General features: G+C 60.8%; 56 protein-coding genes (2 of these 56 running past the window's edge). 30 read left to right on the top strand and 26 right to left on the bottom strand.

Going from position 1 to position 55,194, the window contains the following annotated elements; genetic code table 11:
- From V5E99_RS02090 to V5E99_RS02080, 3 genes are all read right to left on the bottom strand, one after another.
- Positions 1-442, bottom strand: the 5' end (the start) of a protein-coding gene (locus V5E99_RS02090) for a YifB family Mg chelatase-like AAA ATPase (RefSeq protein WP_499800526.1). Its footprint begins 476 nt before the window's first position; only the first 442 of its 918 coding nucleotides appear in the window; its start codon is at positions 440-442; the stop codon falls past the left edge of the window.
- Between the two features lie 965 nt (positions 443-1,407).
- Entirely contained in the window at positions 1,408-1,935 is a 528-nt protein-coding gene (locus V5E99_RS02085) for a BRO-N domain-containing protein (protein ID WP_499800525.1), read from the bottom strand.
- Between the two features lie 371 nt (positions 1,936-2,306).
- Positions 2,307-2,567 (bottom strand): accessory factor UbiK family protein, encoded by a 261-nt coding sequence (locus V5E99_RS02080; RefSeq protein WP_259497511.1) that lies wholly within the window; start codon positions 2,565-2,567, stop codon positions 2,307-2,309.
- Positions 2,568-2,982: 415 nt separating this feature from the next.
- Here V5E99_RS02080 and glnK point away from each other — a divergent pair, with 415 nt between their 5' ends.
- The 4 genes from glnK to sutA all read left to right on the top strand — a co-directional run bounded on the left by glnK (position 2,983) and on the right by sutA (position 5,763).
- The gene (gene glnK / locus V5E99_RS02075) at positions 2,983-3,321 is read left to right on the top strand and encodes a P-II family nitrogen regulator (protein ID WP_002555808.1); all 339 of its coding nucleotides are present in this window, start codon (positions 2,983-2,985) and stop codon (positions 3,319-3,321) included.
- Positions 3,322-3,356: 35 nt separating this feature from the next.
- Positions 3,357-4,694, top strand: a complete 1,338-nt coding sequence (locus tag V5E99_RS02070) for an ammonium transporter (protein WP_499800522.1) — start codon at positions 3,357-3,359, stop codon at positions 4,692-4,694.
- A 214-nt stretch (positions 4,695-4,908) separates the two neighbouring features.
- Positions 4,909-5,334: a secondary thiamine-phosphate synthase enzyme YjbQ gene (locus tag V5E99_RS02065; RefSeq protein WP_008030499.1), complete on the top strand. Its 426-nt coding sequence runs from the start codon at positions 4,909-4,911 to the stop codon at positions 5,332-5,334.
- A 102-nt stretch (positions 5,335-5,436) separates the two neighbouring features.
- Positions 5,437-5,763: a dormancy-specific transcriptional regulator SutA gene (gene sutA, locus V5E99_RS02060; protein ID WP_499800521.1), complete on the top strand. Its 327-nt coding sequence runs from the start codon at positions 5,437-5,439 to the stop codon at positions 5,761-5,763.
- Positions 5,764-5,947: 184 nt separating this feature from the next.
- Here the strand turns inward: sutA and V5E99_RS02055 are convergent, their stop codons facing one another.
- Genes V5E99_RS02055 through lptM form a run of 6 tightly spaced genes read right to left on the bottom strand, consistent with a single transcriptional unit; the run spans position 5,948 to position 10,561 of the window.
- Positions 5,948-6,655, bottom strand: coding sequence for an HAD family hydrolase (locus V5E99_RS02055; RefSeq protein WP_499800519.1), 708 nt, complete (start codon positions 6,653-6,655; stop codon positions 5,948-5,950).
- Positions 6,652-7,551: a tyrosine recombinase XerC gene (xerC, locus tag V5E99_RS02050; protein ID WP_499800518.1), complete on the bottom strand. Its 900-nt coding sequence runs from the start codon at positions 7,549-7,551 to the stop codon at positions 6,652-6,654. The genes V5E99_RS02055 and xerC overlap by 4 nt, the downstream gene beginning before the upstream one ends.
- A 2-nt stretch (positions 7,552-7,553) precedes the next feature.
- Positions 7,554-8,279: a DUF484 family protein gene (locus V5E99_RS02045; protein WP_499800516.1), complete on the bottom strand. Its 726-nt coding sequence runs from the start codon at positions 8,277-8,279 to the stop codon at positions 7,554-7,556.
- Between the two features lie 13 nt (positions 8,280-8,292).
- Positions 8,293-9,123, bottom strand: coding sequence for a diaminopimelate epimerase (dapF, locus tag V5E99_RS02040; protein ID WP_499800515.1), 831 nt, complete (start codon positions 9,121-9,123; stop codon positions 8,293-8,295).
- A 4-nt stretch (positions 9,124-9,127) separates the two neighbouring features.
- Complete coding sequence (gene lysA, locus V5E99_RS02035) at positions 9,128-10,375, bottom strand: diaminopimelate decarboxylase (protein WP_499800513.1); 1,248 nt, start codon at positions 10,373-10,375, stop codon at positions 9,128-9,130.
- A 9-nt stretch (positions 10,376-10,384) separates the two neighbouring features.
- Positions 10,385-10,561: an LPS translocon maturation chaperone LptM gene (gene lptM / locus V5E99_RS02030; RefSeq protein ID WP_499800512.1), complete on the bottom strand. Its 177-nt coding sequence runs from the start codon at positions 10,559-10,561 to the stop codon at positions 10,385-10,387.
- Between the two features lie 329 nt (positions 10,562-10,890).
- On the opposite strand from lptM, the gene cyaY reads away from it, so the two are divergent.
- The 3 genes from cyaY (at position 10,891) to rnk (ending at position 12,554) form a co-directional block, all read left to right on the top strand.
- Positions 10,891-11,223, top strand: coding sequence for an iron donor protein CyaY (cyaY, locus tag V5E99_RS02025; RefSeq protein WP_017341439.1), 333 nt, complete (start codon positions 10,891-10,893; stop codon positions 11,221-11,223).
- A complete protein-coding gene (locus V5E99_RS02020) occupies positions 11,108-11,446 on the top strand; it encodes a DUF1289 domain-containing protein (RefSeq protein ID WP_499800511.1) in 339 nt (112 codons plus the stop codon). The genes cyaY and V5E99_RS02020 overlap by 116 nt, the downstream gene beginning before the upstream one ends.
- A 697-nt stretch (positions 11,447-12,143) precedes the next feature.
- Positions 12,144-12,554, top strand: coding sequence for a nucleoside diphosphate kinase regulator (gene rnk / locus V5E99_RS02015; RefSeq protein WP_499800510.1), 411 nt, complete (start codon positions 12,144-12,146; stop codon positions 12,552-12,554).
- 5 nt (positions 12,555-12,559) lie between these two features.
- Here rnk and V5E99_RS02010 read toward each other — a convergent pair whose 3' ends face one another.
- From V5E99_RS02010 to V5E99_RS02000, 3 genes are all read right to left on the bottom strand, one after another.
- Complete coding sequence (locus tag V5E99_RS02010) at positions 12,560-15,406, bottom strand: class I adenylate cyclase (RefSeq protein ID WP_499800509.1); 2,847 nt, start codon at positions 15,404-15,406, stop codon at positions 12,560-12,562.
- A 194-nt stretch (positions 15,407-15,600) separates the two neighbouring features.
- Positions 15,601-15,846: a TIGR02647 family protein gene (locus V5E99_RS02005; protein ID WP_499800507.1), complete on the bottom strand. Its 246-nt coding sequence runs from the start codon at positions 15,844-15,846 to the stop codon at positions 15,601-15,603.
- Between the two features lie 239 nt (positions 15,847-16,085).
- A complete protein-coding gene (locus V5E99_RS02000; RefSeq protein WP_046032224.1) occupies positions 16,086-16,370 on the bottom strand; it encodes a hypothetical protein in 285 nt (94 codons plus the stop codon).
- 124 nt (positions 16,371-16,494) lie between these two features.
- Here V5E99_RS02000 and V5E99_RS01995 point away from each other — a divergent pair, with 124 nt between their 5' ends.
- Positions 16,495-17,154, top strand: coding sequence for a glutathione S-transferase family protein (locus V5E99_RS01995; RefSeq protein WP_499800505.1), 660 nt, complete (start codon positions 16,495-16,497; stop codon positions 17,152-17,154).
- A 113-nt stretch (positions 17,155-17,267) separates the two neighbouring features.
- Here the strand turns inward: V5E99_RS01995 and argH are convergent, their stop codons facing one another.
- On the bottom strand, positions 17,268-18,662 hold the full coding sequence (gene argH, locus V5E99_RS01990; RefSeq protein ID WP_123509691.1) for an argininosuccinate lyase: 1,395 nt from the start codon (positions 18,660-18,662) through the stop codon (positions 17,268-17,270).
- A 460-nt stretch (positions 18,663-19,122) separates the two neighbouring features.
- Between argH and V5E99_RS01985 the strand changes: the two genes are divergently transcribed.
- The 7 genes from V5E99_RS01985 to V5E99_RS01955 all read left to right on the top strand — a co-directional run bounded on the left by V5E99_RS01985 (position 19,123) and on the right by V5E99_RS01955 (position 25,638).
- The gene (locus tag V5E99_RS01985) at positions 19,123-19,869 is read left to right on the top strand and encodes a LytR/AlgR family response regulator transcription factor (RefSeq protein WP_499800503.1); all 747 of its coding nucleotides are present in this window, start codon (positions 19,123-19,125) and stop codon (positions 19,867-19,869) included.
- Positions 19,870-20,007: 138 nt separating this feature from the next.
- A complete protein-coding gene (hemC, locus tag V5E99_RS01980) occupies positions 20,008-20,949 on the top strand; it encodes a hydroxymethylbilane synthase (RefSeq protein ID WP_499800502.1) in 942 nt (313 codons plus the stop codon).
- Positions 20,946-21,713, top strand: a complete 768-nt coding sequence (locus V5E99_RS01975) for a uroporphyrinogen-III synthase (RefSeq protein ID WP_499800501.1) — start codon at positions 20,946-20,948, stop codon at positions 21,711-21,713. The genes hemC and V5E99_RS01975 overlap by 4 nt, the downstream gene beginning before the upstream one ends.
- Positions 21,714-21,729: 16 nt before the next feature.
- On the top strand, positions 21,730-22,872 hold the full coding sequence (locus tag V5E99_RS01970) for a uroporphyrinogen-III C-methyltransferase (protein WP_499800500.1): 1,143 nt from the start codon (positions 21,730-21,732) through the stop codon (positions 22,870-22,872).
- Positions 22,869-24,107 carry a heme biosynthesis protein HemY gene (locus tag V5E99_RS01965; protein WP_499800498.1) on the top strand — a complete coding sequence of 413 codons (1,239 nt, stop codon included), beginning with the start codon at positions 22,869-22,871 and terminating at the stop codon, positions 24,105-24,107. Before V5E99_RS01970 ends, V5E99_RS01965 begins: the two co-directional genes overlap by 4 nt.
- Before the next feature lie 343 nt (positions 24,108-24,450).
- The gene (locus tag V5E99_RS01960) at positions 24,451-24,957 is read left to right on the top strand and encodes a disulfide bond formation protein B (protein WP_499800497.1); all 507 of its coding nucleotides are present in this window, start codon (positions 24,451-24,453) and stop codon (positions 24,955-24,957) included.
- Between the two features lie 222 nt (positions 24,958-25,179).
- On the top strand, positions 25,180-25,638 hold the full coding sequence (locus V5E99_RS01955) for an Rsd/AlgQ family anti-sigma factor (RefSeq protein ID WP_046045098.1): 459 nt from the start codon (positions 25,180-25,182) through the stop codon (positions 25,636-25,638).
- Positions 25,639-25,698: 60 nt separating this feature from the next.
- Here V5E99_RS01955 and V5E99_RS01950 read toward each other — a convergent pair whose 3' ends face one another.
- Positions 25,699-26,364, bottom strand: a complete 666-nt coding sequence (locus V5E99_RS01950) for an FKBP-type peptidyl-prolyl cis-trans isomerase (protein WP_499800496.1) — start codon at positions 26,362-26,364, stop codon at positions 25,699-25,701.
- A 192-nt stretch (positions 26,365-26,556) separates the two neighbouring features.
- On the opposite strand from V5E99_RS01950, the gene V5E99_RS01945 reads away from it, so the two are divergent.
- Positions 26,557-27,606 carry an AlgP family protein gene (locus tag V5E99_RS01945; RefSeq protein ID WP_499800494.1) on the top strand — a complete coding sequence of 350 codons (1,050 nt, stop codon included), beginning with the start codon at positions 26,557-26,559 and terminating at the stop codon, positions 27,604-27,606.
- Here V5E99_RS01945 and V5E99_RS01940 read toward each other — a convergent pair.
- Positions 27,603-28,067 carry a TIGR02444 family protein gene (locus V5E99_RS01940; RefSeq protein WP_499800493.1) on the bottom strand — a complete coding sequence of 155 codons (465 nt, stop codon included), beginning with the start codon at positions 28,065-28,067 and terminating at the stop codon, positions 27,603-27,605. The genes V5E99_RS01945 and V5E99_RS01940 overlap by 4 nt on opposite strands.
- A 50-nt stretch (positions 28,068-28,117) precedes the next feature.
- Here V5E99_RS01940 and V5E99_RS01935 point away from each other — a divergent pair, with 50 nt between their 5' ends.
- The 3 genes from V5E99_RS01935 (at position 28,118) to V5E99_RS01925 (ending at position 31,479) form a co-directional block, all read left to right on the top strand.
- Positions 28,118-30,028 carry an ATP-binding cassette domain-containing protein gene (locus tag V5E99_RS01935; RefSeq protein ID WP_499800492.1) on the top strand — a complete coding sequence of 637 codons (1,911 nt, stop codon included), beginning with the start codon at positions 28,118-28,120 and terminating at the stop codon, positions 30,026-30,028.
- Complete coding sequence (locus V5E99_RS01930) at positions 30,028-30,609, top strand: mechanosensitive ion channel domain-containing protein (protein ID WP_475265091.1); 582 nt, start codon at positions 30,028-30,030, stop codon at positions 30,607-30,609. The genes V5E99_RS01935 and V5E99_RS01930 overlap by 1 nt, the downstream gene beginning before the upstream one ends.
- A 237-nt stretch (positions 30,610-30,846) precedes the next feature.
- Positions 30,847-31,479 (top strand): LysE family transporter, encoded by a 633-nt coding sequence (locus V5E99_RS01925; RefSeq protein WP_499800491.1) that lies wholly within the window; start codon positions 30,847-30,849, stop codon positions 31,477-31,479.
- Between the two features lie 162 nt (positions 31,480-31,641).
- Here V5E99_RS01925 and V5E99_RS01920 read toward each other — a convergent pair whose 3' ends face one another.
- The 4 genes from V5E99_RS01920 to V5E99_RS01905 are packed head-to-tail and all read right to left on the bottom strand — an operon-like array spanning position 31,642 to position 34,794.
- Positions 31,642-32,385 (bottom strand): hypothetical protein, encoded by a 744-nt coding sequence (locus tag V5E99_RS01920; RefSeq protein ID WP_499800490.1) that lies wholly within the window; start codon positions 32,383-32,385, stop codon positions 31,642-31,644.
- Between the two features lie 3 nt (positions 32,386-32,388).
- Positions 32,389-32,976: a penicillin-binding protein activator LpoB gene (gene lpoB / locus V5E99_RS01915; RefSeq protein ID WP_499800489.1), complete on the bottom strand. Its 588-nt coding sequence runs from the start codon at positions 32,974-32,976 to the stop codon at positions 32,389-32,391.
- 36 nt (positions 32,977-33,012) lie between these two features.
- Positions 33,013-33,384 carry a YcfL family putative periplasmic lipoprotein gene (locus V5E99_RS01910; protein ID WP_499800488.1) on the bottom strand — a complete coding sequence of 124 codons (372 nt, stop codon included), beginning with the start codon at positions 33,382-33,384 and terminating at the stop codon, positions 33,013-33,015.
- A 15-nt stretch (positions 33,385-33,399) separates the two neighbouring features.
- Complete coding sequence (locus tag V5E99_RS01905; protein WP_499800487.1) at positions 33,400-34,794, bottom strand: COG3014 family protein; 1,395 nt, start codon at positions 34,792-34,794, stop codon at positions 33,400-33,402.
- 340 nt (positions 34,795-35,134) lie between these two features.
- On the opposite strand from V5E99_RS01905, the gene V5E99_RS01900 reads away from it, so the two are divergent.
- Together V5E99_RS01900 and V5E99_RS01895 are read left to right on the top strand one after the other, a co-directional pair.
- Positions 35,135-37,033, top strand: coding sequence for an FTR1 family protein (locus V5E99_RS01900; RefSeq protein WP_499800485.1), 1,899 nt, complete (start codon positions 35,135-35,137; stop codon positions 37,031-37,033).
- Between the two features lie 112 nt (positions 37,034-37,145).
- Entirely contained in the window at positions 37,146-37,601 is a 456-nt protein-coding gene (locus V5E99_RS01895) for a YaiI/YqxD family protein (RefSeq protein WP_499800484.1), read from the top strand.
- Positions 37,602-37,688: 87 nt separating this feature from the next.
- Here V5E99_RS01895 and elbB read toward each other — a convergent pair whose 3' ends face one another.
- A complete protein-coding gene (elbB, locus tag V5E99_RS01890; protein ID WP_499800482.1) occupies positions 37,689-38,357 on the bottom strand; it encodes an isoprenoid biosynthesis glyoxalase ElbB in 669 nt (222 codons plus the stop codon).
- 115 nt (positions 38,358-38,472) lie between these two features.
- On the opposite strand from elbB, the gene V5E99_RS01885 reads away from it, so the two are divergent.
- Complete coding sequence (locus V5E99_RS01885; protein ID WP_499800481.1) at positions 38,473-39,708, top strand: sterol desaturase family protein; 1,236 nt, start codon at positions 38,473-38,475, stop codon at positions 39,706-39,708.
- Here the strand turns inward: V5E99_RS01885 and V5E99_RS01880 are convergent.
- Complete coding sequence (locus tag V5E99_RS01880) at positions 39,689-40,321, bottom strand: DedA family protein (protein WP_499800479.1); 633 nt, start codon at positions 40,319-40,321, stop codon at positions 39,689-39,691. The two genes, V5E99_RS01885 and V5E99_RS01880, sit on opposite strands and share 20 nt — an antisense overlap.
- Positions 40,322-40,529: 208 nt before the next feature.
- Here V5E99_RS01880 and hemB point away from each other — a divergent pair, with 208 nt between their 5' ends.
- Together hemB and ppk1 are read left to right on the top strand one after the other, a co-directional pair.
- A complete protein-coding gene (gene hemB, locus V5E99_RS01875; RefSeq protein WP_499800477.1) occupies positions 40,530-41,543 on the top strand; it encodes a porphobilinogen synthase in 1,014 nt (337 codons plus the stop codon).
- Positions 41,544-41,561: 18 nt separating this feature from the next.
- Entirely contained in the window at positions 41,562-43,787 is a 2,226-nt protein-coding gene (gene ppk1, locus V5E99_RS01870) for a polyphosphate kinase 1 (RefSeq protein ID WP_499800476.1), read from the top strand.
- 164 nt (positions 43,788-43,951) lie between these two features.
- Here the strand turns inward: ppk1 and ppx are convergent, their stop codons facing one another.
- The 5 genes from ppx to V5E99_RS01845 form a co-directional block, all read right to left on the bottom strand.
- On the bottom strand, positions 43,952-45,454 hold the full coding sequence (gene ppx, locus V5E99_RS01865; RefSeq protein WP_499800475.1) for an exopolyphosphatase: 1,503 nt from the start codon (positions 45,452-45,454) through the stop codon (positions 43,952-43,954).
- A 232-nt stretch (positions 45,455-45,686) separates the two neighbouring features.
- Positions 45,687-46,424, bottom strand: coding sequence for an amino acid ABC transporter ATP-binding protein (locus tag V5E99_RS01860; protein WP_499800474.1), 738 nt, complete (start codon positions 46,422-46,424; stop codon positions 45,687-45,689).
- Positions 46,411-47,061, bottom strand: a complete 651-nt coding sequence (locus tag V5E99_RS01855) for an amino acid ABC transporter permease (RefSeq protein ID WP_499800472.1) — start codon at positions 47,059-47,061, stop codon at positions 46,411-46,413. The genes V5E99_RS01860 and V5E99_RS01855 overlap by 14 nt, the downstream gene beginning before the upstream one ends.
- A complete protein-coding gene (locus tag V5E99_RS01850) occupies positions 47,058-47,726 on the bottom strand; it encodes an amino acid ABC transporter permease (RefSeq protein ID WP_499800471.1) in 669 nt (222 codons plus the stop codon). The genes V5E99_RS01855 and V5E99_RS01850 overlap by 4 nt, the downstream gene beginning before the upstream one ends.
- A 21-nt stretch (positions 47,727-47,747) precedes the next feature.
- Positions 47,748-48,533 (bottom strand): transporter substrate-binding domain-containing protein, encoded by a 786-nt coding sequence (locus V5E99_RS01845; protein WP_499800470.1) that lies wholly within the window; start codon positions 48,531-48,533, stop codon positions 47,748-47,750.
- A gap of 255 nt (positions 48,534-48,788) precedes the next feature.
- Between V5E99_RS01845 and V5E99_RS01840 the strand changes: the two genes are divergently transcribed.
- The 6 genes from V5E99_RS01840 to V5E99_RS01815 form a co-directional block, all read left to right on the top strand.
- Positions 48,789-49,496, top strand: a complete 708-nt coding sequence (locus V5E99_RS01840; RefSeq protein WP_499800468.1) for a FadR/GntR family transcriptional regulator — start codon at positions 48,789-48,791, stop codon at positions 49,494-49,496.
- A gap of 120 nt (positions 49,497-49,616) precedes the next feature.
- Positions 49,617-49,946: a thioredoxin TrxA gene (gene trxA, locus V5E99_RS01835; protein ID WP_003177349.1), complete on the top strand. Its 330-nt coding sequence runs from the start codon at positions 49,617-49,619 to the stop codon at positions 49,944-49,946.
- Between the two features lie 245 nt (positions 49,947-50,191).
- On the top strand, positions 50,192-51,451 hold the full coding sequence (gene rho / locus V5E99_RS01830; protein ID WP_007942421.1) for a transcription termination factor Rho: 1,260 nt from the start codon (positions 50,192-50,194) through the stop codon (positions 51,449-51,451).
- A gap of 149 nt (positions 51,452-51,600) precedes the next feature.
- Positions 51,601-53,604, top strand: a complete 2,004-nt coding sequence (locus V5E99_RS01825) for an acyltransferase family protein (protein ID WP_499800467.1) — start codon at positions 51,601-51,603, stop codon at positions 53,602-53,604.
- A gap of 69 nt (positions 53,605-53,673) precedes the next feature.
- The gene (gene ubiD / locus V5E99_RS01820; RefSeq protein WP_499800466.1) at positions 53,674-55,140 is read left to right on the top strand and encodes a 4-hydroxy-3-polyprenylbenzoate decarboxylase; all 1,467 of its coding nucleotides are present in this window, start codon (positions 53,674-53,676) and stop codon (positions 55,138-55,140) included.
- Positions 55,140-55,194, top strand: the start of a protein-coding gene (locus tag V5E99_RS01815) for a CDP-6-deoxy-delta-3,4-glucoseen reductase (protein ID WP_499800464.1). It continues 914 nt past the right edge of the window; 55 of the gene's 969 nt are visible here — the first part of the coding sequence; its start codon is at positions 55,140-55,142; the stop codon falls past the right edge of the window. Before ubiD ends, V5E99_RS01815 begins: the two co-directional genes overlap by 1 nt.

Below are 55,194 nucleotides of genomic sequence, written 5' to 3'. Positions count from 1 at the left end.
GGCACGCTTCTTCGGCATTCGCTCGCGGCACCACCAGCGTCCGCCCGGCCTTGCGCGCCGCCAGCGCTGCGGGCAACACACCGCGAACCGCCCGCACGGCGCCAGACAGCGCCAGTTCGCCCAAGCATTCCACGTCATCCAGCGTCAACGTCGGCACCTGCACACTGGCCGAGAGAATCCCCAAGGCAATCGCTAGATCGAACCGCCCGCCGTCCTTCGGCAAGTCCGCCGGGGCGAGGTTCAGCGTGATGCGCCGCGCCGGAAATTGCAGGCCGGAATTGATGATCGCGCTGCGCACCCGATCCTTGCTTTCCTTTACGGCAGCTTCAGGCAAACCGACCATCGTCAGCGACGGCAAGCCGTTGGCCAAATGGACTTCTACAGTAACGGCGGGCGCATCAACACCAATCTGGGCGCGGCTGTGGACGATGGAGAGGGACATGGTCGTTCCTTGAGCTTTTACGGGAACCGCTTCCTGCGGTGTTTGAAGGGTAGTCGGGTGGTGAGGCGGCGCAGGAGCCAAACTTTCGCAGGATGTTGCGAGTGTCTTTTTGGTGGGTAAAGCGTAAGGGAGAGGGGAGTGCTGACGTAATCAGTCGCGGGATGAGGTTGTTGTAGGACGTTGCCTGGAGAGATGAAGGACGTCGGTGAAGGCTAAATCGCAGGCGAAAAAAAACCGCCTTGAGGAGACGGTTTTTTATTTGCAGGCTTCGGTGAGGCCGAGGCCTGTGCTTCCTCAACGCATACACCCACGATGGGAAGCCTATTCAAATTTGATCATCCCGGCAAGCGTCAATAACGAATCTGCTAAGGGTAGGCGCTAACAACTGCGAGAGCTGGAAAGGGCGTTTTCCATTTCATGAATTGATACAACTCGTTAGAAGATTTGAAAGGTAAGTACTGAATGAACTGGGATAGCATTCGCCGCGATGAGGCTCAATAAGTGGGTGATCGCGAAGTGTGGCCGGGGGCGTAAAGATTTTCATGTTCCTCAACACGGTGTGAGAATCGTGCCGGTGTTGGTTTTGAGGAACCCACACCCGGCCGCCTCGACGCATACACCCACATGTATGCCCAAAGGTGCGCGTACGCCGGAAAGTGCACTGGAGGTTTGGCCTCACGCAAGGAGGGCCAAAGTATGTCTAAGTTTCTTAAACATATGTGGAGCCTCGTTAGGAACGCGCTATGGGCTTTTCGCCTGTACGAGTTTCTGCGGGACCGCTGGGATGATCCGCAGTAAGGATTGACCCGGTGGAAACCGCCCCGGCTTCGGCTGGGGCGGTTTTTCGATCTGTATGAAAGTTAGGAGCTTCATGTTCCAAGTCAGGTCGAGCGTCTTCCGCACTGCGCCTGATCCTCTGCTCTCAAACGAAACCCCACGCTGTAAGCGTGGGTTTTTCTTTGTCGTCAGAATGCCTGGAGCATTCGCGATGCACGCTTCCACCACGGCAGATCCCCCGCCCGTCGTGGCCGCTCACCCTCCGGCAGCATGTGCGGAACATCCTGCAACCGAATCCACGGCTGGTTATTCCAGTGCAGCAAACTCAATGACATCTCCGGCCAGTTCAGCAGGCTCAGGATCGGGCGTTCGGTTGTGGTCGGGTATTGGGCATCTCGGAGGGCGGGCACTACGTCGTGGGTCAGCCATTCGCGCAGGCCTCGGTATTCGGGGCAGTAGTGGTAGATCAGCAGTGCGTAGACACCGGACTCGCTAATGAGCAGGGTGTTTTCGATAGTGCCGTGGATGAGTATTTGCAGGGTTTGATGTTGGTCGGGGTCGAGTTTGCGGACGGCGCGTTCGTCGAGGAACAGGCGCAAGAGTCGGCCAAGGTCGCGGGCGCTGAACCAGGGTTGGTTTTCAATCAGGAGGGCGTGGAGGTGGAGTTTGTGGCGGGTGAAAACATGGGGAATCAGGTACGTGTCGTCGCTATTCATCGATACAACTCCTTTTGCTAAAGGGGCTGCCGTCAATCGTCGCCAAACGATTGGGTGGCAGCTGTACGCGGGTTGGCGAACCGGAGCAAAAGGAACCCGGCAGACCTGAAGGTCTCCCACGCACAGCCGCCATGACTCGATGTGGCGGAAGTAAATCCGCCGTCGATGGTCGCCGTACGCCTTAAGCTTCCAGGTCGCCAAACCCAGTGCTGAATAAGTCAGCTGAGAATGAGCTTAGGAGCCGGAGCTTCACGACGCTATCGGACGGAGGTAGTGATCTTTGTAGGACGTTGCCGAGATGTTTGCGGGGCTGAGATCAAAAGATTGCAGCCTTCGGCAGCTCCTACGGGGAGAGCGCATTGTCAGCCGGGTTATTCGGCTGGCGGGTTGAGCTTCGCTTCCAGCTCGGCGACCTTTGTCTCAAGGCTTTCCAGGCGTGCGCGAGTGCGGGCGAGCACAACCATCTGGCTATCAAACTCTTCCCGGCTCACCAGATCCAGCTTGCTGAAGCCGCTTTGCAGCAGGGCTTTGAACTGGCTTTCGATTTCGCTTTTCGGCAGCGGGGTTTCGCCGCTGAAGAGGCGGGAGGCGGTGCCGCTCAGGGCGTCGAGGAAGTCTTTGGGCGCGAGCATGGGAAAGGTCCTGGAAACAATGGCGGGCAGTGTATCACGCAGTGTCTATAGTCAAATCCGCAGGCACGGATGCACGCTTTTCGCGCAGGCGGACGGACGGCAACGCACTGTTGTTGTGCGTAATCCCGCTGGCAGTGGCGCGAAGCGGCTTGCGACAGCGGCCAAGGGATTGAATTCAGTGGGTTTTGGCGAGATGGCAAGCTTTCTGCTTAGTCGCTAGTGACCCATGCACTGATGCAGTCGCTGTGACGAATGCAGTGCGCCACGTGGAACGGGGAAGTTTCGCACGGAGTGGTTAGCTGGCGTCGGACGGGCAGGTTGGGCCGACGATGCGTTACAAAGCCAGGCACTGCGCTTAGACTTGAGTCGGGTTTGTTTTCCTGGGGCAAGTCCACCAATTCGGGAGAGAGTTTTCATGAAGCTAGTCACTGCCATCATCAAGCCGTTCAAACTGGACGATGTACGCGAGTCGTTGTCCGAGATCGGCGTGCAGGGCATTACCGTTACTGAGGTCAAAGGCTTCGGTCGGCAGAAGGGTCACACCGAGCTGTATCGCGGCGCGGAGTACGTGGTCGATTTTCTGCCCAAGGTGAAGATTGATGTCGCCATTGACGACAAGGATCTTGACCGGGTTATCGAGGCGATAACCAAGGCAGCCAACACCGGCAAGATTGGTGACGGCAAGATCTTCGTGGTCAATCTGGAACAGGCGATTCGCATCCGTACCGGCGAAACCGATACCGACGCAATCTAAGCCGCCACAAACCCAACGCCCCAGGAGAAAACAATATGACTCTGCGTAAATTCGCAGGGCTAGGAGCCCTGTTGTCCATCGTAATGCCCGGCCTGGCCATGGCGGCAGATCCGGTGGCACCTCCAGTCCTCAATTCCGGCGATACCGCCTGGATGCTGACCTCGACTGCCCTTGTGCTGTTCATGACCATTCCTGGTCTGGCGCTGTTCTACGGCGGCATGGTTCGGTCCAAAAACATTCTTTCCGTGATGATGCAGTGCTTCGCCATTACCGGTCTGATCACCATCCTGTGGTTCATTTATGGCTACAGCATGGCGTTCGATACCACGGGGATGGAAGCCAACGTCGTCAACCTCAACTCCTTTGTCGGCAGCTTTGCCAAGGCCTTCCTCGCGGGCATCACGCCTGCCAGCATTACTGGCCCGGCGGCGCTGTTCCCTGAGGCAGTGTTTGTTACCTATCAGATGACCTTTGCGATCATCACCCCGGCGCTGATCGTCGGTGCGTTCGCCGAGCGGATGAAGTTCTCCGCGATGCTGGTCTTCATGGGCGTCTGGTTCACCCTGGTTTACGCGCCAATCGCGCACATGGTCTGGAGCGGTCCGGGTTCGCTGTTGGGCGACTGGGGCGTGCTCGACTTCGCGGGCGGCACCGTGGTTCACATCAACGCCGGTGTGGCTGGCCTGATTGCCTGCCTGGTGTTGGGCAAGCGCAAAGGCTTCCCGACCACCCCGATGGCACCGCATAACCTCGGTTACACCCTGATGGGCGCGGCGATGTTGTGGGTCGGCTGGTTCGGCTTCAACGCCGGTTCCGCCGCTGCGGCCAACGGCACCGCCGGTATGGCGATGCTGGTGACTCAAATCGCAACCGCCGCCGCAGCACTGGGCTGGATGTTCGCCGAGTGGATCACCCACGGCAAACCAAGTGCACTGGGCATCGCCTCGGGTGTGGTTGCCGGTCTGGTGGCCATTACTCCGGCTGCCGGCACTGTGGGCCCGATGGGCTCGCTGATCATCGGCCTGGCGGCTGGCGTGGTGTGCTTCTTCTGCGCCACGACCCTGAAACGCAAACTCGGCTATGACGACTCCCTGGACGCCTTCGGTGTGCACGGTATCGGCGGTATCCTCGGCGCGATCCTGACCGGTGTGTTCGCAGCACCGTCCCTGGGTGGCTTCGGCACCGTTACCGACATCGCCGCTCAAGTCTGGATTCAAACCAAAGGCGTGGGCTTCACGGTGATCTACACCGCGATCGTCACCTTCATCATCCTCAAGGTCCTGGACGCCGTCATGGGTCTGCGTGTGACTGACGAAGAAGAAGCGGTCGGCCTCGATCTGGCACAACACAACGAACGCGGCTACAACTTGTAAGACGCGCACTCAAAAACTTGCCCGGCTCGCCGGGCATTTTTTTGTCCGGGATTTGTCGTTAACGAAGTTGCTCAAAGGTTTTTTCCTACGGCTTATGTCGTGTTTACGGCGAGCGTTTTTCTGAGGCGAAAAACTTACAGCATTGCAGGAATATTAGGGCCTTTGTTTTTTCCCAGAGCGCGCTAGAATGCGCCCCGAACGTGCGGAGAACTGTATGTGGCAACAGACTCTGATTACCCTGCGGGCAAGGCCCCGGGGCTTTCATCTGGTAACGGACGAGTTACTCGCCGGCCTGCCTGAACTCAAGGCGTGTCGGGTCGGTCTGTTGCATTTGTGGCTGCAGCATACCTCGGCGTCGTTGACCATCAACGAGAACGCCGATCCGGCGGTCCGTCGCGACTTCGAACGATTTTTCAATCGTCTGATCCCACAAGGAACAGACGGCTATGAGCATAACGACGAAGGCCTGGACGACCTCCCGGCGCACTTCAAGGCCAGCGTACTTGGCTGTCAGCTCAGTTTGCCGATTTCGGCGGGCCGACTGGCGTTGGGCACCTGGCAAGGCGTTTATCTGGGCGAGCACCGTGATTTTGGCGGTGCCCGTAAAGTCCTCGCCACCGTGCACGGTGAAGAGGCATAAACCGCTGGTTACCGGCGGCTGTAGAATTTTTTCCGGCGGCCTTCGACAGATGGCGAAGCTGGGCTATAACTAATCTGCTTTTCGCAAGTCATGAGGTAGAACATGAGCGACGATGATCTGGAAAACGACGACCTCGAAGTAGGTGACGAAGACGAGGCCGAAGAAGGCCTGGAAGCAGCAGCGGAAGACGTTGCTGACGACGATGGTGGCGAAGACACGCCGGCCCCGACCGCCAAAGGCAAAGCCAAGGCTGCGGTGTCGGTCGATGAGTTGCCGAGCGTCGAAGCCAAGAACAAGGAGCGCGATGCCCTGGCCAAGGCCATGGAAGAGTTCCTGGCCAAAGGTGGCAAGGTGCAGGAAGTGGAGGCCAATGTGGTCGCCGATCCGCCCAAGAAGCCTGATAACAAGTACGGCAGCCGGCCTATCTAAGCGCCTGTTACTTGCTTGCTGAAAAAGCCCGCCGTCGCTGCGGGCTTTTTCATGGGCGAGGATAAAAGGCGTGACACCGCCCCTGTAGGAGCAAAGCTTGCTCGCGATGAGGCCAGCACATTCAAAATGGACGTTGGCCGACCGGCCGCTATCGCGAGCAAGCTTTGCTCCTACGGGGTTGTGGTCAGGCGGAAACCGCGTTCCAGCGCGCCAGCAGTGCGGGTAGATCGGTCAGGCTACGGATCTCCGCGTCCGGCAAACGATCCGCTTCCCAGGCTTTGCCCGTCGGGTTAAACCAGATCGCGCGCAACCCGGCTTGCTGGGCGCCCGCGATGTCATCCCCCGGATGATCGCCAATGTGCACTGCCGTCTCGGCTGTTGCGCCGCCGCGCTGCAAGGCCTCGTGAAACAGCCGCGCATCAGGCTTGGCGATGCCGATGTCTTCGGCGCACAACGCAAACTTGAAGTAGTCCGCCAGCCCCAGCCGGCTGACATCGGCATTGCCATTGGTCACCACGCCGAGGGCGTAATGGTTGGCCAGGATCTCCAGGGTCGGCTCGACCTCGGGAAATACCTGGATCTGATGCCGGGCATGCAAAAACACCTCGAAACTCTGATCCGCCAGGTCCGAAGCCTGGCCATGGTCGTAACCGGACTCTTCCAGCGCATGGAACAGCACCCGCCGACGCAAAGCGCTGATGCGGTGCTTGAGGCCCGGTTCGTTGTTCAGTACTCGTTCGCGAATGGCCCATAAATGTTCCACCGGCACCGCGCCCAGCTTCGGTGCGTGCTCGGTCAGCCATTCGCGCAGTGTGGCTTCGGCGCTGACGATCACCGGGGCGGTGTCCCACAGGGTGTCGTCGAGGTCGAAGGTGATCAACTGGATTCTCATGACTCATCGCCCTTAATGCGTTTAGCCCGTGGATGGGCGCTGTCGTAGACCGTTGCCAGGTGCTGGAAGTCCAGGTGGGTGTAGATCTGGGTGGTCTTGATGTCCGAGTGGCCGAGCAGTTCCTGCACCGCGCGCAGGTCCTGGGAAGATTCGAGCAAGTGGCTGGCGAAGGAGTGCCGCAGCATGTGCGGGTGCAGGTTTTGCCCCAGTTCGCGCTCGCCGGCAGCCTTGACCCGCACCTGAATCGCCCGTGGGCCGAGGCGCCGGCCTTGCTGGCTGACAAACACCGCTTCGTCCGCCGGGTTGGTCATGGCGCGCATTGGCAGCCACAGTTCCAGCGCTTCGCGGGCCTTTTTGCCGACCGGCAGCAGTCGTGTCTTGCTGCCCTTGCCGAGCACTTGAACCATGCCGTCGGCCAAGTCGAGTTGATCGAGGTTGAGCCCGGTCAGTTCCGAAAGCCGCAAGCCCGAGGAGTAGAACAACTCCAGAATCGCCTGGTCCCGCCGCGCCAGGAAGTCATCTTCCACGGCACCTTCCAGCAGTTGCAGTGCGCGGTCGGTGTCGAGGGTTTTCGGCAGGCGACGTTCGCCCTTGGGCGGCGCCAGGCCGTTGGCCGGGTCGTGATCGCACAGGCCTTCGCGATTGAGGTAGTGATAGAGCCCGCGCACCGCCGACAACAGCCGCGCCAGGCTGCGGGACGATTGGCCTTGTGAATGCAGACGCGCGATCAGGCTGCGCAGGCGCTGGATATCCAGTGCCGCCCAACTGTCGATGTTCTGTTTGACGCACCAGCCCAGCACTTTGTCGAGGTCGCGGCGGTAGGCGTACAGCGTATGAGGCGACACCTGTCGCTCACTGCGCAGGTGTTCGCAGTAAGCGTCCAGTTGTCGTTCCACGATCAGCGTACCGAGCGTAGGGAGTTGTTGACCCGTGGCAGCACGCGGCCCATGACTTCGGCGATGTAGCTCAAGAACAGCGTGCCGACCGAGCTCTTGTAGTGCTGCGGATCACGGCTGGCGATGGCCAGGACGCCGTGGATGCCTTGATGGCTGATGGCGACGACGGCGGTGGAGCCGATCTGCTTGCGTTGTTCTTCGCCGAACAGGAAGTCCAGTTCGTGTTCACGCAGGCTGCCACAGACGCTTTTGTCTTCCGAAAGCAGGCCGCCGATGGCGATTTGCGCTTCGGCGTGGGTGGCCCAGCGGCCCACTGGCATGGCGTTGTCACCGAGCAGGATCAGGCTGACGAAGGGCACCTGGAAATCCTGGCGCAGGCTGTCTTCGACGCTGATCACCACGTCTTCCAGGCTGGTGGCGTCCATCAGCGCAAGGATCAGGCGGCGGGTCTTGTCGAAGAGGCGGTCGTTGTCGCGGGCGACGTCCATCAAATGCGAGAGGCGGTGACGCAGCTCGATGTTGCGGTCACGCAGGATGGTCATCTGGCGCTCCACCAGCGAAATGGTGTCGCCACGCTGGTGGGGAATACGCAAGGCCGGGAGCAGTTCTTCGTGTTCGACGAAGAAATCCGGGTGAGCCTCCAGGTACGCGGCAATCGCCGCCGCCTCCAGGCTTTCGGACGCTGATTCGTCGGGCTGTCGGGCGGGTACCTGAGGCTTATCGGTCATGGGTTTGGCTCACTCAAAGACGCACTTGTCCTTCATATACACGCACTGCCGGACCGGTCATCTTCACCGATTGGCCAGGCCCTGCCCATTCAATGGACAGGCGCCCGCCGGGCAGGTCGATCAATAGCGGCGAATCCATCCACCCCTGGCTGATCGCGGCCACTGCAGCCGCACAGGCGCCGGTGCCACAGGCCTGGGTTTCCCCGGCCCCGCGTTCCCAGACGCGCAGTTGCGCACGGTTCCGGTCGATGACCTGGAGAAAACCGACATTGACCCGCGCCGGGAAACGCGGGTGGTTTTCGATTTTCGGGCCCAGTTCATGCACCGGTGCGTTATTGATGTCGCTGACCCGCAGCACGGCGTGGGGGTTGCCCATGGACACCGCGGCCAGTTCGACCGTGATGTCGTCGACTTCCAGTTGATAGCTCAAGGCCTGGCCTTCGGCTTCGAACGGAATGTCGGCCGGCACCAGGCGCGGGGCGCCCATGTCGACGCCGATCTGGCCGTCGCTGCGGATGTCCAGTTCGATGATGCCGCTTTTGGTCTCGACACGGATCTGCCGCTTGGCGGTCAGGCGCTTGTCGAGCACGAAACGGGCGAAGCAGCGCGCACCGTTGCCGCACTGCTCCACTTCGGAACCGTCGGCGTTGAAGATCCGGTAGCGGAAATCCACGTCCGGGTTGCTCGGGGCTTCGACGATCAGCAACTGGTCGAAACCGATGCCGGTGTGCCGATCACCCCATTGCTTGGCGTGCTTGGGCAGGATGTGCGCGTGCTGGCTGACCAGGTCGAGGACCATGAAGTCATTGCCCAGGCCGTGCATCTTGGTAAAACGCAGCAGCATGGTTTTACTCCGGCAGCAGGCTTTCGCCGGCAAACAACTCGGCTACCGTCTCACGGCGACGCACTTCAAATGCCTGATCACCGTCCACCAACACTTCGGCGGTACGCCCGCGGGTGTTGTAGTTGGAGCTCATGACAAAGCCGTAGGCACCGGCCGAATGCACGGCCAGCAGGTCGCCTTCTTCCAGGGCCAGTTCACGCTCCTTGGCCAGGAAGTCGCCGGTTTCGCAGATCGGTCCGACGATGTCGTAGGCGCGAGCGGCGGTATCGCGAGGACGCACGGCGGTGACATTCATCCAGGCCTGGTACAGCGCCGGGCGAATCAGGTCGTTCATGGCCGCGTCGACGATGGCGAAGTCTTTGTGTTCGGTGTGCTTGAGGTACTCGACCTGGGTCAGCAATACGCCGGCGTTGGCGACGATGAAGCGGCCCGGTTCGAACACCAGCGCCAGGTCGCGACCGTCGCAGCGCTCGCGCACGGCTTTGATGTAGTCGGCCACCAGTGGCGGCTCTTCATCGCGATAACGTACGCCGACGCCGCCACCGAGATCGATGTGACGCAGGTAAATGCCGCACTCGCCGAGACGATCGATCAAGCCCAGCAGGCGATCGAGGGCATCGAGGAACGGTGGCAGGCTGGTCAGTTGCGAGCCGATGTGGCAATCGACGCCCAGCACTTCCAGGTTTGGCAGTTGCGCGGCGCGGATGTACACGTCTTCGGCATCGGCGATGGCGATGCCGAACTTGTTCTCTTTAAGACCGGTGGAAATGTACGGGTGGGTGCCGGCATCGACGTCCGGGTTCACGCGCAGCGAGATTGGCGCGCGAACGCCCAGCTCGGCGGCGACCACTTGCAGGCGTTCCAGCTCATCGGTGGACTCGACGTTAAAGCAATGCACGCCGACTTCCAGGGCACGACGCATGTCTTCACGGGTCTTGCCGACGCCGGAGAACACGATCTTGTCGGGGCTGCCGCCAGCGGCCAGGACCCGTTCCAGTTCACCCCGGGAGACGATGTCAAAACCGGCGCCGAGACGGGCCAGGACATTCAGTACACCCAGGTTGGAGTTGGCCTTGACGGCAAAGCACACCAGGTGCGGCACGCCGGCCAGCGCATCGGCATAGGCCAGGTACTGGGCTTCGATGTGGGCGCGGGAGTAGACGTAAGTCGGTGTACCAAAGCGTTCGGCGATGGCGGACAGGGCCACGCCTTCCGCGAACAGTTCACCGTCACGGTAGTTAAAAGCGTCCATGGCGTTCCCTTATTGGTAGACGTCGTGCTTGTGTGCTTTGGACGCAGGCGTCTGCTGCGACGACTTGGCCTGCTCGGCAGGGTCTTGGGTGTCGTCAGGCAGGTACAGCGGGCCTTTTTGACCACAGGCCGACACAAGGCAAGCAACCGCGACGAGCGCAGCAAGGGAAGAGATCAGGCGCTTCATGGCGAAATCCTTGAAAATGCGTTAATTGCGCCGGAGTATACCGGCCACCCGGCAGCTTGCCTATGTAACGCGGCTCCCGTCCGGCGGGCCTTGGACGACGGCGGTAAGTTATGCGCGATCCACTGTGGGAGCGGGCTTGCTCGCGAAGGCGGTGGTTCAGTCAACAAAGATGTCGGATGTGCCGGCCTCTTCGCGAGCAAGCCCGCTCCCACAAGTGCAGTGTTTGGTGTACCTATATCGGCCCTTGGTCGTTATCCTTTGCAATCACCGGGGCTCGCCCGTATCTTGCGGCGCTTGAGCGTGATCAGACATTTTTTGAGGTTCCTGCGATGAGTTTGACCGAAGCCCGTTTCCACGACCTGGTCGATGCCACCCAGCAATCGCTGGAGGATATTTTCGACGAGAGTGATCTGGATATCGATCTGGAGAGCTCGGCCGGTGTGCTCACCGTCAAGTTCGAAAACGGCAGCCAGTTGATCTTCAGCCGCCAGGAACCGCTGCGTCAGTTGTGGCTGGCGGCGGTGTCCGGTGGCTTTCATTTCGACTATGACGAAGAGAGCGAGCGCTGGATGTGCGACAAGAGCGAAGAGCAGTTGGGTGAAATGCTTGAGCGCATCGTCAAGCAGCAGGCCGGCGCTGAATTTGATTTCGAAGGTTTGTGAGATCGTGACTCAGCCTGCACCGGTTCGCCCGCCGAAGCCGCTTTTCAGCAATGTCAGCCCTGCGGTGCCTTCACCTTGCAGCGGTGTGTGTCGGCTGGATGAGCAGAAGGTTTGCCTGGGGTGTTTTCGCCATGTCGAAGATATCCGCGAATGGCGTTCGGCGGATGATGATCGGCGCCGGGTGATTTGTGCTCAGGCCTCTGATCGTCGGCTTATGGGGTGATGGGGGCTTGGCGGCCTTTGGGCCGGCCAGGTTGATGGTTGATTGGGTACATATCCGTTTCTGCGGTAACGGCGGCTTATGGTTTCGCTCTTACAGCGAGTCCCTTTGGCAAACGCCCCAAAGGAACCAAAGGTCTCGCCCCGAGCGTCCGGCCCCTCGCTTAGGCTCGGCGTGCCTTCGTTCCGGTATTCATCTGGGGGCATCGCCTCCGGTCGGCTTCGCTTCGACCTCCTCTCGATGTGTGCGACTTCGTCGCACGGCGCTGCGCGCCTGCCCCCCAGATGAATACCTCCACTCAGCCTGCCGAAGGGGCGGGCAGGGCAAGATCAAGAGCTGCAGGCGAGCTAACGCTCGGCCTGATGAGTGGTTAGAAGCGGGTGGCGTACACCCAACCCTGTAGGAGCAAGGCTTGCCCGCGAAGGCGGCCTGACAGCCGACCTGTCTCTTCCGGCTGTACGCCATCCCCCGTAGGAGCTGCCGAAGGCTGCGATCTTCTGATCTTGCTCTTCGTTGGGCCTGACGACGCCAAAAAATCGCTGCCTTCGGGAGCATGCTCACCGTCCGGTGCCGGCTTGTATATTTATTGAGCTGTGATAGTGTCCGGAAACGCCTCAACCCATCGAGGCTCGTGAAAACCCCGCCTTTTTCTGGCGGGGTTTTGCTTTTTTTGTGCAGAAGAAAGGAGTCTGCCCGGATCATGACCGTACCTTCCATCACCCTTACCCGTCTGGACGTGCAACGTCTGGAGCGTCTGATCGACAGCCTGGATGAAACGCTGCCGGGCGTTATCGCGCTGCAAACAGAACTGGATCGCGCCGACACACTGGTCGGCCACGATGAAGTGCCCGCCGATGTCGTGACCATGAATTCACGCGTGCATTGCCGCGAAGAAATCAGCGGCAAGGATTACCACCTGACGCTGGTGTATCCCAAGGATGCCAATGCCGACGAAGGCAAGATTTCGATTCTGGCGCCGGTGGGCAGTGCCTTGCTGGGCTTGAAGGTCGGTCAACACATCGACTGGCCAGCTCCCGGTGGCAAGACCTTGAAACTGACGCTGCTGGAAGTGGAATCGCAGCCGGCCCATGGTGGCGATTTCCCCGAGTAAAACCCTTAGACCTGCTCGAGCGCTTCGTTCAAGGCGCGCTCCAGGTCGGCTTTGTAGCGCAGGTACAGATTGCTTGAGCTTTGACCATCACCGAGCAGGCCCGAGAGGTCCAGGTCGGTGATATAGCAGCGGTAGCGTTCTGTTTCCCGGCGTTGATCGATGATTTCCCGGGCGACTACGCCGAACAGTTGATCGCCATGCTCCAGCTCTGAAAATTCCCGCTGATTGCAATACAACGTGACCTGCACCTGTCCCGGTGCGGCTTTGCCGATGATCGCCTGGACGTCGTAGAACGGTTTGTTGACCGGGGTTTGCGGCGCGGGCCGGGCTTCGGTCCGACGCGCACGGCCGGGGCCGGACGGCAACAGTTGGTAATACAACGTGTCGAGGCTCAGGGGCTGGGCGGCGTCCATCGGCAGCAAGGCGTCCCGGCGATACTGGATCGATTGCAGGAAGCGTTGCAGCGGCACCAGCAGGCTTTGCTCGTCGTGATAGGGCAGTCGCTGCGCCCACAACGCGTTGAATTCATCCAGCACGTACACGTCGGCCTGCTGCTCGTTGATCCGGTAGAACACCTGCACGCATTCCGGCTGGCCCATCGGCAACAGCAGCGCCAGGTCCTGTTCTTCGAGGGCCATCGGGTCCAGGTGCAGCGGGCTGTAGCTGGCCAGCTCTTCGCCCAGGTAGTCGAACAGTGCCGGCAATGTGGCCAGGGCGATGTGGTTGACCTGGCCGGGCGCCAGTTCCAGCACGTGATAGTGCTGCTGGACCTGAATCAGATAGCGGTGATTGAGGTTGCTCAGCAGCAGGTTTTGCGCGGTATCGAGGATTTCCTCCACCCGCCGGGCGATGAACTGCGCGCGGTTGTGGCAGAAACAACGCACCCGCAGACGTGGCTGCTGCGGCCCTTTGGGCAGGTTATTGAGGTAATCGCGCACGCAGTCGAGCAGCGCGTGAGGCCCGTCGAAGCGGTTGACCAGCACTTCGTTCCAGCTATTGAGCGTGACCTGATCGAGGGTCAGCACCAGGTTTTCCCGCACCCCGGCATAACTCAGGGAATCGGTGCGCTCGGTGGTCATCAGGATGTTCAAGTCGCGGTGATGCTTGAGCGGGTCGACGCCGACGTTCACCAGGATCAGCACCTCGCTCGGCACGGCGGCGCGCAGCAAGGGCTCCTCGGCAACGGTGGTCAGGGGCAGGGCGACGCTCTGTTGCAGGCTGCCGAGCAGATTGAACAGTTCGAACTCGCTCAAGTCGCTGCTGCCGGGGTGCAAGGCCAGGCGGGTGCTGCTGTCGATGACGCCGTTGCGATGGCACCAGGTCAGCAGTTCCAGCAACTGGCGGCTGCGCTTGATCGGCGCGAAGTGTTCCCACTCATGGGCGGCGAGGCTGCCGTTGTACAAGCCCCATTGGCTTTGCCCCGGTTCTTTCTTGTTCGGTGCCTGCACCAGGGTCAGGGTGTCTTCGGCCAGGTCCGGGGCGATGCCCGGATTGATGAATTCGACCTTGTCCGCCTTGCGCTCGAAGGCCGCATACAGCCGTCGCCCAAGCACATTGAGGTCGCGTTTGTTGATCAGGCTGACGGTTTGCTCGGTGCGGGCGAATTGGGTCAGGAAGCGGTAGCTGTAATTCAGCTCGTTCACCAACGCCCGGCGTTCGGCGCTGACCTGCCGGACTTTCCACTGACTGCGGCTGTCGAGCAGCGCCAGTTGCCGTTGATCCCAGTGCCATTCGCTGGCCAGGCGTTCCAGCAGCGAGCGCTGCCAACTCGCGGTGCGACTGTTGCTGCCAGTGAGCTTGCGATTGACCTTCAGGTACAACGCGCGGCGCACCAGTTCCAGGCGCTCCGGCTCGCCACGGGCGGTGAGGTATTCCTCGATGCGCCGGTAGACCACGATGTACGGGTCCAGCTCATCGAGGTCCAGCCGATTGGCAAACACGGCCTGCTTGAAGCGCAAACTCAGGCAATGAACCTTGGGGTGTTCGCTGGCGTAGACCTCGGTTAGCAACAGTTTGAGCACGGATTTGTAGGGCGACTCGATGCCCTTGAACAACTGCCACAGCCCGGCGCCGATAAATTCCCCCGGCGGAATGTGCGCCAAGTGCCCGAGGTCGAGGGTTTCGTCGGCGCGGATAAAACGCTTGGACAGCAGCGTGTGGGTGTACTGGTGGTAACCGGCCTCTTCGTAGACCGGCACCAGCCACCAGATCGGCGTGCGCCCGGCCAGCCAGATCGCCGTGCGATAAAACTCGTCCAGCAGCAAATAGTGCTGGGTGGTGCCGCAGTCTTCGGAGCTCAATTGCGTGTCGCGCTCACCCCGGACGAAACGAATCGGGTCGATCAGGAAGAAATGCGCCTCGGCCCCCTGGCTGGCGGCCCAGACTTCGAGTAACTGGCACTTTTTGCGCAGCTCGGTGAGTTCGTTTTCGCTCAAGTCCGGGGCGTGGCAGACCCACACGTCCATGTCGCTCTGGTCGGCCTGGGCCAGGGTGCCGAGGCTACCCATCAAAAACAGCCCATGGATCGGGCGCGGCGGATTGCTGCCGTGGCGGGGCTTGTAGGAAAACGAACGGGTCAGCCGTTGGGCTTCGGCGAGCACAGTGTTGTCGGGTTCATAGTTCGACAGTCCGGCCGGCGTGCTGCCGGACACGTAACCCGGCAACAGCGGATGATTGACGTGGAAAAACAGCGGCAGCAGGGTCAACACCCCTTGCTGGCGCGTCGACAACCCTTCCATGGCGCGGGCCATGCGGCCTTCGTTGAGCTTGAGAAAACGGGCGCGCAACTGGCTGAGGACCTTGCGGTCGATTCCCTCGTCCAGATCGGGGCGGATTTCGTGGGTGCGGGTCATGTCAGCTCAAACCGGCTCGCGAGGCACGGACGTGGGGGGCTGCGGATGAGGGGCAGTTTAGCGCCTCGGCCCCGGGACTTTTAAGCTGAATTTGTATTTCTGGCGTCAGATATCTATCGCGAGGCGACAGCAGGCAACCGAGAGTGCCCGCGGAAATCCCGTAGCAGGGGTTCCCGTGGGCGATACGGTGGCGATCAGGCGGTTTCTTCGACGCTGAGAATGGTCAACAGGGTTTGTATATTTTGCGCAGCGTCACGACCCAGGCTGGTCAGATAACCGCCATCGGGCTGGTCGATCAGCTCTTTTTCGTACAGGCGTTGGGCGGCGGCAATGGCTTTCGGGGCAGCGGTCTGATGAATTTTCAAACCTTCCTGGGAACTGTCCAGGTTGAAGAGGGCGAGGATTTCCAGTTCGGCAACCAACTCAGGGGTAAGCGACATAAGGACTCCAGACTTTCTAGGAATTGGACGATAGCGCCCCTAAGGTGAGCCCACTCGTGCGGCATGTCCAGTGCTGGCAGCAGGGTTTTTTCGCCTCGGGAAACATTCCCCGGCGGTTGGTGCGGCGGCGGGGTGTTGTAGGAGCGAGCCTTGCCCGCGATTGCCGCACTGCGATCTGTCAGATGAATCGTGTCATCGTTCATCGCGGGCAAGCCTCGCTCCTACAAGGGGGCGGGGGCTTACTTCTTTTCCGGCGGCAACTCTGGCAATGCGCGCAGGGCGGTTTCGTACCATTCGGTGTTGAACGCGCGGTCTTCTTCGAGGATCGCGTCGATTTCCACCGCCAGCACGTGGGCCATCAGATTGAGAATTTCTTCACGCTCGTAACCCACCAGGGTCAACTTGTTGAAGGTGGCCTTGGCGGCCGGTGGGTTGTCGCTTTCGATCTGGTTTTCAATCGCTTCGATCAGCGTGTTTTCGGTGAATTCTTCTTCGTCGTTATCGATATCAGTCGGCTCGCTCATGGCAGGCTCCTCAAGTTAAGGCGGGCAGTTTACCTGCATTCAGCGCTGTGATGCTGCTGGCAAGAATCGCCTCGGCGATCTATAAAACAGGACTGCCAACCCCGCACGGCCCGGAGGCTTTGTGATGCTCAAGCTTTATGGATTTTCCGTCAGCAACTACTACAACATGGTGAAACTGGCGCTGCTGGAGAAGGGCGTGCCGTTCGAAGAAGTGCTGTTTTACCCGGGGCCGAGCCCTGAAGCACTGGCCATCAGCCCGCGCGGCAAGGTGCCGGTGCTGGGGGTTGGACAGGGATTCGTCAACGAAACCGCCATTATTCTTGAGTACATCGAGCAAACCCATAAAGGCACGCCGCTGCTGCCGAGCGATCCTTTCGAGCGTGCGCAAGCCCTGGCGCTGGCCAAGGAAATCGAGCTGTACATCGAGCTGCCGGGCCGTGCCTGTTATGGCGAAGCGTTTTTCGGCTCGCCCGTGCCGGACGCGATCAAGGACAAGACCAAGGCTGAATTGCTGCTGGGCTTTGCCTCGCTGGGCCGGCACGGCAAGTTCGCCCCGTATGTGGCGGGCGACAGCCTGAGCATCGCGGATTTGTATTTCCTCTACAGCGTGCCCCTGGCCTGTGCGGTCGGGCAGAAACTGTTCGGGATTGATCTGTTGGCCGAGATGCCGGCGGCCAAGGCGCTGCTGGAGCGTCTGGAGCAGAACCCGCATGTGCAGCGGATTGCGGCGGACAAGGAAGCGGCGATGCCAGGGTTTTTGGCGATGGTCGCGTCCAAGAAGTAGGGTTTTTTAGCGTCTTCAAAACCGCTTTCGCGGGCAAGCCTCGCTCCTGCGGGATGTACGTCGATTTCGAAATCAGCGCATACCTGTAGGAGCGAGGCTTGCCCGCGAAGCTTTTAACGGCTTGCGAGCAACGCCTGACCGCGAACCACAGCCTTCTTGACCTGCGCCGGCGCAGTCCCGCCGATATGGTCACGGGCATTCACCGAGCCTTCCAGGGTCAGCACGGCAAACACGTCCTGATCGATCTGGTCGCTGAACTTGCGCAGTTCTTCCAGGCTCATTTCCGCCAGGTCCTTGCCGCTTTCCACGCCGTACTTCACGGCGTGGCCAACGATTTCGTGGCAGTCACGGAAGGGCAGGCCACGGCGCACCAGGTAGTCCGCGAGGTCGGTGGCAGTGGAGAAACCGCGCAGCGCCGCTTCGCGCATCATCGCGTGCTTGGGTTTGATCGCCGGGATCATGTCGGCAAAGGCGCGCAGCGAGTCGCGCAGGGTGTCGGCGGCGTCGAACAGCGGCTCTTTGTCTTCCTGGTTGTCCTTGTTGTAGGCCAGGGGTTGGCCTTTCATCAGGGTCAGCAGGCCCATCAGGGCGCCGAATACGCGACCGGTCTTGCCGCGAACCAGCTCCGGCACGTCCGGGTTTTTCTTTTGCGGCATGATCGAGCTGCCGGTGCAGAAGCGGTCCGGCAGATCGATGAACTGGAATTGCGCGCTGGTCCACAGCACCAGCTCTTCGGAGAACCGCGACAAGTGCATCATCGCGATGCTCGCGGCCGAGCAGAATTCGATGGCGAAGTCGCGATCGGACACGTTGTCCAGGGAGTTGCCGCCGACGGCGTCGAAGCCCAGCAGTTGCGCGGTGAACTCACGGTCGATCGGGTAAGTGGTGCCCGCCAGTGCGGCGCTGCCCAACGGCATGCGGTTGGTGCGTTTGCGGCAATCCACCAGGCGCTCGTAGTCGCGGCTGAGCATTTCGAACCAGGCCAGCATGTGGTGCCCGAAGGTTACCGGCTGCGCGGTTTGCAGGTGCGTGAAGCCCGGCATGATGCTGCCGGCCTCGCGCTCGGCCTGCTCCAGCAGACCTTTTTGCAGGCGGGTGATTTCGGCCAGGATCAGGTCGATTTCGTCACGCAGCCACAGGCGGATGTCGGTGGCGACCTGGTCGTTACGGCTACGGCCGGTGTGCAGTTTTTTACCGGTCACGCCGATGCGGTCGGTCAGGCGCGCCTCGATGTTCATGTGTACATCTTCGAGGTCGATGCGCCAGTCGAACTGGCCGGCCTCGATTTCACCCTGGATGGTCTTCAGGCCATCGGTGATGCTGTCGCGCTCGGCATCGGTCAGCACGCCGACCTTGGCCAGCATGGTAGCGTGGGCGATCGAGCCCATGATGTCGTGGCGATACAGGCGCTGGTCGAAAGTGACGGAGGCGGTGAAGCGGGCGACGAAGGCGTCGACGGGTTCACTGAAGCGGCCGCCCCAGGACTGATTGGTCTTGTCAGTGCTCATGAATTCGCTCGTATCGGCTTGAAGAAAGTTGGCGTTGAACGCTGCGGCGGATAATAACAGGGTTGCCAATCCTGTCGCTGACACTGGTCGATACGTTTTTTTCTCATCCCTCGGTCCATACTCGGGGCAATACCGTGGGAAATTGCGCAACGATATTTTTCAATTGAGCAATATCGCGCCGGCAACCGTCTACAGTTGGACAGTAGGATCAGCGCACTTCTCTATGCTGCGGCTGACGATAAGAAGAGGGGGTGTTCATATTGTGTATCAGCAAACCCTACGGCGATGCCTCGCCAACGCGGGCCTGGGCCACCAATCGCCCGGCAGATGAAAATTTAGCCGCCGGTCTCGCGGCACTTTTTGGCCCTCGCGCCAGTCTTAGCGTGGATCGCGGTGACGGATGTCACTTCACCTGTCTACGCTATCCTTGTGCGAGACTCACGCAGGAATCCAGCGCAATATGAATGTCCTGATCGTTGATGACGAACCCCTGGCCCGCGAGCGCCTGAGCCGAATGGTCGGCGAACTCGAGGGATACAGTGTCCTGGAGCCCAGCGCCACGAACGGCGAAGAGGCGCTGGCACTGATCGACAGCCACAAGCCGGATATCGTGCTGCTCGATATCCGCATGCCAGGCCTTGATGGCCTGCAAGTGGCTGCCCGACTGTGCGAGCGCGAAACCCCGCCAGCCGTGGTGTTTTGCACCGGGCCCGATGAATTTGCCGTGGAAGCCTTGCAGGCCAGCGGTGTCGGTTATCTATTCAAACCGTTGCGAGCCGAGTTGTTACTCGATGCCTTGAAGAAGGCCGAGCGGCCCAATCGGGTCCAGCTCGCCGCTCTCACTCGTCCGGCCGCCGAAACCGGCAGCGGCCCACGTAGCCACATCAGTGCCCGCACCCGCAAAGGCATAGAGCTGATCCCGTTGGGTCAGGTGGTCTATTTCATCGCCGACCACAAATACGTGACCTTGCGCCACGAAGGCGGCGAAGTGCTGCTGGACGAACCGCTCAAGGCGCTTGAGGACGAATTCGGCGACCGTTTCGTGCGAATCCACCGCAACGCCCTGGTCGCCCGCGAACGTATCGAGCGTCTGCAACGCACGCCGCTGGGGCACTTCCAGCTGTTCCTCAAAGGCTTGAACGGGGATGCGCTGATTGTCAGCCGCCGCCACGTGGCCGGCGTGCGCAAAATGATGCAACAGCTTTAATCCGCCGTTCCCAGGCGGATTTCTCACCCGATTGCCGGACGTTCAAGGCCAGGGAGGCCGTGCAGTTCCTGATACAAGTCAAAGTGGATTTGGCTGAGCTGTTATTATCCGCCGTATCTATTCAGTACGGATTGATCCATGTCCTCTCGCGAAATCCGCATCGCCACCCGTAAAAGTGCGCTGGCCCTCTGGCAGGCCGAATACGTCAAAGCTCGCCTGGAGCAGGCCCACCCCGGCCTGCGGGTGACGCTGGTGCCCATGGTCAGTCGTGGCGACAAGCTGCTCGACTCGCCACTTTCTAAAATCGGTGGCAAGGGCCTGTTCGTCAAAGAACTGGAAACTGCGCTGCTGGAAAACGAAGCCGACATTGCCGTGCACTCGATGAAAGACGTGCCGATGGACTTCCCTGAAGGCCTGGGTCTGTTCTGCATCTGCGAGCGCGAAGACCCGCGCGATGCCTTCGTTTCCAATACCTACGCCAGCCTGGATGAGTTGCCAAAAGGCAGCATCGTCGGGACGTCCAGCCTGCGCCGTCAGGCCCAGTTGCTGACCCGTCGCCCGGACCTGGAAATCCGTTTCCTGCGCGGCAACGTCAACACCCGTCTGGCCAAGCTCGATGCCGGTGAATACGACGCCATCATCCTCGCCGCGGCCGGTTTGATTCGCCTGGGCTTCGAAGATCGCATCACCTCGGCGATCAGCGTCGATGACAGCCTGCCGGCCGGTGGCCAGGGCGCGGTGGGTATCGAATGCCGCAGCGCCGACAGCGAAATCCACGCCTTGCTGGCGCCGCTGCATCACCAGGACACCGCCACTCGCGTCACCGCCGAACGTGCCCTCAACAAGCATCTGAATGGCGGCTGCCAAGTGCCGATTGCCTGCTACGCCGTGCTTGAAGGCGATCAGGTCTGGTTGCGTGGGCTGGTGGGCGATCCGAGCGGTGGTTTGCTGCTCAGTGCCCAGGCTCGTGCGCCGCGCGGTGACGCCGAATCCTTGGGCGTGCAAGTCGCCGAAGACCTGCTGAGCCAGGGTGCCGGCGACATTCTGAAAGCGGTCTACGGCGAGGCAGGTCACGAGTGACCGGCTGGCGTCTGCTGCTGACGCGCCCCGCGGATGAGTCGGCGGCGCTGAGCAGCGTGTTGGCCGAATGCGGGATTTTCAGCAGCTGTCTGCCGCTTTTGGAGATAGCGCCGATTCCCGCCTCTGACACAATGCACGAGGTGATCCAGGGTCTGGATCGCTACTGCGCGGTGATCGTGGTCAGTAAACCGGCGGCCAGGATCGGCATCGATCTGCTCAGTCAATATGGGCCGAAGCCAGCGCACCTTAAGTGGTTCACGGTGGGCGCCGCGACTGCGCAAATCCTTGAGGCTTTCGGGCTTGATGTGAGCTTCCCGGTCGAGGGCGATGACAGCGAAGCCTTGCTTGCACTTCCCGTGTTGCGCGAGGCTATCGCCCGGCCCGATCCGCGGGTGTTGATCCTGCGCGGGGAGGGCGGTCGCGAGTTGCTGGCTGAGCGTTTGCGCGAGCTTGGTGCTAGTGTCGAGTATCTGGAGTTGTACCGTCGTGGCATGCCGGATTACGCGACGGCTGCACTGCCGGACCGGATCGAAGCGGAACGCTTGAACGGGCTGGTGGTCAGCAGTGGACAGGGTTTCGAGCACTTGCATCAATTGGCTGGCGATGCCTGGCCGCAATTGGCGCAGTTGCCGTTGTTTGTTCCAAGCCCAAGGGTCGCCGAGCTGGCACGTGCCGCCGGGGCCCGAACTGTTGTGGATTGTCGTGGCGCGAGTGCCACGGCTTTGCTGACGGCGTTACGGGAGCAACCCGTACCCGTTCTCTAATGCAAAGGATGGATACGTGAGCGAAACACTCTTGCCTAAAGATGACGTGCAGCCGGTGCTCGATGCGCCTGTTGAAACTCCACCACCTGCTGCGGTGCAGCGTAGAGGCAATGGACTCGCAATCGTCGCCCTGTTGCTGGGCGCTGCCGGTGTTGCCGTAGGCGGTTGGGGCGTCTGGCAGGTGCGACACCTGCAGGCCAACACCCAGCAGCAATTGAGTGAAGTCCAGGCGCTGAACGATCAGGCCCAGAGCCTCAAGCTCAGTGATCAACGCCTGACCGCGCGCCTCGAACAATTGCCGGCCGCCGATGAACTGGAAGACCGTCGCCGTTTGGTGACGCAGCTCCAGGGCGATCAGCAACGCTTGAATCAGAAGCTCGAAACCGTCCTCGGTGCCAGCCGCAAAGATTGGCGTCTGGCCGAGGCCGAGCACTTGCTGCGTCTGGCCAGCCTGCGTCTGTCGGCGCTGCAGGACATCAGCAGCGCCCAGGCCCTGGTGCAGGGGGCCGATGAAATTCTCCGCGAACAGAATGACCCCGGCGCCTTTGCCGCCCGCGAGCAGGTCGCCAAGACGTTGGTGGCCTTGCGCAGCACCGAGCAGCCGGACCGCACCGGGTTATTCCTGAAACTCGGCGTCTTGCGCGATCAGGTGATCAACCTCACCGAGCTGGCGCCGGAGTATAAGGACCGTGGCGAATCCCTGCTGGGCCTGACCGCCGATGGCGATGGCGCCAGTCGCTGGGCGCAATGGTGGGATCAGATCTCGCATTACATCCGCATCGATTTCAATGCTGACAAGAATGTCCGTCCGTTGCTGGCCGGGCAGGGCTTGAGCCAGGTACGCCTGGCCCTGAGCCTGGCGCTGGAACAGGCGCAATGGGCCGCGCTCAACGGCCAGGCGCCGGTGTACACCCAGGCGCTGACCGAAGCGCGGGATGTGCTCAAGGGCAATTTCAACCCGGACAACCCGCAAAGCAAAATCATGCTTGAACAAGTTGCGGAGCTGAGCAAGGAGCCGGTCACGGTAGTCACTCCGGACCTGACCGGTACATTGAGCGCGGTTCAGGGTTATCTGGAGCGGCGCAATGTGAATGCCGAAGACTCGATCAAACCACTGGCCAAACCTGCCGCGAACACTGCGCAGGAGGCCACGCCATGAAACGCCTCTATGTGATTCTGTTCCTGCTCATCGCTGCCGCCGGAGCGCTGGGGTTGGCGATTGCCGAGCATTCCGGCTACGTGCTGATCGCCTATAAAAGCTTCCGCTATGAGTCGAGCCTGTGGGCGACCCTGGCGTTGCTGGCGGTGCTCTGGCTGGTGTTCTGGGGCATCAAGGCGTTGGTCGAACTGGTGACGACGTCGGGTGGCGTGGTCAATCCCTGGTCGCGGCGCAACCGCAGTCGCCGGGTACAAGTCGCCATCGAGCATGGTCAACTGGACCTTGCCGAAGGTCGCTGGGCCAGTGCCCAGCGTCATCTGCACCGGGCCGCCGAAGCCGAGCGTCAGCCGTTGTTGTACTACCTCGGCGCCGCCCGCGCCGCTAACGAGCAAGGTCACTACGAGGAATGCGACAACCTGCTGGAGCGCGCCCTTGAGCGTCAGCCCCAGGCCGAGTTGGCGATTGCCTTGAGTCACGCGCAGTTGCAGACCGATCGGGGCGACACCGAAGGTGCCCTGACGACCCTGCAAGCGATGCACGAGCGTCATCCGCATAACGTGCAGACCTTGCGTCAGTTGCAGCGTCTGCATCAACAGCGCGGCGACTGGTCGGCGGTGATTCGCCTGCTTCCGGAGCTGCGCAAGGATAAAGTCCTGCCGGCGGCCGAACTGGCTGAGCTGGAACGTCGGGCCTGGGGTGAAAATCTCAGCCTGGCGGCGCGCGGCGAAGAGGATGGGACCGTCGGTTTGCAGGCACTCACCCGCGCCTGGCAGCAGCTCACCAATGCTCAGCGTCAGGAGCCGCAATTGGTCCTGGCCTACGCCGAACAATTGCGGCAACTGGGGGCGCAGGTCGAGGCTGAAGAAGTCTTGCGTGCGGCACTCAAGCGCAACTATGACAGCCATCTGGCACGTCTCTATGGGCTGGTGCGCGGCAGCGATCCGGCGCGTCAGTTGCAAACGGCCGAGGGCTGGCTCAAGGATCATCCGGCCGACCCGAGCTTGCTGCTGACCTTGGGTCGTCTGTGCCTGCAAAGCAGCTTGTGGGGCAAGGCCCGGGATTATCTGGAAAGCAGCCTGCGTGTGCAGCGCAACCCGGAAGCCTGTGCCGAACTGGCCAGGTTGCTGGCGCAATTGGGCGACACCGAGCGCAGTAACCAGTTGTTCCAGGAAGGCCTGGGCCTGCTGGATGAACGCCTGCTGGCGGCTCCGCTGCCGGTGGCGGTGCGCGCCTGATTCAACAGCCGACATAAAACCCGAGGGAGCTCGCCTGTGCTGAGGGGGCTTGCCTGTGGCGAGGGGGCTTGCCCCCGTCGGACTGCGCAGCAGCCCTCATTCTGGAGGCGCCTCGCACCCCATCCGAAGCAAGCTCCCTCACACACAAAATGTGTGTTCCGCCGCCGAATGTTTAGTCTTGTAGTCCCTGTGCGGCAGAGTCCTACAAGGGGCTACCTCAAATCCTCTTGATTCTGTCGGGAATTCCCTACACTTCTGGTGAAGTGTCCGTGCCGGCCCGCCTTGAAAGGCTGGCGCGCTTTCCTCTACCGTAACCGCCTGTCTCTACTGTTACGGATTAGCCATGTCTTTGGCCTGCTCACGCTCCTTGTTTTTCATGGCTTTCACCGCGGGTGCCCTGGCCTTGGGCGTTTCCTATTACCTGGAATACGTGGTCGGCCTCAAGCCTTGCGGGTTGTGTTTATTGCAGCGGATTTGTCTGGCGCTGCTGATGCTGGTTTGCCTGGTGGCCTCGGTGCATGGTCCACGGCGATTGGGGTCTTTCATCTATTGGTTGCTGGCGTTGGCCGCCAGCCTGGGCGGGACCGTCGCCGCGTGGCGTCAGGTGTTGTTGCAGAGCGACCCGCAGCAGCAGCTCTCGACCTGTTCGCCCAATATGGACGACGTGTTTGGCAACATGCCGTGGACGTGCATCGTAAAACGGCTGTTCAAGGGCGCCGATGAGTGCGCGCAGATCTCCTGGAGTTTGTTCGACTTGAGCATCCCGGAATGGAGCCTGCTGTTCTTCGTCGCGATGCTGATCCTGGGGATCTATCAGTTGCTGCGCCATGTCTGGATCGCTTGTCAGTGACCGCCCAGCGGCGAGTCGTCGCACCACGCCATGGCTGGCGATTAAACACTTGTATGAACTTTATCTCCTGCGTACCTTGAAGCCATTGTCGTGCGGGCATAATCTGGCCCGCACGTGTCATTGGAATTATGTTGCTCGATGACGCTCTGCCTGGCCGATTCCTGACCTTCAAGAAGGCGTCAGGTGTAGAGCAGCATGACCCACAAGGGAAGAGAGATCACCATGCTCGAAAGTTGTCAGAATGCTCAGGAACGCTGGGGTGGAGTGCATCTGCTGATCGATCGCTGGTTGCAGGAGCGTCACGAACTGGTTCGGGCCTATGACGCTCTCGGCGCCAAGCCAGAAGCGCTGGGCGAGAACCGAAAGCCATTGCAGGAATTCTGCGGCGTGCTGGTCGATTACGTGTCCGCCGGGCATTTCGAAATCTACGAACAGCTGACCGGCGAAGCCAAGGCCTTCGGTGATACGCGCGGCCTGGAACTGGCCGAGACGATCTACCCACGCATCGACGTCATTACCGAGAAACTGCTCGCGTTCAACGACCTGTGCGATGCCGGCCAATGCGTTGCCGAGAAATTCAAGGAGCTGGGCGGCCTGTTGCACGAACGCTTCGAACTGGAAGATTGCCTGATCGAAGTGCTGCACACCGCTCACAAGGAAGAGGATTCGGTTCAGGCCTGAACCCCTTCGTTCAACACACAAAAACGGTGCGCTCTGCGCGCCGTTTTTCGTTTCCGCTATTTAGCTGCTGGCGCCGCGCAATTCGACCTCGAATACCAGCGGCGTAAACGGCGCAATCAGGTCGCCGGCACCGTCGGCGCCATAGGCCTGCTCCGATGGAATCACCAGGCGCCACTTCGCGCCCACCGGCATGTTTTGCAGCGCGCTGCGCCAGCCAGTGATCACGCTGTCGAGACTGAACCACTGCGGCTGACTGTTCTGATCGAACACCGTGCCGTCGGGCAAGCGACCGATGTACACCACTTGGACCTTGCCGTTTGGCCCTGCCTTGGCGCCGGTGCCTGGGGTCAGCTCCGTCATCAACACGCCATCGGCCAGTTCGTGAACGCCGGGCCGGGCTTTTTCTTCGGTGAGGAAACGCTGTTCTTTTTCCAGCGCCTCTTCGCTTTGTGGCGCGGCCGGTTGCAAGGCGACCTGGGCTTCGTGGTCGGCAAGGATCTGTTCGATCTGCGCGTCTTTCAGGGCCAGGGGTTTGCCTTGATAGGCTTGCTGCAAACCTTCGATCAGCGCCTGAAGCTGCAAGTCCGGAACCTCTTGGCGCAAGCGTTCGCCGAGGCTCGCGCCCAGGCTGTAAGCGAGATCGTGAGCGTCATTTTCAGCGGTTTTTTCGGCGGCTTGGACGGTGGAAAAACACACGAGCAGGGATAAAAAAAGGTAGCGCGACATGGGCACTCTCCGACCTGAGATGCCGGGGATTATGCCAGTGAGGACAGGTGAAACGGTGAACTGCTTTTGCGTTGGCGCAGAACATTTTCAATCCGTTGCAACGCAGCGCTTTCGATACTGTCAACATGACCTAGCGGCGGTGTCAGCAGAGGTCTAGTATGAGCCGCATTCACGTCAGCCAGGAGGTAAACCATGTCGGCCACCAAGAAGCCTGTAAATACTCCGTTGCACTTACTCCAACAACTTTCGGGCAGCCTGCTCGAGCATTTGGAAACCGCTTGTTCCCAAGCCTTGGCTGATGCTGAAAAACTGCTCGCCAAACTGGAAAAGCAGCGCGGAAAAGCGCAAGAGAAACTGCACAAATCCCGTACCAAATTGCAGGACGCTGCGGCGGCCGGCAAAGCCAAGGCACAGGCCAAGGCGAAGGACGGCGTCAAGCAACTCGAAGACTTGCTCGATGCTTTGAAGGATCGTCAGTCCGAGACCCGCACCTACATTCTGCAACTCAAGCGTGATGCTCAAGAAAGCCTGAAACTGGCCCAGGGCGTCGGTCGCGTACAAGAGGCTGTCAGCAAGGCGTTGTCCCTGCGTTCGGCCAAACCTGCTGCGGCACCTGCCAAGAAAGCTGCTGCCAAACCGGCTGCCAAAGCACCGGCCAAAGCCGCCGCAAAACCTGCTGCGAAAAAACCAGTGGCGGCGAGCGCTGCAAAACCAGCGGCTAAAACGGCCGCTGCCAAACCTGCCGCTGCAAAAGCAGTTGCTGCCAAACCCGCTGTAGCGAAAACCGCAGCTGCAAAACCGGCTGCCAAACCTGCGGCTAAAACCGCCGCTGCGAAACCTGCTGCCAAGCCGGCCGCTAAGCCAGTCGCTGCTAAAACCGCTGCGAAACCAGCGGCCAAGCCTGCTGCCAAACCAGCCGCTAAAACCGCAGCTGCCAAGCCAGCCGTAAAACCGGCGGCAAAACCTGCTGCTAAACCGGCTACCGCAAGCGCTGCCAAACCTGCCGCGGCCAAACCCGCTGCCAAGCCAGCGGCCAAACCCGCTGCCAAGCCAGCGGCTAAACCTGCTGCTGCAAAACCAGCGGTGAAAAAACCAGTCGCCGCTAAACCGGCTGCCGCGCCAGCCGCCAAGCCTGCCACCCCGGCTGCCGCAGCATCGCCTGCTCCAGCCAGCACCTCGACAACGACCGCTGCGCCAGCTTCGGCCGCTGCATCGAGCACCACCCCAACCAGCGCTTCCTAAGTGCCGGTTACCGCGACGCGCAGCTGAAGCAGCGCGTCGCGGTCCAGGTTGGCGGCGCCTGCCGCCACACCTTCCAGCCAGGCCGATCGTTCGGTCACCTCATCTTGCGGCCACTCCAGGGCCGTGCGTTCCAGTTGCATCAGCAAATGCCGTTCGGATTCCAACTCAAGGGTTTTGATTTGCTCGCGCAACGCATTGAGCTCTGGGTCGTCAGCGGCGGCGATTTTCCATTGCGTGCGTAATGCCCGTAACGGCTGCACGACATTCACCTCCCAAGGCCCGGCCACCTGAAAAAGCGCCTGCAAGCGTTGCTCGGTGCAGCCCACAGTCCGTTGTTCCAGCCACAACCCGCACAGCAACAGGCAGACATTTGCCCCCGCCGATTGCAATTGCAGGCACACGCCTTCAACGCCGGGACGGGCGTAAGTGTTCAGGGAAAAGCTCCACAGGTCAGCAGACATAGTGCTACTCGCGCCAGTTGCGAGCGAAGCTGATAGACTCCGCCGCCATTATGATCCGAATTCAGAACCTGACTTTACAGCGTGGCCCGCAACGTCTGCTAGAAGACGCCGAGCTGACCCTGCACGCCGGCCACAAAGCCGGCCTCATCGGTGCCAACGGCGCCGGCAAATCGAGCCTGTTCGCCTTGCTTCTGGGCGACCTGCATCCGGATTCGGGTGACTGCTTGCTGCCGGGCGACTGGCGCATCGCCCACATGCGCCAGGAGATCGACACCCTCGATCGCATCGCGGTCGACTACGTGCTCGATGGCGACCTGCGCCTGCGTGAGGTGCAACGTGACCTCGCCGCCGCCGAAGCGGCCCACGACGGTGCCGCTCAGGCCCGCCTGCATGCCGAACTCGACAGCGCCGACGGTTACACCGCCGACGCCCGGGCGCGCAAGCTGCTGGCGGGGCTTGGGTTCACCAACGATCAGATGGATCGTCAGGTAGGAGATTTCTCCGGTGGCTGGCGGATGCGTCTGAACCTGGCGCAGGCATTGATGTGTCCGTCGGACCTGTTGCTGCTCGATGAGCCAACCAACCACTTGGACCTCGACGCCATCATCTGGCTCGAAGACTGGCTCAAAAGCTATCCCGGCACCTTGATGCTGATTTCCCACGACCGGGATTTTCTCGATGCCGTGGTCGATCACGTGGCCCACGTCGATCAGCGCAAAATCACCCTGTATCGCGGTGGCTACAGCGCCTTCGAACGCGCCCGTGCCGAACGTCTGGCTCAGCAACAGCAAGCCTACGAGAAGCAGCAGGCGCAACGTGCGCACATGGAAAGCTACATCGCCCGCTTCAAGGCCCAGGCCACCAAGGCCCGTCAGGCCCAGAGCCGGATCAAGGCGCTGGAGCGCATGGAAGAGCTGTCCGCCGCCCACGTCGATTCGCCGTTCGACTTCGTGTTCCGCGAGTCGCACAAGATTTCCAGTCCGTTGATTGATATCTCCGACGCGCGCCTGGGTTACGGCGAGCGCGCCGTGCTGGAGAAGGTCAAGCTGCAACTGACCCCTGGCGCGCGCATCGGTTTGCTCGGGCCAAACGGTGCGGGTAAATCGACCCTGATCAAAAACCTCGCCGGTGAACTCGAGCCGCTGTCCGGGCGCTTGACCCGTGGCGAGAACACCGTGGTCGGCTACTTTGCCCAGCATCAGCTCGACTCGCTGGACTCCAAGGCCAGCCCGTTGCTGCACATGCAGCGCCTGGCGCCGACCGAGCGCGAGCAGACCTTGCGCGACTTCCTCGGTGGTTTCGACTTCCGTGGGGCGCGCATCGATGAGCCGGTGCTGAACTTCTCCGGTGGCGAGAAGGCCCGCCTGGCGCTGGCGTTGATCGCCTGGGGCCGGCCGAACCTGTTGCTGCTCGACGAACCGACCAACCACCTGGACCTGGAAATGCGTCTGGCGCTGACCATGGCGTTGCAGGAATTCACCGGTGCGGTGCTGGTGGTCTCCCACGATCGTCATTTGCTCAAAAGCACCACTGATAATTTCTACCTGGTGGCGGACGGCAAGGTCGAAGAGTTCGACGGCGACCTTGAGGACTACACCCGTTGGTTGGTGGACTATCGCCAGCGCAATGCCCCGGTCAGCAATACCCCGGTGAACCCGGACAAAACCGACAAAAAGGCTCAGCGCCAAGCCGCCGCTGCGTTGCGTCAGCAACTGGCGCCGCACAAGCGTGAAGCCGACAAGCTCGAAGCCGAGCTGGGCAAGCTCCACGAGAAACTGGCGAAGATCGATGCCAGCCTCGGCGATAGCGACATCTACGAGCCGGCACGCAAGAACGAATTGCGTGATCTGCTGGCCGAACAGGCCAAGCTCAAGGTCCGTGAAGCCGAACTGGAAGAATCCTGGATGGAAGCCCTGGAACTGCTGGAAAGCATGCAGGCGGAGCTGGAGGCATTGTCCTGATGGACGCCTTCAAGCTGCCGCTGCCGGCGATGTGGGTCGAGCCGATCTGGCTCGGCGTGCAAATCCTGCTGATCCTGCTGGCGGGTTACCTCGCCCAGCGCTTCGTTGCCAAAGGCCTGACCCGACTGGGCGAGCGCTACCCGTTTCCGCCCCAACTGCTGATGCCGCTGCGCGGTGGTCTGCGCTGGCTGATCATGGGCAGCGCGTTGATCTTTGTGCTGGAACGACTCGGCGTGTCGGCCACGGTGCTCTGGACCGCGTTGTCCGGGTTCGTCGCGGTGGCGGCCGTGGCGTTCTTCGCCATGTGGAGCGTGCTCTCCAACCTGCTGTGCGCAATTCTGATCTTCACTGTTGGCCCGTTTCGCATCGGTGATGTGGTCGAACTGGTGGACACCCTCGACAAGCCGGGCGTCAAAGGCCGGGTCGTGGCGATCAATCTGCTGTTTACCACATTGATCGAAGCGGAAGAGGCGGGGACTGGCAGCGCGATGGTGCAAGTGCCTAACAGCCTGTTCTTCCAGCGCTCGGTTCGGCGCTGGCGCGGGTCGGATGTTTTCCCTTCGAGCGGGTTTGAGAAGTAAGTCTTCGTTGCTTGATAGACCGCTTTCGCGAGCAAGCCCGCTCCCACAATGGATCTCCAGTGCACACATTATTTGTGAACAACACTGGGCCACTGTGGGAGCGGGCTTGCTCGCGAAGGGGCCCTATAGCTGCAAACGCTGGTCGGCAGCCCCCTCTGCCCTGTAAAAAATCGGTAGTCATCGGCCCAAAGCCGCATTAGCTTAGACGTCTGTCACGAGTCTGAGTCGAGGTGTGCGATGGTGCTTCAAACATGGCTGGCGTTTTTTGCTGCCTGCTGGGTGATCAGTCTGTCTCCCGGTGCCGGCGCCATTGCGTCGATGTCCAGCGGCTTGCGTTACGGTTTCTGGCGCGGTTACTGGAATGCCCTGGGCCTGCAATTGGGTCTGGCGTTGCAGATTGCGATTGTGGCCGCCGGTGTCGGTGCGATCCTCGCGGCGTCGGCCACGGCGTTCTATGCGATCAAATGGTTTGGCGTGGCCTATCTGGTTTATCTCGCGGTCAAGCAATGGCGCGCGCTGCCCAGCGATATGAGCGACGACGCCTCCGTGCGACAGATCGGCAAGCCGCTGGCGCTGGTGTTCCGGGGTTTCCTGGTGAACGTCAGCAACCCCAAGGCGTTGGTGTTCATGTTGGCGGTGCTGCCGCAGTTCATTGACCCGCACGCACCGTTGGTGGCTCAGTACCTGATCCTTGGCGCGACCATGATCTGCGTCGACCTGATCGTCATGGCCGGTTACACCGGGCTGGCGTCCAAAGTGCTGCGCCTGCTGCGCACCCCGAAACAGCAGAAACGCATGAACCGCACGTTTGCCGGGCTGTTCATTGGCGCGGCGGCGTTCATGGCGACGTTGCGTAAAGCGGTGGTGTAATTCCATCAGGCATAAAAAAGGCGACCTTTTCAGGTCGCCTTATCGTTCCTACGCTCTGCGTGGGAATGCCTCAACGGACGCTCCGCGTTCGGCTCTGGATGGGACGCGGAGCGTCCCGGGCTGCATTCCCACGCGGAGCGTGGGAACGATCAGCTTCCAGGCTCAGCGCAGGATAACCGGCGCCGTATCCCGTGGCAGGTTGTTACGCTGCGGGGCTTGCCCCGGCTTCTCGTAACTGGGGCCGCCGAGCTGTTGGCTCAGCTGCCCGGCCACGTCTTCGCCCAACGCCTTGGACACATCACGCACTACCCGAGGGCGGTTCAGCGAAATCTTGATGTCCCGGCCATTCACCAGTTTGGTGTCCTGGCCTTCGCCCATCGCCGTGAAGGCCGAGGTGATTTCGAAGGTCTTGGTGTTGATCAGGCTGAAGTCCGCCACCAGGGTCAACGCCAGCACCGCTGAATAGCTGTCAGTGTTCGCCAGCTCGTTGGTGTCCTGGGTGAAGTCGATGTCCGACACCGTGCCGAACAACACGTAGTCCGCGCCTTTGAAGTTACCGGCCTTGATCCGCTTGATCACATCGTAGATGTCACCCTTGGACGCAGCGGTATACGGCGTGCCCTGCACCAGTTGGAACATGCCGGTGCGCAGGATTTCACCCTTGATGTCGCCGGTGAACTTACGCAGCTCGGTCTGTTCGATGTAGCTGGTCGTGGCCTCGTACTCGTTGTAGCTCGACGAACCGCTGGCGCTGTAGTAACCCTCGCGAAAATTGCTCTGCGCCGAAACGGTGTGGATGTATTGCTCCACGCGTTCCTGATAGGCCAGATCCGTGACTGCAACTTTCGGGGCCGCTTGCACGCTGAACGCGCAAGCCAGGGCCATCATGCCAATCCATGTGCGCATTGCTTAACGCTCCGTGGTTTTGCGGATCTCTTTTTCGTCCATCCACTCGGCCAGACCGCTTTCAACGTCGATCAGTTGCAGGCTGAATTTGTAGAAGACGTCTTTGTAGTCGGCGCTGCGCTTGACGATCGAGCTGATCGAACCTTCGATGCGGTACTTGGCCGCGATCATGTTGCCGGTCTTGGCCACAGTGCTTTTCTTGTACAGGCCGCTCTGGTTTTGCAGCTTGAGCTGGTCAACCTGGCTCTGCATCGCGGTGTTGTCGCTGGCGAAACGCGCGACACCGGTCTTCATCAATTGGGTCTTGATGCTGGTGGTGATTTCGCGGGTGTCGATGTACTCGCTGGTCTTGTTCTTAACGTCGTAGACCTGCACCACCGGGCGGCCCTGCATGATGCCGGACTGGGCCAGGGAGCGGGTCATGGACTCGGCGATCATCTGCAGGTCGGTGGAACCGAACTCGTTGGTCACGGTTTCCACAGCCTTGGTGTCACCGTAGCTGATGTTCTTGCTGCCCAGGGTCGGGGAGGTGTTGGCGCAGCCGCTGGCCAGGAGGGCGAGTACGGCGATGAACGAAAAGCGTGCAAACATGGGAATGCTCTCTAGAACTGAACGAATAGGGTCGGGTTAAGGCGTCTTGATTTCGAGACGGAAATCTACGGCTTTGGCGGTTGGCGCAATGGCCTGAATGAAGCTGGTCTGCGCGCCATACATCGTCATGCTTTTCCAGACTTCTTCGTCGGCCACCGGGAAACCTTCAGGGCCGAGCCAGGCGAAGCGGTAGTAGAACGTCTTGTTGCTGTTGAGGGTGTTGCTCAACTGCACATTGACCGTCATGAAGCCGTTTTCCCGGGCGACGCGCATGGCGCCGACCACGATGTTCTTCAGCGGGCCCATGGCCACGACTTTACTGGCAGCGCTGCCCGGCTCCGGCGGTGGCGGGGTGGCGCAGCCGCCCAGCAAGGCCAGGGCGACGACAGCGATAATTTTGAAGCGCATGCAAAGACTCCGTTCTTAAGGTTGTTTGAGGCTGGCCACGGCGGTCGGGCTGGCGCTCTGGATCACGTGTGCGGCCAGGCCGCTGGCGAATACCTGATTGCCCACGGCGCGCAGGCTGATGACCTGATAACGCTGATCCACAGTGATCTTGACCACTGAGCCGCCGACGGCGCTCGGCAGGGTGACTTGGTGCTCACCTTTCTTCAAGCGCAGACGCACCACTTGGGTGTTGTCCGGCAGGGTGCGCCACGTACGGGTATCGGCACCTTCCAGCACGGCTGAAGAAATACCGACCGCCAAACCTGCCAGCGGGTTGGTCTCGTTGATTTTCTTCTGCGCGATGCCTTTGGTGACGGCGCGCACGGTGGTGCGCAGGATGATGCCCGGCATGTCGTCACGCAGGGCGCGGCGGGACATGGCGGTGGTGCTGTTGAGCTGGGTCAGGTTCATCTGCTGACCGTCGACGCCGATCTGGGCGAAAGGCGCGGTCGAGGTGTCCGGCTTGATGATCGGGAACGACAGCGGAGTGATCACCAGATTGCCGCTGATCGGCAGTGGCAGTGGTACGCGGATCGAGTCCCGGGACGGCGCCAGGCCGCTTTGCACCACGATCAGAATGTCGCTGTCGTCGGTTTTGGCCGGTTTGTCGAGGTTGACCAGTGCCTGTTCCAGCAGCGGGGTGTTCGGGCGCAGTTCGACGGCTTTACGATAGCCCGGCGCGGCGAGGTCTTTTTCACCCAGGGCTTCGTAGACGAAACCGGCCAGGTAATGGCTGAACGCACTCTGGTAGCTGTTTTTCAGGCTGACCACGTCTGGCGCGTCGAGGCTGGCAACCGGGTAACCCTGCAAATCTTTGTACTGGGTCTTGATGCCTTCTTTCTCGGCCTCGTCTTCGCTCTTGAGGTATTCCTTGTCGCGCAGATCAGCAATGACCGCTTCACGCTCGTGGGTCTTCTTGATCGATATGCGCGCGCCGTCGAAGTCGTTCACCGCCAGCAGGTTGAGCGCCATTTGCGTGGTCAACATGACTTTTTCGTAGTCGTAGCCTTCGTAGCGACGGACCTTGTCGTTGACCAGGAAACTGCCGAACTGGGCCAGGTACTTATCGGTATCGAGCTTGACCGAGTCTTCCCACTTGCCGACCACCTGATCGGCACTGGTCCAGGCGTTCTGGCTACCGGACAGGTCGCCCTTGGCGCGCAGCAACTCACCCTTCTCGAAGTAATAGAGCAGGTCTTTGTCCGGGCCGGTGTTGTTCTTTTCCAGCAGGGTCAGCGCGGCGTCGACGTTGCCGGCGGCCAGTTGCTGGTTGGTTTGTGCGAGTTCGGTGTCGTAATTGCGAAAAGCCGAGCAGCCGGAGAGCAGAGTGACCGCACTGAGGGCGATCGAGGTAAGGGCGCGAGAGGCCATAGGGGTACTTCTTCCCTGAGTAAAAGCAGCCGCGCGTGCTGGTCGGGCTGTTGGGACCTATCAGCAGGGAGACTGGCGTCCTGCCAATTCCTCATAAAAGAGGAGCTTAAATGCCGTATCGCCGAGGCGAGGGCGCGGCATTATAGGCTCGGATGCTGGCTATGTAATGGCTTTTTAGTTACATATTTTCACGGAATGCCACTATTTGTTTCAGGGTGGATACTGCCGAGTTTGTGGCGTTGATGGATGCGCGGCCGCACAGCAAATACCGACAAAGCTTGAGTGAAAGTCATTGGAAGTGAACAATGTGTTACTTCGTATTTCCCCTTGAGATTCATTCATGATTGCCTCTTCCCGTTTTCTGGCGTGGCTAGTGCTGCCGGTGATTGCGTTCTGCAGCCTCAACGCGCTGGCCGACACTCCCGAAGGCGCGCCCAAAGCGCTGCATTTGCTCGACTCCATTGCCTCGGATTACCCGTCGGCCGTTGAAGGCGGGCAGGTTATTGATGAGGCGGAGTATCTCGAACAGCAAACATTTCTGGGGGGGCTGCAAGGCTTGATCGCCGAGTTGCCGGCCAGGCCCGAGCGTGCCGAACTGGAGCAAGGGGTCAATAACCTGCGCACCGCCATCGCGGCCCGCAAGGACAGCGCCGACGTCGCCCGTCAGGCCCGCCAGCTCGGGGCGAAACTGGCAGTCGCCTATGAAGTCAGCCAGGCTCCGGTGATTACCCCGGACCCGACTCGCGGTGCGCCGCTGTACGCCCAGCAATGCTCGGTGTGCCACGGCGACGCGGGGGCCGGTGACGGCCCGGCAGGCGTTGGCATGACACCGCCGCCGTCCAATCTGCGTGATGCGGCGCGGATGGATCGACTGAGCCTCTACGGGATCTACAGCACCTTGGGCCAAGGCGTCGAGGGCACCGACATGCCGTCCTTCGCCGATCAACTGGATGATCGTCAGCGTTGGGACCTGGCGACTTACATCGCCGGCTTCAGCGCCGACCCGGCCGCAGCCAAATCGGAAAAGACCTACAACATCGCCGACCTGGCCCGACAGACCCCGCTCGAAGTGCTGGCCGCCGAAGGCCCGCAAGCCCTGGCGATCTTCCGCGCGCAGCGGGCACAACCGCCGCAGGTCAAACGTGGCCCGGCGCAACTGCTCGACTACACTGCCGCGACCCTGGACAAAAGCATCGCCGCGTACCGTGCCGGCGAACACGATCAGGCCTATGACCTGTCGGTGGCGGCGTACCTGGAAGGTTTCGAACTGGTCGAAAGCTCTCTGGATAACGTCGACGCCAACGTGCGCAAAGACACCGAAAAATCTCTGATGGCTTACCGTCAGTCGTTGCAGGACGGCTTACCGGTGGCTCAGGTCGAGCAGCGTCTGGACGCGGCCAAGGCCAAACTGAAGGAATCCGCCGGGCTGTTGGGCAGCGATGGCTTGAGCTGGTCGCTGAGCTACATTTCCGGTCTGTTGATCCTGCTACGCGAAGGCCTGGAAGCGATTCTGGTGCTGGCGGCGATCCTCGCGTTCCTGCGCAATACCGGCCAGCAATCGGCGGTGCGCAGCGTTAACGTCGGTTGGGGCCTGGCGCTGCTGGCCGGTCTGGCGACTTGGGCGCTGGCGGCTTACGTGATCGATGTCAGCGGTGCCCAGCGCGAACTGCTGGAAGGCTGCACGGCGCTGTTCGCCAGCGTCATGGTGCTGTGGCTCGGCGTGTGGATGCACGACCGGCGTCACGCGGCGGCTTGGCAGGATTACATTAAGAGCAGCCTGGTGGGCGGCGGCGGACGGTTTGGTTTTGCGATCCTGGCGTTCTTCTCGGTGTATCGCGAACTGTTCGAAGTGATCCTGTTCTACGAAACCTTGTGGTTGCAGGCCGGTCCGGCCGGGCATAACGCGGTGTTGGCGGGCGGCGCGACGGCGCTGGTGTTGCTGGTGGGCCTGGCCTGGGTGATTCTGCGCGGCTCGGCGAAACTGCCGCTGGCGCTGTTCTTCGGGATCAACGCCGGGTTGCTGTGCGCGTTGTCGGTGGTGTTTGCCGGGCATGGCGTGAAGGCGTTGCAGGAAGCCGGGATCTTCGGCACCCGGCCGGTGCCGTTCTTTGACTTCGACTGGCTGGGGATTCACGCGGATGCGTATTCGCTGAGTGCGCAGGCGGTGGCGATCATTGCGATTGTCGTGCTGTATAGCCGTAGTCGCATGGCTGAGAAGCGTCGGGTGCAAGTCTCCTGAGCGAGTGATCCTTTAAAAGATCGCAGCCTTCGGCAGCTCCTACGGGTGTACGTTAATCCCCTGTAGGAGCTGGCGAAGCCTGCGATCTTTTGCTTTGAAGAGGTAAGAAAACATGCGTGTCTGGATCGATGCCGACGCCTGCCCCCGGGCAGCGAAGGATCTGGTGGTGAAGTTCGCCCTCAAGCGCCAGTTCGAAGTGGTGATGGTGGCGGGTCAGCCGCAGATCAAACCGGGCCTGGCCCTGGTGAAGTTGATCGTGGTGCCCAGCGGCCCGGACGCGGCCGACGATTACCTGGTGGAACACGCGGTGCCCGGCGAACTGGTGATTTGCAGCGATGTTCCGCTGGCGGATCGCTTGGTGAAGAAGGGCGTTGCGGCGCTCGATCCGCGCGGCAAAGAGTTCGACGCGCAAAACATGGGCGACCGGTTGGCGGTGCGTAATCTGTTCACCGACCTGCGCGAGCAGGGCCAGATGAGCGGCGGCCCCGCGCCGTTTGGCGAGCGGGAAAAACAGGCGTTTGCCAATGCGCTGGACCGGATTCTTACCCGGTTGACCCGCAAGGCCTGAAAAGATCGCAGCCTTCGGCAGCTCCTACAGGGTGTACGCCATCCAAATGTAGGAGCTGCCGAAGGCTGCGATCTTTTGATCTTGCTTCTAAGCGTCGTTTTCGTGAGTCAGCTCTAACACGCGGTCTACCAGTTTGTTAATCCCCGAAGCCGCCTCGCTAATCGTCTGCGCCAACATATAAGCCGGGGTACTGACCAGCTTGCGCGCCTTGTCCTCGACAATATCGCCCACCGCGCAGTCCGCGTGGGTCGCGCCCATCTTGTTCATCGCTGCGGCCGTTTCGGCGTCGTTGCCGATGGTGCAGGTCACGCCCGGGCCGTAGATCTTCGCCGCCAGCGCGGGCGAGATGCAGATCAATCCCACCGGTTTACCCGCTTCGGCAAAGGCTTCGGTCAGGGCCAGAACGTCCGGTTGCACCGAGCAAGCCGCGCCTTCAACGGCGAAGTTGGAGAGGTTCTTCGCCGCGCCAAACCCGCCGGGCACGATCAGCGCATCGAAGTCGTCGACGCTGGCCTCGCGGATGTCCTTGATGTTGCCCCGGGCGATGCGCGCCGACTCCACCAGGACGTTGCGCGACTCGGGCATTTCTTCGCCGCTCAGGTGGTTGATCACATGCAACTGCGCGATGTTCGGTGCAAAGCACTGCACCTGGGCGCCGCGTTGGTCCAGGCGCAGCAGGGTGATCACGCTTTCGTGGATCTCGGCGCCGTCGTACACGCCACAGCCGGAAAGGATCACTGCAATTTTTTTGCTCATGGGCTTTTCTCCAGATTCATGGCGTTAAATGTCCACTAATTTGTCACTCGTTGCCATAGGGTTAATTCGCGGCTACACCTAGGATCTGTCATCACGATTCCGTTCAGGGCGCGTCATGAACTTCATTCTGTATGCGGTGCCGTTTTTCTTTGTGCTGATTGCCGTCGAACTGCTGGCCGACCGTTGGCGCGGGGTCAGTAACTATCGTCTGGCCGATGCGATCAACAGCATGAGCACCGGCGTGTTGTCGACCACCACCGGCCTGCTGACCAAGGGCGTGGGGTTGTTGACGTATGCGTTTGCCCTGGAACATTTGGCGCTGTTCAAACTCTCGGGTGACAGCGTTTGGGTCTGGGTGTTCGCCTTCGTCCTCTACGACTTTTGCTATTACTGGCTGCACCGTATGGGCCATGAGCGCAACATCCTCTGGGCCGCGCACTCGGTGCATCACCAAAGCGAGGACTACAACCTCTCCACGGCCCTGCGCCAGACCAGCACCGGGTTTCTGCTGAGCTGGATCTTCTACCTGCCCATGGCCGTGCTCGGCGTGCCGTTGCTAGTGTTCGTCAGCGTCGCGGCGCTGAACCTGCTGTATCAATTCTGGGTACACACCAAGCACATTCCCAAGCTCGGCTGGTTCGAATGGTTTTTCGTCACGCCATCCAATCATCGGGCCCACCATGCGCAGAACGCTCTCTACATGGATCGCAACTACGGCGGCGTGTTCATTATTTGGGACCGTCTATTTGGCTCGTTCCAGGAAGAGGACGACAGCGAACCGGTGATTTTCGGCGTGACCACGCCGCTGGCGAGCTGGAACCCGTTGTGGGCGAATGTGCAGTTCTATGCGCAATTGTGGGATGACGCGAAGCGGGCGCAGAGCAAGTGGGACAAGCTGCGCATCTGGTTCATGCGCACCGGTTGGCGGCCGGCGGATGTCGCGGCCAAGTACCCGATGAATAAACCGGACCTGAGTCAGTTCCGCAAATTCGAGGTGCCGCTGGACGGCCGTCAGCAGATTTATGTGGCGTTGCAGTTCTGCGTCTACATCGCCCTGGGCAGCTATTTGATGAACCTGGAGCAAAGTCTGCCGACCGCCGCCCTGGTGTTGGGCTGGAGTGCGATGGCGCTGGGGTTGTTTAGCTTGGGCGTGGCCCTGGAGAATCGCCCGTGGGCGTTGAAGCTGGAGCTGGCGCGGCTGGCGTCGAACCTGCCGCTGGTGTGGCTGGCGCCAATGGTCGGGCTGTGGCCGGCCAGCGCGGTGGGCTGGGTCGGCCTGCTCAGTTACAGTTTGCTCAGCGGTATCGGTCTCTACTGCTGCAGAAACCGCTTCACTCGACTGGCGTCTTAGGCTCGGCGAGTTTGGCTTGTTCGGTTTTCAGGGCTTGCTCGTCGGCGTAGATCTTCTTCGCCAGGCGAGCATTCTTGAAGCGCCGGCGCAGCCACAGGACCAGGCCCAGCAACAGCAGCGCGCCAAGCACCCACAACTCGTATTTCTTGACGCTGCCGAGCAGGCCTTCCAGCACCGCGCCGAAGTGATAGGCCGCCGCCGCGAGGGCGCTGGCCCAGATCGCGGCACCAATCCCGTTCAGCAGCAGGTAGCGTCCCGGCGGATAACCCGACAGGCCGATCGCCACCGGCATCACCGTGCGCAGACCGTAGACAAAGCGGAAGCTCAGGACCCAGATGTCCGGGTGCTTGCGGATGTGTTCCAGCGCCCGGTCGCCCATCAATTGCCAGCGTGGTTTGCGCGCCAGTAATTTGCGGCCGTGCTTGCGCCCCAGGAAGTACCACAGCTGATCACCGGCATAACTGCCGAAGAACGCCACGACGACGACCAGATTGATGTCCATGTATCCGCGAAACGCGAGGAAGCCCGCGAGCACCAGGATGGTTTCGCCTTCGAAGAACGTGCCGAGAAAAAGGGCAAAGTAGCCGAAGTCATGCAGAAATTGTTGGAGCATTGTCTGGGTGCTGGCGAAATGAACGCGCAGCCTAACCCTTCAGGCACATTCAGGAAAGTGTCCAAATGTGTCTCGACGTGAACAATTCCTACACGGACAATGGAATGCGGCTACGTGACGCAGGGCAAACTACAACTGTCATCTGTTCGTCATAATGGCCGCTTATAACTGTCACGCTCGCCTGCCAGCGCGGGCTCAGGAGTCTGCCGTGAGCTTTACCCCCGCCAACCGTTTGTTCCCCGCCACCCGCCTGCGTCGCAACCGTCGTGATGAATTTTCGCGTCGACTGGTCCGTGAAAACGTTTTGACCGTCGATGACCTGATCCTCCCGGTGTTCGTGCTGGACGGTGAAAACCGTCGCGAAGCGGTGGCGTCGATGCCGGGCGTTGAGCGCTTGACCATTGATCTGTTGCTGATCGAGGCAGCCAAGTGGGTAGAGCTGGGGATTCCGGCGCTGGCATTGTTCCCGGTGACGCCGCCAGAGCTCAAATCGCTGGACGCCGCCGAAGCCTGGAACCCGAACGGCATCGCCCAGCGCGCCACCCGTGCCCTGCGTGATCGTTTCCCGGAGCTGGGCGTCATCACTGACGTGGCCCTGGACCCGTTCACCACCCACGGCCAGGACGGCATCCTCGACGAAGAAGGCTATGTGCAGAACGACATCACCGTCGACGCACTGGTCAAGCAGGCCCTGTCCCACGCCGCAGCCGGCGCCCAGGTGGTGGCCCCGTCGGACATGATGGACGGTCGCATCCAGGCGATTCGCGAAGGCCTTGAGCTGGCCGATCACGTCAATGTGCGGATCATGGCTTACTCGGCGAAGTACGCCAGCGCCTATTACGGCCCGTTCCGCGATGCGGTCGGTTCGGCGCTGAACCTGGGCAAGGCCAACAAGGCCTCCTATCAGATGGACCCGGCCAACGGCAACGAAGCCCTGCACGAAGTGGCGGCGGACTTGTCAGAAGGCGCAGACATGGTCATGGTCAAACCAGGCATGCCGTATCTGGACATCCTTTACCGGGTCAAAGAAGAATTCAAAGTGCCGACGTTTGTTTACCAAGTCAGCGGCGAATACGCCATGCACATGGCGGCAATCCAGAATGGCTGGTTGAGCGAAGGGGTTATTCTCGAATCCCTGACCGCTTTTAAACGTGCAGGCGCAGATGGCATCCTGACTTACTTTGCCGTACGCGCCGCCCAATTGTTACGAGAGCAAAAATAGCCCTCCCAGGAACAGTCGATGAATACCGAAGGACTCTCTGAAGTTGCTGTAAAGGAAGCTCAACCCGTGGTGGAGCAAATCGACGAAACGCCGCCGGATGTGGAGCCCGCTCCCGTCGTGGTGGTGGCTGAGCCCGCGGTTGCGGCGCCGGCAGCGATTGCCATTCCCGGCCTGGATGACAGCAGCCTGTACATCCATCGCGAGCTCTCGCAACTGCAGTTCAACATCCGCGTACTGGAACAGGCGCTGGATGAGTCCTACCCGTTGCTGGAGCGGCTGAAATTCCTGCTGATCTTCTCCAGCAACCTGGACGAGTTCTTCGAGATTCGCGTGGCGGGCCTGAAGAAGCAGATCACCTTCGCCCGTGAACAGGCCGGCGCCGATGGCCTGCAACCGCATCAGGCGTTGGCCCGCATCAGCGAACTGGTGCACGGTCACGTTGACCGCCAGTACGCGATCCTCAACGACATTCTGTTGCCGGAACTGGAGAAACATCAGGTCCGCTTCATCCGTCGTCGGCACTGGACCACCAAGATCAAAACCTGGGTGCGCCGTTATTTCCGCGACGAGATCGCGCCGATCATCACTCCGATCGGCCTCGACCCGACGCACCCGTTCCCGTTGCTGGTGAACAAGAGCCTGAACTTTATCGTCGAGCTGGAAGGCATCGATGCCTTCGGTCGCGATTCCGGCCTGGCGATCATCCCGGCACCGCGTCTGCTGCCACGGGTGATCAAGGTTCCGGAAGAAGTCGGCGGCCCTGGCGACAACTATGTGTTCCTGTCGTCGATGATCCACGCCCACGCCGATGACCTGTTCCAGGGCATGAAGGTCAAGGGCTGCTACCAGTTCCGCCTGACCCGAAACGCCGACCTGGCGGTCGATACCGAAGACGTGGAAGACTTGGCCCGCGCCCTGCGCGGCGAGTTGTTCTCCCGTCGCTACGGTGATGCGGTGCGTCTGGAAGTGGCCGACACCTGCCCGAAACACCTGTCCGACTACTTGCTCAAGCAGTTCAACCTGCATGAGACCGAGTTGTATCAGGTCAATGGCCCGGTCAACCTGACTCGCCTGTTCAGCATCACCGGCCTGGACAGTCAGCGTGCGCTGCAATACCTGCCGTTCACGCCGCAGATCCCGAAACTGCTGCAAAACAGCGAGAACATTTTCAGCGTGATCAGCAAGCAGGACATCCTGCTGCTGCACCCGTTCGAGTCGTTCACCCCGGTGGTCGATTTGCTGCGTCAGGCAGCGAAAGATCCGCATGTGTTGGCGGTGCGCCAGACCCTGTACCGCTCCGGCGCCAACTCGGAAATCGTCGATGCGCTGGTGGATGCCGCGCGTAACGGCAAGGAAGTCACGGCGGTGATCGAGTTGCGGGCACGGTTCGACGAAGAGTCCAACCTGCAACTGGCCAGCCGACTGCAAGCGGCCGGTGCGGTGGTGATTTACGGCGTGGTCGGTTTCAAGACCCACGCCAAAATGATGCTGATCCTGCGGCGCGAGGCTGGCGAAATCGTCCGTTACGCGCACTTGGGCACCGGCAACTACCACGCGGCCAACGCCCGTCTGTACACCGACTACAGCTTGCTGACCTCGGATGACGCGTTGTGCGAAGACGTCGGCAAACTGTTCAGCCAGTTGATCGGCATGGGTAAGACCCTGCGCATGAAGAAACTGCTGCACGCGCCGTTCACGCTGAAGAAGGGCATGCTCGACATGATTGCCCGGGAGACGCAGTTCGCGCTGGACGGCAAACCGGCGCACATCATTGCCAAGTTCAACTCGCTGACCGATCCGAAGATCATCCGCGCGCTGTACAAGGCCAGTCAGTCCGGGGTGCGCATCGATCTGGTGGTGCGTGGCATGTGCTGCCTGCGTCCGGGCATTGCCGGGGTTTCGCACAACATCCATGTGCGCTCGATCATCGGCCGCTTCCTGGAGCACACCCGGGTTTTCTACTTCCTCAATGGCGGCGAAGAGCAGATGTTCCTCTCCAGTGCCGACTGGATGGAGCGCAACCTCGACAAGCGCGTCGAGACTTGCTTCCCGGTGGAAGGCAAGAAGCTGATCATGCGGGTCAAGAAAGAGCTGGAGCTTTATCTCACCGATAACACCCACAGCTGGAGCCTGCAGTCGGACGGTCGCTACATCCGCAACACCCCAACCGGCAACCAGAACCCGCGCAGCGCCCAGGCCACGTTGCTTGAGCGGTTGGGCAGCCCGATCCTCGCGGTGCGTTAACTTTCACGCGGCATAAAAAAATGGCGATCCCTCGGGATCGCCATTTTTTGTTTCACCACCGTCCCCCGTAGGAGCTGCCGAAGGCTGCGATCTTTTGATCTTGATCTTTAAAAGCAAGATCAAAAGATCGCAGCCTTCGGCAGCTCCTACGGGATAGTGCGCAATTAGCGCACGTTAAGGGTGAACCCGACGCGAGTCAGCCATTCCGCTTCCAGGGCAAAGTCAGCCTGGGTCAGTTGGTTTTCGTCCAGCCAGTTTTCCGGGAACAGCACATCCAGGCTGTCGCCATTGGCCCGGAGCACCACCTGGGGCATTTCCTGGGTGCCGCGAATGTGGTGGAACAGGATCGCAAAGCGCAGCAGCACGCACAGGCGAATCAACTTGCTGCCATCACTGCCGAACTCGGCGAATTTGTCCTTGGGGATGTTGCGTCGGTGGCCGCGCACCAGCAGCGCGAGCATTTGCTGGTCTTCCCGAGAGAAACCCGCCAGGTCCGAGTGCTCGATCAGGTAGGCGCCGTGCTTGTGGTAGTGATAGTGGGCGATGTCCAGGCCGACTTCATGGACCTTGGCGGCCCAGCCCAGCAGTTCGCGCCAGACGCCGTCGTCCAGGTCCCAGTCGGCGGCCACTTGATCGAAGGCATGCAAGGCTTTGCGTTCAACCCGCGCCGCTTGTTCCAGATCGACGTGATAACGCTCCATCAACGAGCTGAGGGTGCGCTCACGGACGTCTTCGTGATGATGGCGGCCCAGCAGGTCGTAGAGCACGCCTTCACGCAGGGCGCCTTCGCAGTGGTCCATGCGTTGCAGTTCGAGGGCATCGAAGATTGCTTCAAGAATCGCCAGGCCCGCCGGGAAAATCGCCCGACGGTCAGGCTTGATGCCTTCAAAGTCGATTTTCTCGGCATCCCCCAGTTTGAACAGCTTGCGCTTGAGCCAGGCCAGGCCTTCGGCGTTCACTTCGCCGGTGCTGTGACCGCCGGCCTTCAGCGCCAGACCGATGGCGCGGATGGTGCCCGAGGAGCCGATGGCTTCATCCCAGGTCAGGCGATGCAGGGCGTGCTCGATGCTCATGATCTCCAGCCGCGCCGCCGTGTACGCCTGGGCGTAACGGGCCGGGGTGACCTTGCCATCCTTGAAATAGCGCTGGGTATAGCTGACGCAGCCCATTTGCAGGCTTTCGCGCAGCAACGGTTCGAAGCGCTGGCCAATGATGAATTCGGTACTGCCGCCGCCGATGTCGGCCACCAGGCGTTTGCCCGGGGTGTCGGCGAGGGTGTGGGACACGCCGAGGTAGATCAGGCGTGCTTCTTCACGGCCGGAGATGACCTCCACCGGGTGGCCGAGGATTTCTTCGGCGCGGTGGATGAATTCGGCGCGGTTGCGGGCTTCGCGCAGGGCGTTGGTGCCGACGATCCGCACGGCGCCGGGCGGCATGCCGTTGATCAGTTGGGCAAAGCGCTTGAGGCAATCGAGCCCGCGCTGCATGGATTCTTCGTTGAGCTGGCGCTCGTCGTCGATGCCGGCGGCCAGTTGGACCTTTTCGCCGAGGCGCTCAAGAATGCGGATTTCGCCGTTCTGGGCCTTGGCCACGACCATGTGAAAGCTGTTGGAGCCCAGGTCGATTGCGGCGATCAGGGACAGATTCTTGGCTTGGGATTGCGGCATGGTCTGGGGGTCTCAGTCGATAACCTCGACATCGTGCCACGATCAAACGCTGCCGCCAACGCGCAGAGCTCAAAGCCTTGATCCAACACAGGAAAGTCAGTGACCTCACGGACGCCTTCGCGGGCAAGCCTTGCTCCTACAGGTGGCGGATGCACGCATTTCCCGCGTACGGCACCTGCTTGTAGGAGCAAGGCTTGCCCGCGATGGCGTCATCACAGGCGCCAAAACCCCCTCAGCCCGCCGCCTCAACGGTGCCAATAAAATTCGCCAACTCCACCGTCTGCGGATTGGCGAACAAAACCTTCGGGTCCCCCACCTCATGCACTTTGCCCTGGTGCATGAACACCAACTTATCCCCCACCTCCCGGGCGAAGCGCATTTCGTGGGTGACCATGATCAGCGTCATGCCTTCCTTGGCCAGTTGCCGGACCACGCTCAGCACCTCGTTGACCAATTCCGGGTCCAGCGCCGAGGTGATCTCGTCGCACAGCAACACCTTGGGCGACATCGCCAGTGCCCGGGCAATCGCCACCCGCTGCTGCTGGCCGCCAGACAAACGATCAGGGAACGCATCAAATTTTTCCCCCAGACCGACCCGTTCCAGCATCTGCCGCGCCAGTTCTTTGGCTTTCGCCTTGGGCACTTTCTGCACCACTTGCGGCGCCAGCATCACGTTTTCACCGACGGTCAGGTGCGGGAACAGGTTGAACTGCTGGAACACCATCCCGACTTTCTGCCGCAAGCTGCGCAGGTCGGCGCGGGCGGCGTCGAGGTATTCGCCATCGACTTCGATCACGCCATCGTTGATCGACTCCAAACCATTCAAGGTGCGCAGCAGCGTGGACTTGCCCGAGCCGCTGCGGCCGATGATCGCCACGACCTGGCCTTCTTCAACGGTCAGGTCGATGCCTTTGAGCACATGGTGATCGCCGTAATATTTATGCAGGGCCGAAATTCTAAGCAGAGGCATGCAGTCTCCTTTCCAGGTAGCGCGCACTGAGGGACAAGGGGTAGCAGAGCAGGAAGTAACCGAGGGCGACGAGGCCGTAGACCATGAACGGCTCGAAAGTCGCGTTGGCGAGCATCCCGCCGGTCTTGGTCAGTTCGGTAAAACCGATGATCGAGGTGACGGCGGTGCCTTTGACCACTTGCACCGAGAAGCCCACGGTCGGCGCCACGGCAATGCGCAGGGCTTGCGGCAGGATCACGTAGCGCAATTGCTCCAGCGGGTTGAGCGCCAGGCTCGACGAGGCTTCCCACTGGCCGTTGGGGATCGAATCGACGCAACCGCGCCAGATCTCCGCCAGGTAAGCGCTGGTGAACAGCGTCAGCGCCACGGCGGCCGCCATCCACGGTGAAATCTCCACCCCGGCCAGCGCCACGCCGAAGAACACCAAAAACAACTGCATCAACAGCGGCGTGCCCTGGAACAATTCGATGTAGGTGCGGGCGACGTTGCGCGGCAGGGCTTTTTTTGAAATGCGCATGACCATGATCAACAAACCGATCAAGCCCCCGCCGATAAACGCCACCAGCGACAGCGCCAGCGTCCATTGCAGGCCCGTGAGCAGGTTGCGCACGATGTCCCAGAAAGTGAAATCGCTCATTGGCTGCTCCGAGATATGTAGCGCCGGCCGATCCAGTTCAGCAGTTGGCGGATCAGCAGCGCCATGCACAGGTAGATCAGCGTGGTCAGGGCGTAGGTTTCAAAGGCACGGAAGTTGCGCGACTGAATGAAGTTGGCGGCGAAGCTCAACTCTTCGGTGGCAATCTGCGAGCAGACCGCCGAGCCGAGCATAACGATGATGATCTGGCTGCTCAGCGCCGGCCAAACCTTGCCCAGCGCCGGCAGCAGCACCACATGGCGAAACGCTTCGAAACGGGTCATCGCCAACGCGGCGGCGGCTTCCAGTTGACCCCGAGGGATCGCTTGAATGCCGGCGCGGATGATCTCGGTCGAATAGGCGCCGAGGTTGATCACCATCGCCAGCACCGCCGCTTGCCATTCGGAAATCTGCACGCCCAGTGACGGCAGGCCGAAGAAGATGAAAAACAACTGCACCAGGAACGGCGTGTTGCGGATCAACTCGACGTAAACGCCGAAGATCGCCGAGAACGGGCGGATGTTCCACGCCCGCACCAGTGCCCCGACGATGCCCAGTGCCACGCCGAGTACAGCGCCGATAGCCGTCAGCTCAAGGGTGAACAGCGCGCCGCGCAGCAACAGGTCGGTGTTTTGCACCACCGGCATAAAGTCGAACTGATAAGCCATAGTGAGTCTCCCGGCAGGCGATCAGAGATCGGCCGGCAGCGGTTCTTTCAGCCAGGTCAGGGCGTTCTTCTCCAGCGAACCGTCGGTCTTGGCGGTGGCGATGATCTGGTTGACCTTCTCCAGCAGCGCCGGCTCGTTTTTGTTCACGCCGACGTAGACGGGCGAATCCTTGAGTTTCACTTTCAGCGCGGGTACGCGTTTCGGGTTCTTCTCGCTGATCGCCACCATCACCACGTTGCCGCTGGCGATCAGGTCCACCTGGCCGGCGAGGTAGGCGGCGATGGTCGAGTTGTTGTCCTCGAAGCGCTTGATGGTCACGCCTTCGGGGGCGACTTTGGTCAGCTCGATGTCTTCGATGGCGCCACGGGTGACGCTGATGGTTTTGCCCTTGAGGTCGTCCAGGGTCTTGATCGGGGCGTCCGGCGGGCCGAACACGGCGAGGTAGAACGGCGCGTAGGCGCTGGAGAAGTCGATGACTTTCTCGCGCTCGGCGTTCTTGCCAAGGCTGGAAATCACCAGATCGACCTTGCCGGTGGTCAGGAACGGGATGCGGTTGGTGCTGTTGACCGGGGTCAGTTCGAGTTTGACCTTGAGCTGGTCGGCCAGCAGCTTAGCGGTGTCGATATCGAGGCCACGAGGCTTCATGTCCGGGCCGACCGAACCGAACGGCGGGAAGTCCTGGGGCACGGCGACCTTGAGGGTGCCGCGCTTGACCACATCCTCCAGACCGTCGGCGTGGGCGGGTGCCTGGCTCAGCATCAGGCTGGCAAACAGTGCGGCGAGGAGGGCGCTGTAACGCTGGGTCATGGCAAATCTCCGAATCGGCGAGAAGTAATTTCTGCGATTCGACAGAGCACGGGCCATGCCAACATTGGGTTTTAGCGGGGCAGGCCACGGTTTCACTGGATTGTATCGGTCTTACTGGTCTGAACAGTCAGGTCGGGTTTCGCACCTCGATAGCGCATCGCCCAAGATCCCCGTACCCCGGTGGGGCACGACTTGCCGGGCGCGGCGAATAGCTTTACAACTAGCCGCTCATTGGCCTGGTTCGTCTGAAAAACCATGAACTCGATCTCTCGCGCCGTACCTGAAGTGGCGCTGCAAGCCATCCGCAAATTGATTAACGAACAGGGCTTCGGGCCGGGCGACGCCTTGCCCTCGCAACGGGACCTGGCGGTGCAATTGGGGGTCAGCCGGGCGTCGCTGCGCGAGGCGTTGTCGTCCCTGAGTGCGCTGGGGGTGATCAGCATCCAGCCGGGCAAGGGCGTTTTCGTGCAGTCGCCGGTGGATTTGCCCCGGGGTGATGCAGCGGCGAGTTGGCCTTTTGCGGCCCAGGCTTCGCCGCTCGACATCTTCCAGCTGCGCTATGCCCTGGAAGGTTTTGCCGCCGGGCTGGCCGCCGTGACCCTGAGCACCGATGAACTCGACATTCTGGAAGACAACGTCGCGGCCATGCGCAACGAATTGAAGGCTGGCGACTTCGATGCGGCAGCGCGGCTGGACTTCGACTTTCACCGGCGCATCCTGCTGGCCAGTGGTAATCAGGCGATGTTGAGCATTTTGACGGCCCGCTCCGACATCTTTCTGGAGAGCCAGAAGCTACCGTTCATCCGGGCCGAGCGGGCGATGGAAACCTGGCAGGAACACCGCAAGATCCTTCGTGCACTGGCGCGCCGGGCGTCCGGGGCGGCGCAGAAAGCGATGCAGGAACATGTTCGCAACGCGGCACTGCGCACCGGAATCGCCTTCGTCGCTCCCGCCACCTCATGACTTGAGCTATACCCAAACTCATCAGCCACCATAGCGAGACTCAATCATCTGCACCTTCCTGAACGAGGGAAGGGCGGCTATGATGGGCCACGTTTTTTTGCTTACAACCTGGAGACTTCCATGAGCAGCGATCTTATCAAACACGTTAGCGACGCTAGCTTCGAGGCCGACGTACTCAAGGCCGAAGGCGCTGTACTGGTCGACTACTGGGCTGAATGGTGCGGCCCTTGCAAAATGATCGCTCCTGTTCTGGACGAAATTGCTGAAACCTACAAAGGCAAGCTGACCATTGCCAAACTGAACATCGACGAAAACCAGGAAACCCCGGCCAAGCACGGCGTGCGTGGTATCCCGACCCTGATGCTGTTCAAGAACGGCAACGTTGAAGCAACCAAGGTTGGCGCACTGTCCAAGTCGCAACTGGCTGCATTCCTCGACGCCAACATCTAAGTCGGCGACGTTGTATAGAAAAGCCCCGCAAATTGCGGGGCTTTTTGCGTATTCAGGGCTAGACGCTCCGAAACTCAGGTGGTACATTCGGCCCCGCACTGGTTTCTCCACTGCCCCCTGCTAGCCGTCGCCGACGCACTCCTTTTCGAATAAGTACGCGATCCTGTCGCCTTCTCTGCGGCGCGGCCTCATTAAGCCAAAAGCTTAATTTCCCCCCCCTCCATAAATGATTACGTCATTCCTATATGAATCTGACTGAACTCAAGCAAAAGCCGATTACCGAACTGCTCGAATTGGCCGAACAGATGGGCATAGAAAATATGGCCCGTTCGCGCAAGCAGGACGTGATTTTCTCCCTGCTCAAAAAGCACGCGAAAAGCGGCGAGGAAATCTCCGGTGATGGCGTGCTGGAGATTCTCCAGGACGGCTTCGGCTTCCTGCGCTCCGCTGACGCTTCCTATCTCGCCGGCCCGGACGACATCTACGTCTCGCCGAGCCAGATCCGCCGTTTCAACTTGCGCACCGGTGACACCATCGTTGGCAAGATCCGCCCTCCAAAGGAAGGCGAGCGTTATTTCGCGCTGCTCAAGGTTGATACGATCAACTACGATCGTCCCGAGAACGCGAAAAACAAGATTCTCTTCGAGAACCTGACCCCGCTGTTCCCGACCGTGCGCATGAAGATGGAAGCCGGCAACGGTTCCACCGAAGACTTGACCGGTCGTGTTATCGACCTGTGCGCCCCGATCGGTAAAGGCCAGCGCGGTCTGATCGTTGCACCGCCGAAAGCCGGTAAAACGATCATGCTGCAAAACATCGCAGCCAACATCGCGCGTAACAACCCGGAAGTTCACCTGATCGTATTGCTGATCGACGAACGTCCGGAAGAAGTAACCGAAATGCAGCGCACCGTGCGCGGCGAAGTGGTTGCCTCGACGTTCGATGAGCCGCCAACCCGCCACGTGCAGGTTGCCGAAATGGTGATCGAGAAGGCCAAGCGCCTGGTCGAACACAAAAAAGACGTGGTGATCCTGCTCGACTCCATCACCCGTCTGGCCCGCGCCTACAACACCGTGATCCCGAGCTCCGGCAAGGTACTCACCGGTGGTGTCGATGCCCACGCCCTGGAGAAACCGAAACGTTTCTTCGGCGCGGCACGGAACATCGAAGAAGGCGGCTCGCTGACCATCATCGCCACCGCGCTGGTTGAAACCGGCTCGAAGATGGACGAAGTGATCTACGAAGAATTCAAAGGCACGGGCAACATGGAACTGCCTCTGGATCGCCGTATCGCTGAAAAACGCGTCTTCCCGGCCATCAACATCAACCGTTCCGGCACCCGCCGCGAAGAGTTGCTGACGGCCGACGACGAGTTGCAGCGCATGTGGATTCTGCGCAAGCTGCTGCACCCGATGGATGAAATCGCTGCCATCGAGTTCCTGGTCGACAAGCTGAAAACGACCAAGACCAACGACGAGTTCTTCTTGTCGATGAAGCGTAAGTAAGACGGTTTTTCAAACCGCTAAAAATGGCGTCCTTCGGGGCGCCATTTTTTTTGCAAAAAAAAGGGGAGGTTTGCGACGGAGATTGGTCAGTACAGAAACGAAAGGGACATGCGACCCCCCAAACTTTTAACTGACTGGCCTTACTGTTTATGAGCTCTCTCGCTTATCGAAGGGATATCGACGGCTTGCGTGCAATCGCCGTGATTGCCGTGGTGTTGTTTCATTTTGGTGTTCCCGGGTTTACCGGCGGTTTCGTCGGCGTGGACATCTTTTTTGTGATTTCCGGTTACCTGATCACTTCGATCATCTGGAACCAGCGTCAGGCCCGGCGTTTCAGCTTTGTCGACTTCTGGGCCCGGCGCGCACGGCGGATTCTGCCGGCGCTGTTTGTCATGATCCTCGCGGTGCTGGCGGTAGGCTGGTTCCTGCTGGCGCCCAAGGATTACGAGGAGCTGGGGCGCTCGGTGCGTTACCAGGTGATGTTCGTGTCCAACCTCCTGTTTATGCGTCAGGACGGTTACTTCGATGTGGCCTCCGACCTCAAGCCGTTGTTGCACACCTGGTCGCTGGCGGTCGAAGAGCAGTTCTACATTGTCTTCCCGCTGTTGCTGACGGTGCTGTCGAGTCGCCTCAAGCACTGGCGCCTGGCGCTATTCGGGGTGTTGCTGGTGTCATTCGGGCTCAGCGTCTGGGCCGTGGCCCATCACCCGGAAAAAGCTTTTTTCCTGTTGCCGATGCGCGCCTGGGAGTTATTGGCCGGCGCGATGCTGGCGGTTGCGCCAAGAAGTCAGTGGCGCTTGACCCCGGCCAGCGCTCAAGCGGTCAGCCTCGGCGGGTTCGGGCTGATTGGGCTGGCAGTGTTCGGCTATGACAGAAGCACGCCGTTTCCCGGGGCTGCGGCGCTGTTGCCGACACTTGGCGTGGTCGCGCTGATCTGGGCCAACGGCCATCGGCAGACCCTGGTCGGTGGGTTGCTCGCCAGCCGCGTGTTGGTGGGGCTCGGGTTGATTTCCTACTCCTGGTACTTGTGGCATTGGCCGGTGTTTGTCTTCGCCAGTTACGCCAGCGTTGATGAGACGGGGCCTGTGGGAATCGCCGGGTTGATTCTGCTGACGCTGGTGCTCGGTTACCTGTCGTGGCGGTTCGTCGAAGTGCCGTTCCGCGAGCGGCGGCTGTTGGCCGGGCAGCGGCAGATTTTGCTGGCGGCGGGTTGTGGTGTCTTGGTGTTGGGCCTGGCCGGCCAAGCGTTGCGCTGGACCGATGGCTTGCCTTCGCGCTTGCCTGCCCAAGCCTTGCAGTACGCCAAAGGCAAGGAGTGGCGACCGGAATTGATGCGCTGCCTGGCCGACGACAAAACCCCTGACGATAAGCTCTTTTGTCACTACGGGGCGCCGACGTCGATTCCTGCCAAAGCGCTGGTGTGGGGCGACAGCCATGCCACGGCGCTGATTCCGATGTTTGAGGATGGCGCGCAAAAGCATGGCGTCAGCGTGATCCTCGCCAGTTCCCCGGGCTGCATTCCGGTGCAAGGGCTGGAGCACGATCAGACCTGTGCCCGGTTCAATCAAAGGGTCGAGCAGGCCTTGAAACCACAGTCGGTGGGCGATGTGGTGCTGGTGGCGCGCTGGAGCCTGTACCTCTATGGCGATGTGAAAGGCGATCTCGGGCATGCGTTGAAAGATCCCCGTGGCCGTTATGAGCGCACCAACGCCGAGCAGCAACTGGCCGAAGGCTTACAGGCGACAGTCCACAAACTTCGGGGCGGCGGGCATCGGGTCTGGCTGGTCAAGGAAGTGCCGCTGCAGCCGTTCAGCCCGCCGTATCGCCTGACTCGATTGGCGATGCTGCATCGCCCGACGGCGGATGTCGGCATGGACGTCGCGCAACACTTCAAGCGCCAGGCCTTTATCAGCCAGTTGTTCGCGCAAATCGCCGCGAGCGATTCCGGGGTGGCGGTGGTCGACCCGGCGCCGCGCCTGTGTGATGCGTCGGGCCTGTGCCATGTCGAGCGCGACGGGCATTCGCTGTACACCGACGACAATCACCTCTCGGAAGTCGGTGCGCGGTGGGTGGCGCCGGTGCTTGAGCCGCTGTTCCAGCGCCTGCAAGCCCACACAACCCTGGGCAATGGCAATGTGAATGCGGCCAAGTGAGCAGCGATAAGCTGCCAGCGGCCGGCAGAGCAGGTAGGATGTACGCCTATTTTACGGGTGCCATCATCAATGAAATTCAAGGATCTTCGGGATTTCGTGCAGCAGCTTGAGCAGCGCGGAGAGTTGAAACGCATCCATGTCCCTGTCTCTCCAGTGCTGGAGATGACCGAGGTTTGTGATCGCACGCTGCGGGCCAAGGGCCCGGCGCTGCTGTTCGAGAACCCGACCGGCTACGACATCCCGGTGCTCGGCAATCTGTTCGGCACCCCCGAGCGGGTCGCCATGGGCATGGGCGCCGAGGCGGTCAGCGAGCTGCGCGAAATCGGCAAGCTGCTGGCGTTCCTCAAGGAACCCGAGCCGCCGAAGGGCTTGAAGGATGCCTGGTCCAAGTTGCCGATCTTCCGCAAGATCATCGCCATGGCGCCGAAAGTCGTCAAAGACGCGGTGTGCCAGGAAGTAGTCATCGAAGGCGACGACGTCGATCTGGCGATGCTGCCGGTGCAGACCTGCTGGCCCGGCGACGTCGGCCCGTTGATCACCTGGGGCCTGACCGTCACCAAAGGCCCGAACAAGGATCGCCAGAACCTCGGCATCTACCGTCAGCAAGTGATTGGCCGCAACAAGGTCATCATGCGCTGGCTGAGCCACCGTGGCGGCGCGCTGGATTATCGCGAGTGGTGCGAGAAGCACCCCGGCCAGCCATTCCCGGTATCCGTAGCCCTGGGCGCGGACCCGGCGACGATCCTCGGCGCGGTGACCCCGGTGCCGGACAGCCTGTCCGAATACGCCTTCGCCGGTCTGTTGCGTGGCAACCGCACCGAACTGGTGAAGTGCCGTGGCAATGACCTGCAAGTGCCGGCCACCGCCGAGATCATCCTGGAAGGCGTGATCCATCCGGGCGAAATGGCCGATGAAGGCCCCTATGGCGACCACACCGGTTATTACAACGAAGTGGACAGCTTCCCGGTGTTCACCGTCGAGCGCATCACCCACCGGATCAAACCGATCTACCACAGCACCTACACCGGCCGTCCGCCGGATGAGCCGGCAATTCTCGGCGTGGCGCTGAACGAAGTGTTCGTGCCGATCCTGCAGAAGCAGTTCCCGGAGATCACCGACTTCTACCTGCCGCCCGAAGGCTGCTCGTACCGCATGGCCATCGTGACCATGAAGAAGTCGTATCCCGGCCATGCCAAGCGGGTAATGCTCGGTGTCTGGTCGTTTTTGCGACAGTTCATGTACACCAAGTTCGTTATCGTCTGTGACGACGATATCAACGCGCGCGACTGGAACGACGTGATCTGGGCCATCACCACGCGCATGGACCCCAAGCGCGACACGGTGATGATTGACAACACGCCGATCGACTACCTCGACTTCGCCTCGCCGGTGTCCGGCCTGGGGTCGAAGATGGGGCTCGATGCCACGCATAAATGGCCCGGCGAAACCACTCGCGAGTGGGGTCGGGTGATCGTCAAGGATGAAGCCGTGACCAAACGGATCGATGCCATCTGGAATCAGTTAGGAATAGATTGATGCGTGTAACCTTGCAGCCCTCCGGAGCAGTGCTTGAGATATTGCCCGGCGAGC

It is taken from the genome of Janthinobacterium sp. LPB2021202312-11-4 (assembly GCF_037049705.1).
Lineage (GTDB): Bacteria > Pseudomonadota > Gammaproteobacteria > Pseudomonadales > Pseudomonadaceae > Aquipseudomonas.
This window is presented reverse-complemented; position numbering and strand designations above follow the sequence as displayed.

Bases quoted from the DNA above. Each gene is read 5' to 3' on its own strand.
- hemC (WP_499800502.1), top strand. From the start codon at position 20,008: ATGTCCTCTCGCGAAATCCGCATCGCCACCCGTAAAAGTGCGCTGGCC.
- V5E99_RS01900 (WP_499800485.1), top strand. From the start codon at position 35,135: ATGATTGCCTCTTCCCGTTTTCTGGCGTGGCTAGTGCTGCCGGTGATT.
- V5E99_RS01845 (WP_499800470.1), bottom strand. From the start codon at position 48,533: ATGACCCAGCGTTACAGCGCCCTCCTCGCCGCACTGTTTGCCAGCCTG.
- dapF (WP_499800515.1), bottom strand. From the start codon at position 9,123: ATGCTGCTGCGTTTTACCAAGATGCACGGCCTGGGCAATGACTTCATG.
- V5E99_RS02020 (WP_499800511.1), top strand. From the start codon at position 11,108: ATGACGAAGAGAGCGAGCGCTGGATGTGCGACAAGAGCGAAGAGCAGT.
- V5E99_RS01945 (WP_499800494.1), top strand. From the start codon at position 26,557: ATGTCGGCCACCAAGAAGCCTGTAAATACTCCGTTGCACTTACTCCAA.
- ppk1 (WP_499800476.1), top strand. From the start codon at position 41,562: ATGAATACCGAAGGACTCTCTGAAGTTGCTGTAAAGGAAGCTCAACCC.
- V5E99_RS01995 (WP_499800505.1), top strand. From the start codon at position 16,495: ATGCTCAAGCTTTATGGATTTTCCGTCAGCAACTACTACAACATGGTG.
- V5E99_RS02045 (WP_499800516.1), bottom strand. From the start codon at position 8,279: ATGACCGATAAGCCTCAGGTACCCGCCCGACAGCCCGACGAATCAGCG.
- V5E99_RS02000 (WP_046032224.1), bottom strand. From the start codon at position 16,370: ATGAGCGAGCCGACTGATATCGATAACGACGAAGAAGAATTCACCGAA.
- V5E99_RS02080 (WP_259497511.1), bottom strand. From the start codon at position 2,567: ATGCTCGCGCCCAAAGACTTCCTCGACGCCCTGAGCGGCACCGCCTCC.
- V5E99_RS02070 (WP_499800522.1), top strand. From the start codon at position 3,357: ATGACTCTGCGTAAATTCGCAGGGCTAGGAGCCCTGTTGTCCATCGTA.
- V5E99_RS01855 (WP_499800472.1), bottom strand. From the start codon at position 47,061: ATGAGCGATTTCACTTTCTGGGACATCGTGCGCAACCTGCTCACGGGC.
- V5E99_RS01925 (WP_499800491.1), top strand. From the start codon at position 30,847: ATGGTGCTTCAAACATGGCTGGCGTTTTTTGCTGCCTGCTGGGTGATC.
- V5E99_RS01840 (WP_499800468.1), top strand. From the start codon at position 48,789: ATGAACTCGATCTCTCGCGCCGTACCTGAAGTGGCGCTGCAAGCCATC.
- glnK (WP_002555808.1), top strand. From the start codon at position 2,983: ATGAAGCTAGTCACTGCCATCATCAAGCCGTTCAAACTGGACGATGTA.
- elbB (WP_499800482.1), bottom strand. From the start codon at position 38,357: ATGAGCAAAAAAATTGCAGTGATCCTTTCCGGCTGTGGCGTGTACGAC.
- V5E99_RS01960 (WP_499800497.1), top strand. From the start codon at position 24,451: ATGTCTTTGGCCTGCTCACGCTCCTTGTTTTTCATGGCTTTCACCGCG.
- V5E99_RS02085 (WP_499800525.1), bottom strand. From the start codon at position 1,935: ATGAATAGCGACGACACGTACCTGATTCCCCATGTTTTCACCCGCCAC.
- V5E99_RS01950 (WP_499800496.1), bottom strand. From the start codon at position 26,364: ATGTCGCGCTACCTTTTTTTATCCCTGCTCGTGTGTTTTTCCACCGTC.
- trxA (WP_003177349.1), top strand. From the start codon at position 49,617: ATGAGCAGCGATCTTATCAAACACGTTAGCGACGCTAGCTTCGAGGCC.
- rho (WP_007942421.1), top strand. From the start codon at position 50,192: ATGAATCTGACTGAACTCAAGCAAAAGCCGATTACCGAACTGCTCGAA.
- V5E99_RS01930 (WP_475265091.1), top strand. From the start codon at position 30,028: ATGGACGCCTTCAAGCTGCCGCTGCCGGCGATGTGGGTCGAGCCGATC.
- V5E99_RS01935 (WP_499800492.1), top strand. From the start codon at position 28,118: ATGATCCGAATTCAGAACCTGACTTTACAGCGTGGCCCGCAACGTCTG.
- V5E99_RS01860 (WP_499800474.1), bottom strand. From the start codon at position 46,424: ATGCCTCTGCTTAGAATTTCGGCCCTGCATAAATATTACGGCGATCAC.
- V5E99_RS01985 (WP_499800503.1), top strand. From the start codon at position 19,123: ATGAATGTCCTGATCGTTGATGACGAACCCCTGGCCCGCGAGCGCCTG.
- V5E99_RS02065 (WP_008030499.1), top strand. From the start codon at position 4,909: ATGTGGCAACAGACTCTGATTACCCTGCGGGCAAGGCCCCGGGGCTTT.
- V5E99_RS01905 (WP_499800487.1), bottom strand. From the start codon at position 34,794: ATGGCCTCTCGCGCCCTTACCTCGATCGCCCTCAGTGCGGTCACTCTG.
- lysA (WP_499800513.1), bottom strand. From the start codon at position 10,375: ATGGACGCTTTTAACTACCGTGACGGTGAACTGTTCGCGGAAGGCGTG.
- lptM (WP_499800512.1), bottom strand. From the start codon at position 10,561: ATGAAGCGCCTGATCTCTTCCCTTGCTGCGCTCGTCGCGGTTGCTTGC.
- V5E99_RS02055 (WP_499800519.1), bottom strand. From the start codon at position 6,655: ATGAGAATCCAGTTGATCACCTTCGACCTCGACGACACCCTGTGGGAC.
- sutA (WP_499800521.1), top strand. From the start codon at position 5,437: ATGAGCGACGATGATCTGGAAAACGACGACCTCGAAGTAGGTGACGAA.
- V5E99_RS01850 (WP_499800471.1), bottom strand. From the start codon at position 47,726: ATGGCTTATCAGTTCGACTTTATGCCGGTGGTGCAAAACACCGACCTG.
- V5E99_RS01965 (WP_499800498.1), top strand. From the start codon at position 22,869: ATGAAACGCCTCTATGTGATTCTGTTCCTGCTCATCGCTGCCGCCGGA.
- V5E99_RS01880 (WP_499800479.1), bottom strand. From the start codon at position 40,321: ATGCTCCAACAATTTCTGCATGACTTCGGCTACTTTGCCCTTTTTCTC.
- ubiD (WP_499800466.1), top strand. From the start codon at position 53,674: ATGAAATTCAAGGATCTTCGGGATTTCGTGCAGCAGCTTGAGCAGCGC.
- V5E99_RS01940 (WP_499800493.1), bottom strand. From the start codon at position 28,067: ATGTCTGCTGACCTGTGGAGCTTTTCCCTGAACACTTACGCCCGTCCC.
- rnk (WP_499800510.1), top strand. From the start codon at position 12,144: ATGACCGTACCTTCCATCACCCTTACCCGTCTGGACGTGCAACGTCTG.
- cyaY (WP_017341439.1), top strand. From the start codon at position 10,891: ATGAGTTTGACCGAAGCCCGTTTCCACGACCTGGTCGATGCCACCCAG.
- V5E99_RS01885 (WP_499800481.1), top strand. From the start codon at position 38,473: ATGAACTTCATTCTGTATGCGGTGCCGTTTTTCTTTGTGCTGATTGCC.
- lpoB (WP_499800489.1), bottom strand. From the start codon at position 32,976: ATGTTTGCACGCTTTTCGTTCATCGCCGTACTCGCCCTCCTGGCCAGC.
- V5E99_RS01895 (WP_499800484.1), top strand. From the start codon at position 37,146: ATGCGTGTCTGGATCGATGCCGACGCCTGCCCCCGGGCAGCGAAGGAT.
- V5E99_RS02010 (WP_499800509.1), bottom strand. From the start codon at position 15,406: ATGACCCGCACCCACGAAATCCGCCCCGATCTGGACGAGGGAATCGAC.
- V5E99_RS02005 (WP_499800507.1), bottom strand. From the start codon at position 15,846: ATGTCGCTTACCCCTGAGTTGGTTGCCGAACTGGAAATCCTCGCCCTC.
- ppx (WP_499800475.1), bottom strand. From the start codon at position 45,454: ATGCCGCAATCCCAAGCCAAGAATCTGTCCCTGATCGCCGCAATCGAC.
- V5E99_RS01920 (WP_499800490.1), bottom strand. From the start codon at position 32,385: ATGCGCACATGGATTGGCATGATGGCCCTGGCTTGCGCGTTCAGCGTG.
- V5E99_RS01825 (WP_499800467.1), top strand. From the start codon at position 51,601: ATGAGCTCTCTCGCTTATCGAAGGGATATCGACGGCTTGCGTGCAATC.
- argH (WP_123509691.1), bottom strand. From the start codon at position 18,662: ATGAGCACTGACAAGACCAATCAGTCCTGGGGCGGCCGCTTCAGTGAA.
- V5E99_RS01910 (WP_499800488.1), bottom strand. From the start codon at position 33,384: ATGCGCTTCAAAATTATCGCTGTCGTCGCCCTGGCCTTGCTGGGCGGC.
- V5E99_RS01955 (WP_046045098.1), top strand. From the start codon at position 25,180: ATGCTCGAAAGTTGTCAGAATGCTCAGGAACGCTGGGGTGGAGTGCAT.